The organism is Pseudomonas sp. NY15354 (genome assembly GCF_048068075.1).
Lineage (GTDB): Bacteria > Pseudomonadota > Gammaproteobacteria > Pseudomonadales > Pseudomonadaceae > Aquipseudomonas > Aquipseudomonas guariconensis_C.
The window spans coordinates 1-45,764 of record NZ_JBLUPV010000038.1; the positions used below are offsets into that span (position 1 = coordinate 1).

Annotated in this window: 41 protein-coding genes and 3 pseudogenes; 24 read left to right on the top strand and 20 right to left on the bottom strand. The window is 63.9% G+C overall.

The genetic code is table 11. From position 1 onward, the window contains the following. Positions 1-503: 503 nt before the first annotated feature. A complete protein-coding gene (gene pobA / locus ACNFCH_RS23535; RefSeq protein ID WP_416744099.1) occupies positions 504-1,691 on the bottom strand; it encodes a 4-hydroxybenzoate 3-monooxygenase in 1,188 nt (395 codons plus the stop codon). Between the two features lie 169 nt (positions 1,692-1,860). Here pobA and ACNFCH_RS23540 point away from each other — a divergent pair, with 169 nt between their 5' ends. The 3 genes from ACNFCH_RS23540 to ACNFCH_RS23550 are packed head-to-tail and all read left to right on the top strand — an operon-like array spanning position 1,861 to position 4,136. Next, positions 1,861-2,757 (top strand): helix-turn-helix domain-containing protein, encoded by an 897-nt coding sequence (locus tag ACNFCH_RS23540; RefSeq protein WP_337158357.1) that lies wholly within the window; start codon positions 1,861-1,863, stop codon positions 2,755-2,757. 54 nt (positions 2,758-2,811) lie between these two features. Beyond that, complete coding sequence (locus ACNFCH_RS23545; protein ID WP_196165070.1) at positions 2,812-3,216, top strand: MerR family transcriptional regulator; 405 nt, start codon at positions 2,812-2,814, stop codon at positions 3,214-3,216. Positions 3,217-3,236: 20 nt separating this feature from the next. Then, the gene (locus ACNFCH_RS23550) at positions 3,237-4,136 is read left to right on the top strand and encodes a hydroxymethylglutaryl-CoA lyase (protein WP_337158358.1); all 900 of its coding nucleotides are present in this window, start codon (positions 3,237-3,239) and stop codon (positions 4,134-4,136) included. 538 nt (positions 4,137-4,674) lie between these two features. On the opposite strand, the gene ACNFCH_RS23555 is transcribed toward ACNFCH_RS23550, so the two are convergent. Continuing rightward, positions 4,675-5,202, bottom strand: a complete 528-nt coding sequence (locus tag ACNFCH_RS23555; protein WP_337158359.1) for an MgtC/SapB family protein — start codon at positions 5,200-5,202, stop codon at positions 4,675-4,677. Between the two features lie 198 nt (positions 5,203-5,400). Here ACNFCH_RS23555 and ACNFCH_RS23560 point away from each other — a divergent pair, with 198 nt between their 5' ends. The 3 genes from ACNFCH_RS23560 to mapR all read left to right on the top strand — a co-directional run bounded on the left by ACNFCH_RS23560 (position 5,401) and on the right by mapR (position 8,615). After that, positions 5,401-5,640: a DUF3203 family protein gene (locus tag ACNFCH_RS23560; protein ID WP_070091232.1), complete on the top strand. Its 240-nt coding sequence runs from the start codon at positions 5,401-5,403 to the stop codon at positions 5,638-5,640. A gap of 119 nt (positions 5,641-5,759) precedes the next feature. Continuing rightward, a complete protein-coding gene (gene ccoG, locus ACNFCH_RS23565) occupies positions 5,760-7,166 on the top strand; it encodes a cytochrome c oxidase accessory protein CcoG (RefSeq protein WP_337158360.1) in 1,407 nt (468 codons plus the stop codon). A 39-nt stretch (positions 7,167-7,205) separates the two neighbouring features. Continuing rightward, entirely contained in the window at positions 7,206-8,615 is a 1,410-nt protein-coding gene (gene mapR, locus ACNFCH_RS23570) for a GntR family transcriptional regulator MpaR (RefSeq protein ID WP_416744103.1), read from the top strand. 83 nt (positions 8,616-8,698) lie between these two features. Here mapR and ACNFCH_RS23575 read toward each other — a convergent pair whose 3' ends face one another. From ACNFCH_RS23575 to ACNFCH_RS23600, 6 genes are all read right to left on the bottom strand, one after another. Then, positions 8,699-9,445, bottom strand: a complete 747-nt coding sequence (locus ACNFCH_RS23575) for an SDR family oxidoreductase (protein WP_416744105.1) — start codon at positions 9,443-9,445, stop codon at positions 8,699-8,701. 142 nt (positions 9,446-9,587) lie between these two features. Then, positions 9,588-11,123 (bottom strand): DHA2 family efflux MFS transporter permease subunit, encoded by a 1,536-nt coding sequence (locus ACNFCH_RS23580; protein ID WP_416744107.1) that lies wholly within the window; start codon positions 11,121-11,123, stop codon positions 9,588-9,590. Beyond that, positions 11,120-12,313: an efflux RND transporter periplasmic adaptor subunit gene (locus ACNFCH_RS23585; protein ID WP_337158364.1), complete on the bottom strand. Its 1,194-nt coding sequence runs from the start codon at positions 12,311-12,313 to the stop codon at positions 11,120-11,122. The genes ACNFCH_RS23580 and ACNFCH_RS23585 overlap by 4 nt, the downstream gene beginning before the upstream one ends. Before the next feature lie 28 nt (positions 12,314-12,341). Continuing rightward, positions 12,342-12,815 carry a MarR family winged helix-turn-helix transcriptional regulator gene (locus ACNFCH_RS23590; protein WP_070091180.1) on the bottom strand — a complete coding sequence of 158 codons (474 nt, stop codon included), beginning with the start codon at positions 12,813-12,815 and terminating at the stop codon, positions 12,342-12,344. Positions 12,816-12,913: 98 nt separating this feature from the next. Continuing rightward, entirely contained in the window at positions 12,914-13,546 is a 633-nt protein-coding gene (locus ACNFCH_RS23595; RefSeq protein ID WP_416744109.1) for a response regulator transcription factor, read from the bottom strand. Positions 13,547-13,558: 12 nt separating this feature from the next. Then, the gene (locus ACNFCH_RS23600; RefSeq protein ID WP_416744112.1) at positions 13,559-14,956 is read right to left on the bottom strand and encodes a sensor histidine kinase; all 1,398 of its coding nucleotides are present in this window, start codon (positions 14,954-14,956) and stop codon (positions 13,559-13,561) included. A gap of 189 nt (positions 14,957-15,145) precedes the next feature. Here ACNFCH_RS23600 and ACNFCH_RS23605 point away from each other — a divergent pair, with 189 nt between their 5' ends. From ACNFCH_RS23605 to ACNFCH_RS23615, 3 genes are all read left to right on the top strand, one after another. Then, positions 15,146-16,768: an acyl-CoA synthetase gene (locus ACNFCH_RS23605; protein ID WP_337158367.1), complete on the top strand. Its 1,623-nt coding sequence runs from the start codon at positions 15,146-15,148 to the stop codon at positions 16,766-16,768. A gap of 19 nt (positions 16,769-16,787) precedes the next feature. Next, positions 16,788-18,557: an acyl-CoA dehydrogenase C-terminal domain-containing protein gene (locus ACNFCH_RS23610; protein WP_416744114.1), complete on the top strand. Its 1,770-nt coding sequence runs from the start codon at positions 16,788-16,790 to the stop codon at positions 18,555-18,557. Positions 18,558-18,707: 150 nt separating this feature from the next. Next, positions 18,708-19,709, top strand: a complete 1,002-nt coding sequence (locus ACNFCH_RS23615) for a FecR family protein (RefSeq protein ID WP_337158369.1) — start codon at positions 18,708-18,710, stop codon at positions 19,707-19,709. A gap of 125 nt (positions 19,710-19,834) precedes the next feature. Here the strand turns inward: ACNFCH_RS23615 and ACNFCH_RS23620 are convergent, their stop codons facing one another. Then, on the bottom strand, positions 19,835-21,154 hold the full coding sequence (locus ACNFCH_RS23620; RefSeq protein ID WP_416744116.1) for a Na+/H+ antiporter family protein: 1,320 nt from the start codon (positions 21,152-21,154) through the stop codon (positions 19,835-19,837). 586 nt (positions 21,155-21,740) lie between these two features. Between ACNFCH_RS23620 and ACNFCH_RS23625 the strand changes: the two are divergent. The 4 genes and pseudogenes from ACNFCH_RS23625 to ACNFCH_RS23640 form a co-directional block, all read left to right on the top strand. After that, positions 21,741-22,706 (top strand): annotated as a pseudogene (locus tag ACNFCH_RS23625) (HAMP domain-containing protein); the annotation flags it as partial. A gap of 102 nt (positions 22,707-22,808) precedes the next feature. Next, a complete protein-coding gene (locus tag ACNFCH_RS23630; RefSeq protein WP_416744141.1) occupies positions 22,809-23,564 on the top strand; it encodes a methyl-accepting chemotaxis protein in 756 nt (251 codons plus the stop codon). A 200-nt stretch (positions 23,565-23,764) separates the two neighbouring features. Continuing rightward, positions 23,765-24,778: an ABC transporter substrate-binding protein gene (locus tag ACNFCH_RS23635; protein ID WP_416744118.1), complete on the top strand. Its 1,014-nt coding sequence runs from the start codon at positions 23,765-23,767 to the stop codon at positions 24,776-24,778. After that, positions 24,775-25,623, top strand: coding sequence for an ABC transporter permease (locus ACNFCH_RS23640; RefSeq protein ID WP_337158373.1), 849 nt, complete (start codon positions 24,775-24,777; stop codon positions 25,621-25,623). The genes ACNFCH_RS23635 and ACNFCH_RS23640 overlap by 4 nt, the downstream gene beginning before the upstream one ends. A gap of 36 nt (positions 25,624-25,659) precedes the next feature. Here the strand turns inward: ACNFCH_RS23640 and ACNFCH_RS23645 are convergent, their stop codons facing one another. The 4 genes from ACNFCH_RS23645 to ACNFCH_RS23660 all read right to left on the bottom strand — a co-directional run bounded on the left by ACNFCH_RS23645 (position 25,660) and on the right by ACNFCH_RS23660 (position 28,335). Next, on the bottom strand, positions 25,660-26,739 hold the full coding sequence (locus ACNFCH_RS23645) for a DUF1615 domain-containing protein (protein ID WP_416744121.1): 1,080 nt from the start codon (positions 26,737-26,739) through the stop codon (positions 25,660-25,662). Between the two features lie 8 nt (positions 26,740-26,747). Beyond that, the gene (locus ACNFCH_RS23650) at positions 26,748-27,299 is read right to left on the bottom strand and encodes a hydrolase (protein WP_337158374.1); all 552 of its coding nucleotides are present in this window, start codon (positions 27,297-27,299) and stop codon (positions 26,748-26,750) included. Positions 27,300-27,383: 84 nt separating this feature from the next. Next, positions 27,384-28,103: a thioesterase II family protein gene (locus tag ACNFCH_RS23655; RefSeq protein ID WP_416744123.1), complete on the bottom strand. Its 720-nt coding sequence runs from the start codon at positions 28,101-28,103 to the stop codon at positions 27,384-27,386. Between the two features lie 10 nt (positions 28,104-28,113). Next, the gene (locus ACNFCH_RS23660; RefSeq protein ID WP_337158376.1) at positions 28,114-28,335 is read right to left on the bottom strand and encodes an MbtH family protein; all 222 of its coding nucleotides are present in this window, start codon (positions 28,333-28,335) and stop codon (positions 28,114-28,116) included. A 166-nt stretch (positions 28,336-28,501) separates the two neighbouring features. Between ACNFCH_RS23660 and ACNFCH_RS23665 the strand changes: the two genes are divergently transcribed. Next, complete coding sequence (locus tag ACNFCH_RS23665; RefSeq protein WP_416744126.1) at positions 28,502-29,119, top strand: LysE family transporter; 618 nt, start codon at positions 28,502-28,504, stop codon at positions 29,117-29,119. Between the two features lie 3 nt (positions 29,120-29,122). Here the strand turns inward: ACNFCH_RS23665 and ACNFCH_RS23670 are convergent, their stop codons facing one another. Next, a complete protein-coding gene (locus ACNFCH_RS23670; protein WP_070091193.1) occupies positions 29,123-29,527 on the bottom strand; it encodes a hypothetical protein in 405 nt (134 codons plus the stop codon). 219 nt (positions 29,528-29,746) lie between these two features. Between ACNFCH_RS23670 and ACNFCH_RS23675 the strand changes: the two genes are divergently transcribed. Next, the gene (locus ACNFCH_RS23675) at positions 29,747-30,607 is read left to right on the top strand and encodes a CAP domain-containing protein (RefSeq protein ID WP_337158378.1); all 861 of its coding nucleotides are present in this window, start codon (positions 29,747-29,749) and stop codon (positions 30,605-30,607) included. A 34-nt stretch (positions 30,608-30,641) separates the two neighbouring features. Here ACNFCH_RS23675 and ACNFCH_RS23680 read toward each other — a convergent pair whose 3' ends face one another. Then, positions 30,642-31,619 (bottom strand): GlxA family transcriptional regulator, encoded by a 978-nt coding sequence (locus ACNFCH_RS23680; RefSeq protein ID WP_337158379.1) that lies wholly within the window; start codon positions 31,617-31,619, stop codon positions 30,642-30,644. Between the two features lie 101 nt (positions 31,620-31,720). Between ACNFCH_RS23680 and ACNFCH_RS23685 the strand changes: the two genes are divergently transcribed. Together ACNFCH_RS23685 and ACNFCH_RS23690 are read left to right on the top strand one after the other, a co-directional pair. Next, on the top strand, positions 31,721-32,332 hold the full coding sequence (locus ACNFCH_RS23685; protein WP_416744129.1) for a LysE family translocator: 612 nt from the start codon (positions 31,721-31,723) through the stop codon (positions 32,330-32,332). Positions 32,333-32,380: 48 nt separating this feature from the next. Further along, positions 32,381-32,710, top strand: a complete 330-nt coding sequence (locus tag ACNFCH_RS23690) for a cupin (RefSeq protein ID WP_416744131.1) — start codon at positions 32,381-32,383, stop codon at positions 32,708-32,710. On the opposite strand, the gene ACNFCH_RS23695 is transcribed toward ACNFCH_RS23690, so the two are convergent. Beyond that, positions 32,698-34,068, bottom strand: coding sequence for an MATE family efflux transporter (locus ACNFCH_RS23695; protein ID WP_337158381.1), 1,371 nt, complete (start codon positions 34,066-34,068; stop codon positions 32,698-32,700). The two genes, ACNFCH_RS23690 and ACNFCH_RS23695, sit on opposite strands and share 13 nt — an antisense overlap. Before the next feature lie 101 nt (positions 34,069-34,169). On the opposite strand from ACNFCH_RS23695, the gene ACNFCH_RS23700 reads away from it, so the two are divergent. The 3 genes from ACNFCH_RS23700 (at position 34,170) to ACNFCH_RS23710 (ending at position 38,802) form a co-directional block, all read left to right on the top strand. Beyond that, positions 34,170-34,784 carry a TetR/AcrR family transcriptional regulator gene (locus ACNFCH_RS23700; RefSeq protein ID WP_416744133.1) on the top strand — a complete coding sequence of 205 codons (615 nt, stop codon included), beginning with the start codon at positions 34,170-34,172 and terminating at the stop codon, positions 34,782-34,784. Between the two features lie 181 nt (positions 34,785-34,965). Beyond that, complete coding sequence (locus ACNFCH_RS23705) at positions 34,966-37,383, top strand: glucose/quinate/shikimate family membrane-bound PQQ-dependent dehydrogenase (protein ID WP_416744135.1); 2,418 nt, start codon at positions 34,966-34,968, stop codon at positions 37,381-37,383. A gap of 150 nt (positions 37,384-37,533) precedes the next feature. Beyond that, complete coding sequence (locus tag ACNFCH_RS23710; RefSeq protein ID WP_416744137.1) at positions 37,534-38,802, top strand: carbohydrate porin; 1,269 nt, start codon at positions 37,534-37,536, stop codon at positions 38,800-38,802. 46 nt (positions 38,803-38,848) lie between these two features. Here the strand turns inward: ACNFCH_RS23710 and argE are convergent, their stop codons facing one another. After that, the gene (gene argE / locus ACNFCH_RS23715) at positions 38,849-40,012 is read right to left on the bottom strand and encodes an acetylornithine deacetylase (protein WP_416744138.1); all 1,164 of its coding nucleotides are present in this window, start codon (positions 40,010-40,012) and stop codon (positions 38,849-38,851) included. Continuing rightward, a complete protein-coding gene (locus tag ACNFCH_RS23720; protein ID WP_070091203.1) occupies positions 40,005-40,679 on the bottom strand; it encodes a DUF1028 domain-containing protein in 675 nt (224 codons plus the stop codon). Before ACNFCH_RS23720 ends, argE begins: the two co-directional genes overlap by 8 nt. A 301-nt stretch (positions 40,680-40,980) precedes the next feature. Here ACNFCH_RS23720 and ACNFCH_RS23725 point away from each other — a divergent pair. Both ACNFCH_RS23725 and ACNFCH_RS23730 read left to right on the top strand, forming a co-directional pair. Then, positions 40,981-42,337 (top strand): annotated as a pseudogene (locus ACNFCH_RS23725) (flavin-containing monooxygenase). Continuing rightward, complete coding sequence (locus ACNFCH_RS23730) at positions 42,337-42,753, top strand: RidA family protein (protein WP_043211317.1); 417 nt, start codon at positions 42,337-42,339, stop codon at positions 42,751-42,753. Before ACNFCH_RS23725 ends, ACNFCH_RS23730 begins: the two are co-directional and overlap by 1 nt. 106 nt (positions 42,754-42,859) lie before the next feature. On the opposite strand, the gene ACNFCH_RS23735 is transcribed toward ACNFCH_RS23730, so the two are convergent. Further along, positions 42,860-43,765 carry a LysR family transcriptional regulator gene (locus ACNFCH_RS23735; protein ID WP_337158388.1) on the bottom strand — a complete coding sequence of 302 codons (906 nt, stop codon included), beginning with the start codon at positions 43,763-43,765 and terminating at the stop codon, positions 42,860-42,862. 241 nt (positions 43,766-44,006) lie between these two features. Continuing rightward, positions 44,007-44,522, bottom strand: a complete 516-nt coding sequence (gene sodC / locus ACNFCH_RS23740) for a superoxide dismutase [Cu-Zn] SodC (protein WP_337158389.1) — start codon at positions 44,520-44,522, stop codon at positions 44,007-44,009. 182 nt (positions 44,523-44,704) lie between these two features. On the opposite strand from sodC, the pseudogene ACNFCH_RS23745 reads away from it, so the two are divergent. After that, positions 44,705-44,968, top strand: a pseudogene (locus ACNFCH_RS23745) (short chain dehydrogenase); the annotation flags it as partial. Positions 44,969-45,204: 236 nt separating this feature from the next. Further along, positions 45,205-45,387, top strand: coding sequence for a hypothetical protein (locus ACNFCH_RS23750; protein WP_337158390.1), 183 nt, complete (start codon positions 45,205-45,207; stop codon positions 45,385-45,387). Positions 45,388-45,764 lie beyond the last annotated feature (377 nt).

Consider the following 45,764-nt stretch of genomic DNA (forward strand, 5'->3'; position numbering starts at 1 on the left):
CTCCACCGCCTCATACGATGCCCCCGGGTCATTCACCCCATGCAGGAAGATCACCACCCCCGGCAGGTCGGCAGGCACCTCAAGGGTGCGTACGCCATCGAAGCCAGGGATCAACCGGCTCACGCATTGCGCCACGGTGTAGTACTCGGAATCGCTCATTGGCTAACGCCCTTTAGCCGTTCTTTCGTGCGGCCGTAATGGGGCATACCTTCGTGTATCAAGTCCATTTGCACATCGACCATCAATTAAGAATAAACGCCACAATTGTTATCGCCGCACCACTCCCATGCAACTCATTTAAATTGTCTTTCAAGATATTTGAAAAACAGTAAAAAAACCCACACAGACAAAGTCACAATCAACATCTCGAATACAAATAATCCCGCCCAGATAAAAGAATAAAACTTCAAATAAACTCCCAACTTACAACCCTTGATTCACGTGTGGAAAAGACCGCGCTGGCTCTGCAAGCGCGGCTCTACCCAAGAATGAAGTCGACCGCCCTACTCCACTGCCTCGAACGGCAACCCCACATAATTCTCGGCAATGTTCACCAACCCGGCCGGTGAGCTGAGGAAATACTCCCGGTCGGCCTCCTGCATCTTGCGGTCCCAGTCATCGTGGTGCTCGCCAAAGTCATGCAGCAACTGGGTCATGAACCAACTGAACCGCTCGCCCTTCCACACCCGGCGCAAGGCCAGAGGCGAATACTGGGTCAGCAGGTCGGTACGCCCCTCGCGGTAGATCTTGACCAGGATCCGGTACAGGTAATTGACATCCGACGCCGCCAGGTTCAGCCCCTTGGCTCCCGTGGGCGGCACGATGTGCGCGGCATCACCGACCAAGAACAGCCGGCCATACTGCATGGGCTCGACCACCTGACTGCGCAGCGGTGCGATGCTTTTTTCCAACGCCGCCCCGGTGACCAGGCGCGCGGCCACATCTTCTGGCAGCCGTGCCTTGAGCTCATCCCAGAAGCGCTGGTCGCTCCAATCCTCCACCCGCTCTTGCAGCGGCACCTGCAGGTAATAGCGGCTGCGGGTGTGGGAACGCTGGCTGCACAGCACGAAGCCACGCTCGTGATGGGCATAGATCAGCTCGTGGCTGACCGGAGGCGTATCGGCCAAAAGGCCCAGCCAGCCGAACGGATAGACCCGTTCGTATTGCTTGAGCACACCTGCGGGAATGCTCTGGCGTGACACGCCATGGAAACCATCGCATCCGGCAATGTAGTCGCACTCCAGATGCTGGCGTTGCCCGTCCTTCTCGAAAGTGACAGAGGGTTGTGAGGTATCCAGCCTATGCACCTGTACCTCACTGGCCGAGTAGATGATCGGCGCGCCACTGGCCTGGCGGGCCTGCATGAGGTCGCGGGTGACTTCGGTCTGGCCGTAGACCATGACCGTCTTGCCGCCGGTGAGGGCCTTGAGGTCCAGGCGTTGGCGACGACCGCCGACCAGCAGCTCGACGCCCTCGTGCACCAACCCTTCGCGGTCCATGCGCTCGGCGACACCCGCCTCGCGCAACAGATCGACCGTGCCCTGCTCGAGCACGCCGGCGCGGATGCGCCCGAGCACGTAGTCAGGTGTCTGGCGTTCGAGGATCACGGTGTCGATACCGGCCTTGTGCAGCAACTGGCCAAGCAGCAAGCCGGACGGACCGGCCCCGATGATTGCAACCTGAGTCTTCATTGTTGTTGTCTCTTGCTATCGATGCCGGTGCGTGCAACCTGTCCCCGGGCATCTGCTGATTTGGGTTTGCACCTGCATTTTTACTGGCCGCAGCCTGGCAAAAAGTGTGAAATCCCATGCAATACCTGCACTTTTAAAAATTTCGTTCGATTAACGGACAGACATTGCCATGACCACCAGACTTCCCGGGGTGCCACTGTTCCAGCTCTACGGCGAGAATCAGGCCTGGCCCGGTACCGACTTGCTGCATTGCGAGTCGATCCCCGCGCGCAGCCGCTTGCACCACTGGGAAATCAAACCCCATCGCCATGCCGAGCTGTTCCAACTGCTCTATGTGCAGCGTGGCCGGGCGCAGGTACAGATAGAAGGCCAGCGCAGCGAAATCCGCGAAGCGGTCATCCAGGTGGTCCCACCGCTGACCGTGCATGGGTTCCGGTTCAGCGCCGACATCCAAGGGCATGTGCTGACCTTCGGTACCGCCTTGGTGGCGGACCTTGAGCAGCGCCTGGGCGCGCCACTGTCGGTGCTGATGTCAGTGGGCTGCTACCCGCTGGGCAAGGACCGCGTTCGTCTGCACAGCCTGATCGACACCCTGCAGCAGGAATATCAGGACCACGCGCCAGGGCGAGCGGCCATGCTGCAGGCGCTGCTCACCGCGCTGATGGTGTGGATCAGCCGCCGCCAGCAGTTGGGCCAGGCCCCGCGCAACCGAGATGAACGCGACCGGCAACTGCTCAGCCGCTACCTACGCCTGGTGGAACTCCATTACCGCGAGCACCTGTCGGTCGAAGACTTCGCGGCGAAGCTGGGTATCTCCAGCCTGCGGCTCAACCAACTGTGCCGGGACTTGGCCGGGCAGACCGCCCTGCAGGTCATCCATCAGCGCCTATTGCTGGAAGCCCGGCGCAATCTGGTATACACGCGCATGAGCATCGGCCAGTTGTCTGACCGGCTGGGCTTCACCGACCCGACCTACTTCGCCCGGTTCTTCAAGCGCCTGTCCGGCCAGACGCCAAATGGCTTCCGGCGATCAGCCCAATCCCAGGAGCCGTCAGCACCTGCTTGACGTTTACGTCAAGCAGCCTTTAGGTTAGCGCTATCACCTCTTCCGAGCCCAAGCATGAGCAGCCAGACCTACAGCATCTCCGACCTGTCCCGCGAGCTGGACATCACCACCCGCGCGATTCGCTTCTACGAGGAGCAGGGCCTGCTGAGCCCTGAGCGTCGAGGCCTGGAGCGTATCTATTCGGCGCGAGACAAGGTCACCTTGAAGCTGATCTTGCGTGGCAAGCGCATCGGTTTCTCCCTGGCCGAATGCCGCGAGCTGATCGAGCTGTACGACCCCAGCGGCGGCAACCTCAAGCAGCTCAACAGCATGCTGGGCAAGATCGCCGAGCGCCGCGCCCAGCTGGAACAGCAGATGCTCGATATCCAGCAGATGCACCTGGAGCTGGACACCGCCCAGGAGCGCTGCGAGCAAGCCCTGGCCGCCACGCTCAATCAGCACAATCACAACAACCGTTGACCTGACACAGGAACCCCGCCATGTCATTGCCCGAGAAAGTCCGCCTGGTCGAAGTCGGCCCGCGCGACGGCCTGCAGAACGAAGCCCAGCCCATCAGCGTCGCCGACAAAGTGCGCCTGGTGGACGAGCTCACCGAGGCCGGGTTGTCCTATATCGAGGTGGGCAGCTTCGTCTCGCCCAAATGGGTACCGCAGATGGCCGGCTCGGCCGAGGTGTTCGCCGCCATCCAGCAACGCCCGGGGGTGACTTACGCAGCCCTGGCGCCCAACCTGCGCGGCTTCGAAGACGCCCTGGCGGCCGGGGTGAAAGAGGTGGCGGTATTCGCCGCAGCCTCGGAGGCGTTCTCCCAGCGCAACATCAACTGCTCGATCAGCGAGAGCCTCACGCGCTTCGAGCCGATCATGGAAGCGGCACGCAGCCATGGCGTGCGCGTACGCGGTTATGTGTCGTGCGTGCTGGGCTGCCCATACGAAGGCAAGGTCAGCGCCGAACAGGTCGCGCCCGTGGCCCGGGCCCTGCATGACATGGGCTGCTATGAAGTCTCCCTGGGCGACACCATCGGTACCGGTACCGCTGGCGAAACGCGCCGGCTGTTCGAGGTGGTCTCGGCCCAGGTGCCACGCGAGCAACTGGCCGGGCATTTCCATGACACTTATGGCCAGGCCCTGGCCAATGTCTATGCCAGCCTGCTCGAGGGCATCCGGGTCTTCGACAGCTCCGTGGCGGGATTGGGCGGCTGCCCCTATGCCAAGGGCGCGACCGGCAACGTCGCCACCGAGGACGTGGTGTATTTGATGCAGGGCCTGGGCATTGATACAGGGATCGATCTGGAGCGGTTGATCGCCGCCGGTCAGCGCATCAGCGCGGTACTGGGCCGCGTCACTGGGTCGCGGGTAGCACGGGCGCGTAGCGCCCAGTGAGTCACACGGGTGTCACATTTGTGTGGGTGAGTGTTACCTCACCCACGTTTGCCAGCAAAAAATCGGGTAACAGGGAAACAAATCGACAGATTTTCAGGTGACCGGTTTTTCGCGCATATCACCAAGTCATTGATTTTAAAGGAGTTTCAAAAGTTGGCACGGCATCTGCTTTATCTCTGGCATAACAAGAACAAAAACGTGACACCCAATAAAAACAATAGGTAACGGCTCTGACATAACAAGAACAACACGGCAGAGGCGTAGCAAGCAGATTTTTTTGGAGTAGACATGCTTTTCAGAGGGTTCGCCCTCGCGGTCTGACACAGAACAATAAAACTACCTGCAAGGTAGCGGCAGTCAGCCTCGGATCAGCAATGATGAAAGCAGGTCAGCGCTCAAAAAAATACGTTTGCTCTTGTGCCCCGAATGGGGGCCACCCGCGGTACAGAGACAACGGCGGACAAAAACAACAACACGCCAGTCTCCAATAATAAAAAAAGAGCAGGCAACAACGCTTTGAGGGGAGCTTCGGCTCCCCTCAGTGCTTCCTGCCCTCCTCCTCCTGCTTCCTCTCATCTTCGCCTTCGAGTCTCTCCACCAGCAACGGCATGCTGCCCAGCACCAGCAATGCCAGCACCGTGCTGATCACAGCCGTGGCCTCACGCCCAACGCCGGCAGCCGTACCGATGGCAGCGGTCATCCATAGCCCGGCAGCGGTGGTCAGGCCTTTCACATGACTGGTCTCTTGCCCGTTCCCCTTGAGAATCGTCCCGGCGCCCAGAAAACCGATACCCGCGACGATCCCTTGGATTACCCGGCTGAGCGCTTGCTCGTCAGCGCCAGCCATGCTCGGCGCCAGGACGAACAGCGCCGCCCCCAGGCAGACCAGCATGTGCGTGCGCACACCGGCGGACTTGCCCTTGTGTTCGCGCTCGAAACCTAGCACCGCCCCCAACACCGCGGCCATCAACAAACGCACCAGGATTTGCGTGACCTCGCGCAGGTCGGCAATGTCGGCGAACTCGGCTTGTATGGCCAGCCATACCGTGTGCCACCAGGGTTGCATGTCAGACCTCCAAGTCGTGAAACGCTGTGCGTGCTGATCGGACATGACGCCGCGCCCACAGGAGCAGCGCTCGAACCTTTAGAGGGATGGACCGTTGGGCTTGCCGGGAGTGCCACAGAATCCGCTGAGCGCAGCGATGCAGCAACCGCTCGTTTGCCGCGGTCACAACTGATGACCGCCAACCACGAGGACATCGCCATGCCCGTTGAAATCGACGAAAGCACCCGCCGCTGCACGTTGATCGGCGAAGACCTGCGCCTTGAGGCCGAAGGGCCGGACATCGAGATCGTCACCGACGAACACCTGCGCATGTCTGTGGCCCTGCTCGCCAACCAGCGCGTGCCGATCACCGAAGCCGAGGCCGACGCGCTCACCGTGGCCGGTGCGGTGGATAGCCGCAGGCATCTGAAGGCAAGTACGCCAGGCTCCGTAATCTAAGGCCTGCGCGGTACCCCACGGTCATCTGATACGGTTTTTATCGTGCTACCTGAGTCTGTGCTGAAAACAGATCGCACCCCATAGTGAAAGGGCCTGATCGAGACTCAAGAGCACAAGCCATGAGCGATAGAATCCCGTACCGCGTGATCGACGTTGCCGCACCCGCCAGCCCACGAAAAAGCCTAGGCGACAGCGGCATCCACACCCGCAGCTTCACCGGCCTGTACCGCAACCTGCGCATTGGCTTTGCCGGTGCGCTGTTCGTACTGTTCTTCGGCACGGCCTGGTTGGACTGGAACGGTCGCCAGGCCGTGCTGTGGGATCTTGCTGAAAGCAAATTCCATATTTTCGGCGCCACCTTCTGGCCCCAAGACTTCATCCTGCTCTCGGCGCTGCTGATCATCTGCGCCTTCGGCCTGTTTGCCATCACGGTGTTCGCAGGTCGCGTCTGGTGCGGCTACAGCTGCCCGCAGAGCGTATGGACCTGGCTGTTCATGTGGTGCGAGAAAGTCAGCGAAGGCGACCGCAACCAGCGCATCAAGCTGGCCGCAGCCCCCTGGAGCGTCGAGAAAGTTGCGCGTCGTACGCTCAAGCACAGCCTGTGGCTCGCCATCGGCGTGCTCACCGGGCTGACCTTCGTGGGTTACTTCACACCTATCCGGCCGCTCGCCGAAGCGCTCTTCACCCTGCAACTGGGCGGCGTGGCGCTGTTCTGGGTGGTGTTCTTCACTGCCGCCACCTACCTCAACGCCGGCTGGCTGCGCGAAGCGGTGTGCATGCACATGTGCCCCTATGCACGCTTTCAGAGCGTGATGTTCGACAAGGACACCTTGGCGGTGGCCTACGATCCTCGTCGCGGCGAGTCGCGTGGCCCACGCAAGAAAGGCAGCGACCCACGCGCACAAAGCTTGGGCGACTGCATCGACTGCACCCTGTGCGTGCAGGTGTGCCCCACCGGCATCGACATCCGCGACGGCCTGCAGATGGCCTGCATCGGCTGCGCCGCCTGCATCGATGCCTGCGACAACGTGATGGACAAGATGGGCTATGCCCGTGGCCTGATCGGCTACAAGTCCGAGCACACCCTGCAAGGCGGCAAGACCCACTGGCTGCGCCCACGCCTGCTGGGCTACGCCAGCGCGCTGCTGCTGATGATCGGCGCCCTGGCGGTGGCCCTGAACCTGCGCCCGATGGTGTCGCTGGATGTGATCAAGGACCGCGGCCTGTTCCGCGAGAATGCCCAAGGCCAGATCGAGAACATCTACCTGCTCAAGGTCATCAACAAGACCCAGCAGCCCCAGCATTACGAACTGCGCCTGGTGGATGCCGAGGGCTTCGCACTGCACGGCAAGACCGCCTTCGTCATCCCCGCCGGGGAGATGAGCGAGCTGCCGGTGTCCGTGGCCTTGCTGGCCGACCGCCCGACCAGCAGCGCCCAGCAGATCACTTTCGAAGTCCGCGACCGCGATGAGCCGACGATCTACAGCCGCGCCGACAGCCGCTTCGTCGCCCCTCTGAACCGTTGATCCCTTACACTGACTTGTCACCCTGACTGCCGAGCCACGATGAAACGCTACGAACGATTCGCCGACGACATTGCCGAACTGATCCGCTCCGGCGTGCTGGGGCCCGGCCAACGCGTACCTTCGGTGCGCTACGCCAGCCAGACCCACGGCGTCAGCCCGTCTACGGTGTTCCAGGCCTACTACCTGCTCGAGCGTCGCGGGCTGATCCGGGCCCGGCCGCGCTCGGGCTACTTCGTCAATGCCCACGCGCCTCGCCCGTTCAGCGAGCCCCAGGCCTTGGCGCCTGTCAGCGAGTCGACCCAGGTGGATGTCAGCGCACTGGTGTTCTCCATCCTCGACTCAATCAAAGACCCCCACACCGTGCCATTCGGCTCGGCCTTCCCCAGCCCGGAACTGTTCCCCTTGCAGCGCCTGTCGCGCTCCCTGGCCAGTGCCAGCCGAGCCATGGATCCGCGCATGGTGGTCACCGACCTGTCGCCGGGCAACCCGCAACTGCGCAGGCAGATCGCCCTGCGCTACATGGTCGGTGGGCTGATGCTGCCCATGGAGGAGCTGCTGATCACCAATGGCGCCCTGGAGGCCCTGAACCTCTGTCTGCAGGCCGTCACCGAGCCTGGCGATCTGGTGGCGATCGAAGCGCCGGCTTTCTATGCCTGCCTGCAGGTGCTGGAACGCCTGAAGCTCAAGGCCGTGGAAATCCCAGTGCATCCGCGTGAAGGGATGGACCTGGGGGTACTGGCGCAGACCCTGGATAAACACCCGGTCAAGGCCGTCTGGTGCATGACCAACTTCCAGAACCCAGTAGGCGCGAGCATGCCCGAGGCGAAGAAGCAGGAACTGGTGGCGCTGTTGCGCCGTCACCAGGTACCGCTGATCGAGGACGATGTCTACGCCGAGCTCTACTATTCCCAGCAAGCCCCAAAGCCGGCCAAGGCCTTCGACACCGACGGCCTGGTGATGCACTGCGGCTCCTTCGCCAAGAGCCTGGCACCGGGCTATCGCATTGGCTGGGTAGCGGCCGGGCGCTTTGCCCAGAAGATCGAGCGGCTCAAGCTGATGACCTCGCTATGCGCCTCGATGCCCGCCCAGGCCGCCATCGCCGACTATCTGCAACACGGCGGCTACGATCGCCACCTGCGCAAGCTGCGCTACGCCCTGGAAGGCCAGCAGTTGAGCATGCTGGCCGCCATCGCCCGGCACTTCCCGGCGCAGACCCGGGTCAGCCACCCCAGCGGGGGCTACTTCCTGTGGCTTGAACTGCCGGAGCAGATGGATGCGCTCAAGTTGTTCCACATGGCCCTGGCCCAGGGCATCAGTATCGCCCCAGGGCCGATCTTCTCGCCCACGCGGCGCTTTGGTAACTGCATCCGCCTGAACTACGGCAGCCCCTGGAACGAGGGTGCCGAACAGGCCATGGAGACCTTGGGGCGGATCGTGAGATCGTTCTGATTACCCGGCCATGCAATGCACCCCAAGCGGGCTCACCTGCTAATCAGACTCCGCGGTGGATGGCACCGGCTTTTTGCCGGTCGCTAACGCCCACCGCCCAGCTCAATGAAACTACCGGTCGAATAGGACGCCTTGTCCGACAACAACCACATAATCGCCTCGGCCACTTCTTCCGGCCGTCCGCCCCGCCCCATGGGCAAGCCCGGTTCGAGTTTGGACACCCGGTCCGGGTCGCCACTCAACGCATGGAAACCTGTGTGGATGTAGCCAGGCCGTACACCATTGACTCGCACGCCCTCGCTCGCCACTTCCTTGGCCAGGCCCACGGTGAAGGTGTCCAACGCGCCCTTGGAGGCGGCGTAGTCGACATACTCGTTCGGCGAGCCAAGCCGCGCCGCCACCGACGACACATTGACGATCGCCCCGCCCTGCCCGCCATGGCGGCGTGCCATGCGCAGCAATGCGTGCTTGGCGCACAGCATCGGGCCGACCACATTGGTCTTCATCACCTTGAGCAGGCGAAACTCGGACATTTCCTCTACCCGACTCTGCTGACCGATGGTGCCGGCGTTGTTGACCAGCGCAGTGACCGGGCCAAGCTCCTGGTCGACGCGGTGAAACAGCTGCGCCACTTCATCCTCGACGCTGGCATCAGCCCGCACGGCGATGGCCGGGGCCCCCAGCGCACGCACCTGGGCCAGCACCTGTTCGGCGGCCTGGTCGTCGGCATGGTAGTTGATGCAGATGCGATAACCCTGCTGCGCCGCCAGCAATGCCGTGGCGGCGCCGATGCCACGGCTGGCACCGGTGATGACGATGACGTTCTCCATGAATCTGCCAATTGCCTGGAAATGAGCGTTCGACAATAGAAGAAAAGCGCGTGGTTGTGAATGCCCGCATGAATGTCATGGGTTACGCGCTGCGCAGCCCTTTCCCAGGTAAACCCGCGCCCCCAGAAACCCGCCCTGGCGATCAATGTCCGGCCGACGCAGGCCCCGCCTTGGCGGTAAACGGAGGTCGTGCCAGCCATACCAGCAGGATCAACCCCGCGAACACCCAGGCCATCAGGGTGAAGTACTCCACCGTCGACATCATGTAGGCCTGGCCGTTGAGGATGCGCTCCAGCTGCGCATAGCTCTGCGGGTTGGCCCCGCCCAACTGCTCCAGCATATGCTGGGTGGAAGGATCGTACTGACTGATGTGCTCGCTTAGATAGGCATGATGCTGATCGGCGCGCCGGATCCAGATCCAGGTGGTGAGCGACGCGGCGAAACTGCCGCCGAGGGTGCGCAGAAAGGTTGCCAACCCCGAGCCGTCGGCAATTTGGTGAGGTGGCAGGTCCGACAGCAGGATGCTCAGGGTCGGCATGAAGAACAACGCCACGCCGATGCCCATGAACAGTTGCACCAGCGCCACATGCCGGAAATCCACCTCGCTGGTGAACCCGGCGCGCATGTAGCAGCTGGCACCGATCGCCAAAAACGCCAGTCCCGCCAGCAAACGCAGGTCGACCCGGTGCGCATACTTGCCCACGAACGGCGACAGGATCACCGGCAGCAGGCCGATCGGCGCCACCGCCAAGCCCGCCCAGGTCGCGGTGTAGCCCATCTGGGTCTGCAGCCATTGAGGCAGGATCAGGTTGATGCCAAAGAACCCCGCATAGCCGAGCACCATCACCAGGGTGCCGACGCGGAAGTTGCGGTGCACGAACAAGCGCAGGTTGACCACGGGATGACGGTCCGTGAGTTCCCAGATGATGAAGATCGCCAGGAATACCACCGAAATCAGGCTGCCGATGACGATGAACAAGGATTCGAACCAATCCAGGTCGTTGCCTTTGTCCAAGACCACCTGCAACGCGCCCACGCCGATGATCAGCGTCAGCAGGCCGATATAGTCCATCGGCTGCCGACTGGTGACCACCGGTCGCGTGCGCATTTGCTGGCGCACCACGGCCGCGGCGAACAGGCCGATGGGCACATTGATGAAGAAGATCCAGGGCCAGCTGTAGCTGTCGGTGATCCAGCCGCCGAGGATCGGCCCGGCAATCGGCGCCACCACCGTGACCATGGCCAGCAAGGCCAGCGCCATTCCCCTTTTGGCGGGCGGGTACACAGCGATCAGCAAGGTCTGGGTCATCGGGTACAACGGCCCGGCGACCACGCCCTGCAACACCCGGAAGGCCACCAGCTCCGGCATCGACTGGGCCACGCCACACAGGAACGAGGCCAGCACGAACAGCAAGGTGGCCCAGATGAACAGCTTCACCTCGCCGAAGCGCCGGCTCAGCCAGCCCGTCAGTGGCAAGGCGATGGCGTTGCTCACCGCGAACGAGGTGATCACCCAAGTGCCCTGCTCGTAGCTCACCCCCAGGTTGCCGGAGATGGTCGGCAGGGCCACGTTGGCGATGGTGGTGTCGAGCACCTGCATGAAAGTCGCCAGCGACAGGCCGATGGTGGTCAGCAGCAAGCTCGGCGGGGTGAACTGCGCGGGCGCGTCGTTGCTCATCGCTGGGCCGTCTTGCCGGTGGCGCTGTTCTCGTGGATCAGCCGGGCGATCAGGTTGTCGGCGTCGACCAGTTGGCGGTCATACACCTGGGTGGTGTAGCTGGCCTGCTGTGGCGGCTGCTGGGCCAGGGCCGGGCCGCTCTGGTCGTGCAGGTCGACCTCGACCACGGTGGACAGACCAATGCGCAACGGGTGGTCCTTGAGCTGTTCGGGATTCAGATGGATACGCACCGGTACCCGCTGGACGATCTTGATCCAGTTGCCGGTGGCGTTCTGCGCCGGCAACAGGGCAAAGGCGCTGCCGGTGCCGGCACCGAGGCTGTCGACGGTGCCGCTGTACTTGACGTCGCTGCCATAGAGGTCGGCGGAGATCTCCACCGGTTGGCCGATGCGCATGTCGCGCAGCTGGGTTTCCTTGAAGTTGGCATCGATCCACACCTGGTCCAACGGGATCACCGCCATGGTCGCCACACCCGGCTGCAGGCGCTGGCCCAACTGCACGGTGCGCTTGGCCACATAGCCGGTGACCGGTGCCACCAAGGTGGTGCGGGCATTGTCGAGGTAGGCCTGGCGCAGGTCGGCGGCGGCAGCCATGACCTCAGGGTGCGAGGAAACCACGGTGTCGTCGACCAGCGCCGTGCTGGTGTTGAGCTGCTGGCGGGCGCTGTTCAGGGCGCTCTGGGCGACGGTCAGGTCATCGCGAGCGTGGGAGATTTCCTCAGCGGCGATCGCCCCGCTGTCGGCCAGGACCTTGCGTCGGTTGTAGTTGTCCTGGGCTTTCTGCAGCTCGGCCTGGCGCGTCTGCAACTGGGCCTTGAGCGCATCGACGTTGCTGTAAAGGCCCCGAACCTGGCGCACGGTGCGCGCCAGCTTGGCCTCGGCGGCCTGCAAGGCAACCTCGCTGTCGGCCGGATCGAACCGCAGCAGCACCTGGCCTTCGTGCACCAGATCGCCATCGTCGGCGCCGATGCTGGTGACAGTACCGGTCACCAGGGGCGTGATTTCCACCACATTGCCATTGACGTAGGCGTCGTCGGTGCTCTCATGCCAGCGCCCGACCAGGGTGTACCAACCCCAGGCGGCGGCGCCGGCGAGCACCAGCACCAGCAGCAGGCCAAGCAGCCAGGCCTTGCGCTTGCCTGTGTTGTCCGGCGCAGGTGCTGGGGTGGAGGTGTCAGCGGAAGTGGCCATGACAATACCTTGGATGAGTCGTGAGGGATCAACGATCGGCGAAGCGGCTGATCGTCAGAGGGTCGCCGGCGCTGATCAGCACCTTGGCCAACAGGCTTTCGAGGGCCTTGAGTTCTTCAGGCGCCAGCACCCCGACCAACTCGTTCATCGCTGCCGCGCCGATCTCCGGCAGCCGGTCAGCCAGGCGCTGGCCCTCGGCAGTCAATGCAAGACGCACCTGGCGGCGGTCTTCGGGGCAGCGGTTGCGCACGATCAGTTCCTTCTGCTCGAGGCGATCGAGCATGCGGGTCATCGAACCACTGTCCAGGCCCAGGTAGCGGCACAGTTCGGCCGGTGTATCCACTTGGTACTGTGTGACGATGATCAGCACCTTGAACTGCGCGGCAGTGACGCCGTCGGCTTCGAGATGAGAATCGAGGATGCGGTCCTTCAGGAGCGCGGCGCGGCCGAGCAGCAAGCCGATGGTGCAGGCCTGGAAATTTTCCGGAGAGTAGTGGGACATGGCTGGCTGCTCAGGCAATTGTTTAAAAATATTACTGCCTAGGCAGTGAATGTCAAAGCCTTAAATAGCCTGCTATGTAAATTTTCGTACAGAAGCCCTCAGGGCTCCTGCAACCCCAGCGCCGCGACCTGCCCGCAGGCGATGGCCATGCCCACCAATTCAGGGAGGCTCGCGGCCTGCAGGCGCTTCATCACCCGCCCGCGATACAGGTCCACGGTCTTGACACTGACGCCGAGCTGTTCAGCGACTTCGCGGTTGCTCAGCCCTTGGACCAGAGGGATGAACACGTCGCGCTCACGCGGTGTGAGCCCGTCGATGCGCGCCTGCACGGTGGACAAGGCTTCGCTGTCCTGATGCCTGCGCCGTACCTGGTCCAGGGCAGCCTGCACGCTGTCGAGCAGCAGTTGGTCGTTGTAGGGCTTTTCGATGAAATCGCAGGCCCCCGCCTTGAAGGCCCGGACCACGATGGGCACATCGGCATGGCCGCTGACGAAGATCACCGGGATGTCCAGCCCGCGCTCACGCAACGCCGCCTGCACCGCCAGCCCGCCAAGGCCTGGCATGCGCACGTCCAGCAGCACGCAGGCCGGCTCGCGGTCGTCGCACACCTCGAGAAACGCCTGGCCACTTGTGAACGGCAGCGCCCGCAGGCCCACCGACTCCAGCAGCCAGACCGTCGAGTCGAGCATGCCCTGGTCGTCATCGACCACATACACCTTCGCTTGCACCACTGCCCCCTCTTCTTATCCGTTGTTCGCCGGCAGACGGCAGCCCAGCACCAAGCCACCCGCCTCGCCCGGTCGCGCCTGCAGACTGCCGCCAAAACCCTCGACAATGCTCCGGCTCATGCTCAACCCCAGGCCCAGGCCATCGGCCTTGGTCGTGGTGAACGGCGTGAAGATCTCATCCAGGCGCTCGGCCGCCACGCCCGGGCCCTGATCGCAGACCTCCACCAACAGCCCGTCGCCCAGGGCCTTGGCGGTGAGCAGGATACGCGAGGCCCGCGCGCCGTGCTGCTCGCGGTTGGCATCGATGGCATTGCGCAGCAGGTTGAGCAGCACCTGCTCGAGCAACACCCGATCGGCATACACCTTGGGCAACTGCGGCCCCAGACGCTGCTCGATGCGCACCTGGGCCTGACCGGCTTCCCAGGCGCACAGACGCAATGCCTCACCCACCACGTCGGCGATCTCCAACGCCTGAAGGTGGCGCGGCCCCTTGCGCAGGAAGGCCCGCAGGCGACGAATCACCTGCGCGGCATGGGTTGCCTGGGCGTTGATCCGCTGCAGGCCCTGACCGATGCGCTCACGGGCCTGGGGGTCATGATCAAGATTGTGCAGGTAGCGCAGGCTGGCGTTGCTGTAGTTGAGCACAGCCGCCAGCGGCTGGTTGATCTCATGGGCAATGCCCGAGGCGAGTTCGCCCAGGGTGGCGACGCGGGCGCTGTGGGCCAGAGTCTCCTGGGCTTCGATGCGCAACGTGATGTCGCGCGAGACGGCGACGATTTCCACCACCGCTCCGGTATAGGTCTCGCGAATCGCCCGGCAGGCGATCTCGAACCAGCGGTAGCGGCCATCGGCATGGCGCACACGACAAGTCAGGGTGTGATACCCCTCCACCTCCAGTGCCGCACCAGCCTGCAGCAAAACCTGGCGCCGCTCGCTGGGGTGCAGCAAGGCATGCACGGCGCTGCCGCGCAGTTGCTCCGGCCATAGGCCAAGCAACCGGAAGGCCGCCGGCGTGGCATCGAGAAAACGCCCGTCCGGGCTGTGCCGGGAAATCAAGTCGGTGGTGTTTTCGGTGATCAGCCGATACAGGCGCCGGGCACGGCTGGCCTCACGCGCCTCGCGACGTTCATCGCTGGCGTCGCGGCAGCGGGCCAGCACTTGCTGGCCGTTGTCATCGGGAATGAACGTCCAGAGCAAGATGCGCTCCCCTACCTCGGCTTCCACCTCGGCGATGGCCCGCCGTTGGCGCAAACAGGCCCGCACCAGCGCCGCCGCGTTGGTGGGCAACGCCAGTGTGTTTTCGCCGAACAGCGCCTGGAACGCGGCGTTGAACGCCAACGGGCGTGCATCGGGGGCCAGCAACAAGCTGGGTTGCGGGTCCTTGGCCAGCAAGGGCGATAAGGTCTTGTCCACCGGTAAGGGCTCTTTTTATAGTAGTTTTACTATATTGCTATAGTCGATCTTCCAGCTACCATAGCGGTTCGCGTAAAAATGCGACAGGGGCAGCAGCCATCGGCGGCTCCCCTTCCCTGATCAGAGCTAACAATCAGCCACCGGGGGCCATGCGCACAGGCTGCGTCTGCCTCCTTACAGGAACACCGCATGTCGATCTATTCCCAGGGCCTGATGCCCACTGCCGTCAATCATGTCGCCCTCACCCCCTTGAGCTTCATCGAGCGAACCGCCGCGGTGTATGGCCGCTATCCGGCGGTGATTCATGGTGCCATCCGCCGTGACTGGGCGCAGACCTACGAGCGCTGCCGGCGCCTGGCCAGTGCCTTGGCCGGGCGCGGCATTGGCCGGGGCGATACCGTTGCCGTGATGTTGCCGAACATTCCGGCGATGCTCGAAGCACATTTTGCCGTGCCGATGATCGGTGCGGTGCTCAATACCCTCAACGTGCGCCTGGACGCCGAAGCCATCGCCTTCATGCTGCAGCATGGCGAAGCCAAGGTGCTCATCACCGATCGCGAGTTCCACCATGTGATCGAAGGCGCGCTGGCCCTGCTCGAACATCCGCCGCTGGTGGTGGATGTGGACGACCCCGAGTATGGCGAGGGCCGCGCCGTCAGCGACCTGGACTACGAGGCCCTGCTGGCCGAGGGCGACCCGGCGTTCGCCTGGGAGTGGCCCGATGACGAATGGCAGGCGATTTCCCTGAACTACACCTCCGGCACCACCGGCAATCCCAAAGGCGTGGTGTATCACCACCGCGGCGCCTACCTCAATGCGCTGGGCAACCAGATGACCTGGTCGATGGGCCAGCATCCGGTATACCTGTGGACACTGCCAATGTTCCACTGCAACGGCTGGTGCTACCCCTGGACCGTCACCGCGCTGGCGGGTACCCATGTGTTCCTGCGCCGGGTCGACCCGCAGAAGATCCTCACCCTGATCCGCGAGCACCGCGTCAGCCACCTGTGCGGTGCGCCCATCGTGCTCAATGCCCTGGTGAACGTGCCCGACACCGACAAAGCTGCCATTGGCCATCCGGTGCAGGCCATGGTCGCGGGCGCCGCGCCACCGGCCAAGGTGATCGGTGCGGTCGAAGAGATGGGTATCCGCGTCACCCATACCTATGGCCTGACCGAGGTCTACGGCCCGGTCACCGTCTGCGCCTGGCACGCCGAGTGGGATGAACAGCCGCTGGAGCAGCGCGCGCGGATCAAATCCCGCCAAGGCGTGCGTTATCCGACCCTGGATGGGCTGATGGTGGCCGATCCCCAGACCCTGCAACCGGTGCCACAGGACGGCACGACCCTGGGCGAGATCTTCATGCGCGGCAATACCGTGATGAAGGGTTACCTGAAAAACCCCGAGGCCACCGCCGAGGCCTTCCGTGGCGGTTGGTTCCACACCGGCGATCTGGCCGTCTGGCATGCCGACGGCTATGTCGAGATCAAAGACCGGCTCAAGGACATCATCATCTCCGGCGGCGAGAACATCTCCACCATCGAAGTCGAAGACACCCTCTACAAGCACCCGGCTGTGCTCGAAGCCGCCGTGGTGGCCCGCCCGGATGAAAAATGGGGCGAAACACCCTGCGCGTTCGTGGCCCTCAAGCCAGGGCAAGGCAGTACCCGCGAGGCGGACATCATCCAGTGGTGCCGCGAGCACCTGGCCGGCTTCAAGGTGCCCAAGACCGTGATATTCGGCGAATTGCCGAAGACCTCCACCGGCAAGATCCAGAAATACGTCCTGCGCGACCAAGCCAAGGCCCTCTGACCCTCACACGAGCCCCGACATGACTGATTACAATGCGCCCTTGCGCGACATGCGCTTCGTCCTGCACGAGGTGTTCGACGCCCCGGCCCTGTGGGCACGGCTGCCCGCGCTGGCCGAGCGTGTCGATGCCGACACCGCCGACGCCATCCTCGAAGAAGCGGCAAAGATCACCGGCCAGTTGATCGCCCCGCTCAGCCGTAACGGCGATGAACAAGGCGTGCGCTTCGACGATGGCCAAGTCACCACCCCCGACGGCTTCCGCCAGGCCTGGCAGACCTACCGCGAAGGCGGCTGGGTCGGCCTGGGCGGCAATCCTGAACACGGCGGCATGGGCATGCCGAAGATGCTCGCCGTGCTGTTCGAAGAGATGCTCTATGCCGCCGACTGCAGTTTCAGCCTGTACTCGGCACTGAGCGCCGGCAGTTGCCTGGCGATCGACGCCCACGCCAGCGACGACCTCAAGGCCACCTACCTGCCGCCGCTGTACAGCGGCCTATGGGCCGGCAGCATGTGCCTGACCGAGCCCCACGCCGGGACCGACCTGGGGCTGATCCGCACCCGCGCCGAACCCCAGACCGACGGCACCTACCAGGTCAGCGGCAGCAAGATCTTCATCACCGGCGGCGAGCAGGATCTGACCGAAAACATCATCCACCTGGTTCTGGCCAGGCTGCCGGATGCTCCGGCGGGACCCAAGGGCATCTCGCTGTTGCTGGTCCCCAAATTCCTGCTCAACGCGGACGGCTCGCTCGGTGCGCGCAATGCCGTGCAGTGCGGCTCGATCGAACACAAGATGGGCATCAAGGCTTCGGCGACCTGCGTGATGAACTTCGACGGCGCCACCGGCTATCTGGTCGGCGAGCCCAACAAGGGCTTGGCGGCGATGTTCACGATGATGAACTACGAGCGCCTGTCCATCGGCATCCAGGGTATCGGGTGCGCCGAAGCCTCGTACCAGAGCGCCGCGCGCTATGCCAATGAACGTCTGCAAAGCCGTGCGGCCAGCGGCCCGCAGGCCAAGGACAAGATCGCCGACCCAATCATCCATCACGGCGATGTACGCCGCATGCTGCTGACCATGCGCGCCCTTACCGAAGGTGGACGGGCCTTTGCCACCTATGTGGGGCAGCAGCTGGATCTGTCCCGCTACGCCGAGGATGCCGGTGAGCGCGAAAGGGCCTTGCGCCTGGTGGCGCTCCTGACCCCCGTGGCCAAGGCATTTTTCACCGATAACGGCCTGGAAAGCTGCGTGTTGGGCCAGCAGGTCTTCGGCGGCCATGGCTATATCCGCGAATGGGGCCAGGAGCAACGCGTGCGGGATGTGCGCATCGCGCAGATCTACGAAGGTACCAACGGCATCCAGGCTTTGGACCTGCTCGGGCGCAAGGTGCTGGCCGATGGTGGCCAGGCACTGTCAGGTTTCGCGACCGAGGTGCGCGCGTTCTGCGTCGATGCGCCTGTGCACCGGGAGGCCTTGCAGGATGCCTTGGCACGCCTGGAGCGCACCAGCCAATGGCTGCGCGCCCAAGCGCCCGATGATGCCAACCTGGTCAGTGCCAGCGCCGTGGAATACCTGCACCTGTTCGGCCTCACCGCCTACGCCTACATGTGGGCGCGCATGGCCGCCGTGTCCCTGCGCAACACCGAACAGGACCCCGCCTTCCATGGGGCCAAGCTGTCCTGTGCGCAGTTCTTCTTCCAGCGCCTGCTACCCCGCACCCTGGCCCTGGAAGCCAGCATCAAGGCCGGCAGCGCAAGCCTGTACGGCATGACCCCCGAGCAGTTCTGACCCAGCCGGGGCGCCCTGCGCCCCCGCTTTGCTGGGCGGCACATCAGCGGATACGGACAAAAAAACCTGACAACTGATAGTCATTCGCCATTACCTCGGTTCTCGACCACCCCCTGTCGAGGGTAGAATGCCGCAAAACCGGGAGCCGCAATGAACCACGACCGCTTCAACCCAGACGATGCCCTTGCCGATGCCGCCGCGCACTGGTGCATGCGCTTGCATGCCGAAGACTGCACGCAGGCCGAGCGCGAGGCGTTCAATCGATGGCTGGCGGCTGACCCACGGCACCTGGAGGAATACCAGGCGATGCTGGAGATATGGGATACCGCCGAGCTGTTGCCACGCACTGCCACGGTGGTCGACTTCAATCCCGACGCCCGCCGGGCACCTCCCTCCCGCAACTGGCGCCCGCTGGCCTCGGCGGCGGCAATCGTCCTGCTGGCCCTGCCCTTGGCAGGCTGGGTCGGCTGGGAACAAGGCTGGCTGCCCAATCACTACCAGCATGTTCAAAGCACCGACCAGATGCGTCAGGTCACCCTCAGCGACGGCAGCGTGGTCGAGCTCAACCTGCACAGCGAACTGCGCTACCTGAACTACAAGGACCAACGCCAGGTCACGCTGCTCGAGGGCGAGGCGTTCTTCAAGGTCAAGCACGACACCAGCCATCCGTTCATCGTTCGCGCCGGCGCGGGTCAGACCCGGGTCACCGGAACTCAATTCAACGTCTGGAAGTATGAAGATCAGGTCAAGGTGACCCTGGTGGAGGGTTCGGTGCTGGTCAGCAGCAACGGCAAAGGTGGTGGCTATCGACTCGGCCCTGGCATGCAGGCCAGCTACCGGGCCGGCGACTTCGAGCCGGCGCTGGCCGAAACTGACGACTCGGGCAACAGCCTGGCCTGGCGTAACGGCAAGCTGGTCCTGGACAACCTGAGCCTCGCCCAGGCCCTACCGGTGATCAACCGTTATCTGGACAAACCCCTGCAACTGGCAGACGACAGCACCGGCGCGATCCGCGTCAGCGGCGTATACAGCACCCATGATGTGGAGCAGTTGGTGGACAACCTGCCCAAGGTACTGCCGATCTACCTCACCCGCAGCAAGGACGGCAGCACCGTCCTCAACCGTATTTCCCCACCGCCCGGACGCGGCTGATAACGGGCACGGCGAGCCGCCAGACATTACAGGGGGCTGCTGCGCCGCCCTTCGCGGGTAAACCCGCTCCCCCAGGGACCCCGCCGGCCCCAAGCCACGATGGGCTGCACAGCAGCCCCGGTCTTTCAGAGCACCATCGCCGCCAGCCAGCCAAAGGCCAGCAACGGCAGGTTGTAATGAATGAAGGTCGGCACCACCGTGTCCCAGATATGGTGATGCTGGCCATCCACATTGAGCCCCGAGGTCGGGCCCAAGGTCGAGTCCGACGCGGGTGAGCCGGCATCGCCCAGTGCACCAGCGGTGCCGACGATGCACACCGTGGCGACGGGATCGAAGCCCAGCTGTACGCACAGCGGCACGAAGATCGCCGCCAGGATCGGCACCGTAGAGAACGACGAGCCGATGCCCATGGTCACCAGCAGCCCTACCAACAGCATGAGCAAGGCGCCGATGCCCTTGCTGTGATCGATCCACTGCGCCGAGGTCTCCACCAGGCTCTTCACTTCACCGGTGGCCTTCATCACCTCGGCAAAGCCCGAAGCGGCAATCATGATGAAGCCAATCATGGCCATCATCTTCATGCCCTCGGTGAACAGATCGTCGGTGTCCTTCCAGCGCACGATGCCCGACAGCGAGAAAATCAAAAAGCCCACCATCGCCCCGATGATCATCGAGTCCAGCCACAGCTGGATGATGAAGGCCGCCGCGATGGCCGCACCTGCTACCAGCAGGGTCAAGGGGTTGTAACTGACGCTGACCTGCTCGACCTCCTCGATGCGCCCAAGGTCATAGTCGCGCTTCTTGCGGTAGCTGAAGCACACGGCCAGCAACAACCCGGCCAGCATGCCGGCGGCCGGGATGGCCATGGCATGGGTGACATTGACTCCACTGACATCCACCCCCGCGCGGCTGACGTTGGCCAGCAGGATCTCGTTGAGGAAGATGTTGCCAAAGCCCACCGGCAGGAACATGTACGGGGTGATCAGGCCGAAGGTGATCACGCAGGCGATCAACCGGCGGTCGATGCGCAGGCGTGTCAGCACGTACAAAAGCGGCGGCACCAGCAGCGGGATGAAGGCGATATGGATGGGCAGGATGTTCTGCGACGAGATCGCCACCACCAGCATCAGGCCGATCAGCAGCCATTTGAGACCACTGGCGTTGCCATGGCCCTGACGGTCGACCATCGCCAGCGCGCGATCGGCCAGGGCGTGGGCCAGGCCGGATTTGGCGATGGCCACGGCGAAGGCGCCGAGCAGCGCGTAGGACAGCGCCACCGTGGCACCGCCGCCCAGGCCACTGTTGAAGGCCTTGAGCGTGCCTTCGGTGCCCAGGCCGCCAACCAGGCCACCGGTCAGGGCGCCGATGATCAGGGCGATGACCACATGCACGCGGGACAGGCTCAGGATCAGCATGATACCGACCGCGGCAATGACAGCATTCATTGTGTGGATTACCTCGTTACGACAGACAAAAAGCGAGCGCGCCGGCGACAGGCTGCCTGCAGGCAGTGGCCGGGCCAGGGGATATTGTTATGAAGGGCGCACACTCTGAAGCACGCCCAGGCGCTTGTCAAAGCGCTCAAGGTCGCGACCTACGACAAACGCCTCGGGCAATACGACTTTTTTATTGAACGCTTGAATAAAGAAAGCTTTCCCGACGCCGACACAGAAGGCAGCCCCCCGATTTATCACAAGGGATTCACCCCAAATGCCTCTGCGACAACTCTCCATCCAGTGGAAGATCACCCTGCTGGCCGGCCTTTGCCTGGCGACCATCGTCACCGTGCTGATCGGCCTTTCGCTGTACCGCATGGACCACAGCTCTGACCTGGTCAAGGCCAGCAGCATGCAGATGCTCACCGAGTCGGCCCAGGCGCGCATCGAGTCGCAAGGCGAGGTCCAGGCCTTGAACATCCGCCGCCAGTTCATGGACGCCTACCAGTACGGCGCAGGCTTTGCCCGCCAGGTGCTGTTCCTGCGCGAACAGGCCGAAAAGCGTTTTCTGGACGCCTATGACCTGCGCGAGGACATGACCCGTCAGGTGCGCGCCGCGCTCCAGGCCAACCCCGACCTGCTGGGCCTGTCGCTGGTGTTCGAACACGACGCCCTCGATGGCAAGGACAAACTGTTCACCGGCCAGGCCGAGCTGGGCAGCAACGAAACCGGTCGTTTCGCCCTGTACTGGTCACAACCGCGTGCCGGCCAGCTGACCTCCATGGCCCTGCCCGAGCAAGACATGGCCAACACCGAGATCGGCCCCAGTGGCGAACCGAACAATACCTGGTGGGTGTGCCCGCGCAGCACCGGCAAGGTCTGTGTGAGCGAGCCGTACTTCTACACCATCGAAGGCCAGCAGGTGCTGATGACCAGCATCGTGTTCCCACTGATCGTCGCCGACAAGGTGATCGCGACCCTGTCCATCGACATCAACCTCAACAGCCTGCAAGCCCTCAGCCAGGACGCCAGCCGCAACCTCTATGAAGGTCGCACCACCGTCGGCATCCTCAGCCCCGCAGGCCTGCTGGCCGGCTACAGTGCCGATGCCAGCAAGCTGGCCCATCGCTTCGATCAGGTCGACACCGCCCAAGGTGCGGACCTGGTGCGCAAGCTGCCCGAAGGCAAGCTGCAGATCCTGCGCAACGAACAACGCCTGAAAGTGTTGGCCGCCTTCGAGCCGATCCCTGGCGGCAAACCGTGGGGCGTACTGCTCGATGTACCGGAAAGCGCCCTGACAGGCCCGGCCGAAGCGCTCAAGCAAGAGCTCGACACCCTCAACACCAGTGGCACGCTGCTGGAACTGGGCCTGGGGCTGGCCGTGGCGATTGCCGGCCTGTTGCTGGTGTGGCTGATGGCCCGCGGTGTCACCCGGCCGATCCTGGGCGTGGCTGCCATGCTCAAGGACATCGCCAGCGGTGAAGGCGACCTGACACGTCGCCTGACCTACGACAAGCGCGATGAACTGGGCGAGCTGGCCGGCTGGTTCAATCGCTTCCTCGACAAACTGCAACCGACCATTGCCGACGTGAAAACCTCGGTTCAGGCTGCCCGAGGCACCGCCGACCAATCCGCGGCCATTGCCGCCGAGACCAGCTCGGGCATGGAGCAGCAGTATCGCCAGGTCGACCAGGTGGCCACCGCGTCCCACGAGATGAGCGCCACCGCCCAGGATGTCGCCCGCAGCGCCGCCCAGGCCGCCCAGGCCGCCCGCGACGCCGATCAGGCGACCCGCGAAGGCCTGGCGGTGATCGACCGCACCACCAACAGCATCGACGCCTTGGCCGCCGACATGAGCGGCGCCATGGCCCAGGTCCAGGGCCTTGCGCAGAACAGCGAGAAGATCGGCTCGGTGCTGGAGGTGATCCGCTCGATCGCCGAACAGACCAACCTGCTGGCCCTCAACGCCGCCATCGAGGCCGCCCGCGCCGGCGAGGCCGGGCGTGGTTTCGCCGTGGTCGCCGACGAAGTGCGCAACCTGGCTCGCCGCACCCAGGAATCGGTGGAGGAAACCCGCCAGGTGATCGAGGCCCTGCAGGCCGGCACCCAGGAGGTGGTCGGCGCCATGGACAACAGCCACCGCCAGGCCCAGGGCGGCGTCGAGCAGGTCGGCCAGGCGGTCACTGCCTTGCAGCGCATCGGCCAGGCCGTGACGGTGATCACCGACATGAACCTGCAGATCGCCTCGGCCGCCGAGGAGCAGAGCGCGGTAGCCGAAGAGATCAACAACAATGTCGCGACCATTCGCGACGTCACCGAGTCGCTGTCCGGCCAGGCCAACGAGTCGGCGCGGGTGAGCCAGTCGCTCAACGACCTGGCCAACCAGCAGCAGCGGTTGATGGACCAGTTCCGCGTCTGAACCGTCCAATGCCGGGGCCGCTCTGCGGCCCTTCGCGGCGGTTCGGCGCTCCGATTTACCCGCGAACACCGGCAAAGCCGGTGCCATCCCCTGTGGAGTCTGCTTCGTGAGTAAAACCGCGAAAAGGCGAGCCACAAGCCCTCGTAACCTCGTCGTCTACACTTGCCCGAACCCAAGGACCGGCAACCGACGAGGCGCCAATGAAGAGAATTCCAACGCTGCTGGCCGGCCTGCTGCTCGCCGTGGGCCTGGCCAGCACCGACAGCGCGGCCGCCGACGAGCGCGCGCCTATCCACTTCGGCGCCATTGGCTGGGAAAGCGGCGCACTGACCACCGAGATCCTGCGGTTGATCGTCGAGCACGGGTTTGGCTACCCCACCGACACCCTCCCCGGCAGTACCGTCAGCATGGAAGTGGCCCTGGCGCGCAATGACCTGCAGGTGATCGCCGAAGAGTGGGCCGGACGCAGCCCTGCCTGGGTCAAGGCCGAGCAGGCCGGCCAGGTGTTCGCCCTGGGCGACACCGTGAAAAATGCCGAAGAAGGCTGGTGGGTACCGGCCTATGTGATCAAAGGCGACCCGGCCCGCAACCTGAAGCCGCTGGCGCCGGAGCTGCGCAGCGTCGACGACCTCAAGCGCTACCCCCAGGTGTTTCGCGATCCAGAGACGCCGGAAAAGGGCCGCTTCCTCAACAGCCCCAGCGGCTGGACCTCCGAAACGGTCAACAGCCAGAAGCTCAAGGCCTATGGCCTGGACACGCTCTACAACAATTTCCGCAGTGGCTCAGGCGCCGCGCTGGACGCCGAAATCGGCTCGGCGATCCGCCGCGGCCAGCCGGTGCTGTTCTATTACTGGAGCCCTACGCCATTGATGGGCCGCTACGATCTGATCCGCCTCGAAGAACCACCGTTCGACGCAGCGGCCTGGGCCACCCTCACCGATGCGAGAAACCCGCACCCCAAAGGCAGCCGGTCATTGCCCGCCAAGCTGTCGATCGGGGTCTCGGCGTCATTTCGTGAGCACTACCCGGACCTGGTGGCAGTGTTCGAGAAAGTCGACCTGCCCATCGATCGGCTGAACAAAGCCCTGGCCCACATGAGCGAAACCCGCCAGCCGCCGCGTGACGCTGCCCTGATGTTCCTGCGGGACAACCCGACGGTCTGGAAGGCTTGGCTGCCCGCCGAGGCCGTCGCCAACGTCGAGGGTGCGCTGTGAGCGCAGGGTTTCCCGACGCCCTGCAATTCTCCTTCGCGGACTGGGTAAACCGCCTGGTCGATTGGCTAGTGCTGCACTATGGCGATCAGCTACGCAGCCTGTCCGACCACTTGCTGCGCGTGCTGGTGGGCCTGGAAAACCTGTTGCGTCTGCTGCCCTGGTGGCTGTTGCTCCTGCTGGTCGGCCTGCTCGCCTGGCACGCCAGCCGCAGCCTGATCCGGGCGCTGGTACTCAGTGCCCTGCTGGCGCTGATCGGTATGCTCGGTTTATGGGACAAGCTGCTGCAGACCCTGGCACTGGTGCTGGTCAGTACCGGTTTGTGTGTGCTGATCGGGGTACCGCTGGGGGTGCTCCTGGCGACCCGCCCCTTGGCGCGGCGCCTGGTATTGCCAGTGCTCGACGTGATGCAGACCCTGCCGGCGTTCGTGTACCTGATCCCGGTGCTGATGCTGTTCGGCCTGGGCAAGGTCCCGGCCGTGTTCGCCACCCTGGTCTATGCCTTGCCGCCGCTGGTGCGCCTGACCGAGCTGGGCCTGGCCCAGATCGACCCGTCATTGCTGCAGGCAGCCCACGGGCTAGGCGCCAGCCGCTGGCAACGGCTGCGCCGCATCGCCCTGCCCCTGGCGCTGCCGAGCATCATGGCCGGGCTCAACCAATCGGTGATGATGGCCTTGTCGATGGTGGTGGTGGCCTCGATGATCGGCGCCCGCGGCCTGGGCGAGGATGTGCTGGCCGGGATCCAGACGCTCAATGTCGGCCAGGGCGTGGAAGCGGGGCTTGCGATCGTCGCCCTGGCCATGGTCATCGACCGCATCAGCCAGGCCTATGGGCAGCCGCGGCGTTGAGCCTTGGGACCGCGTAGCGGCCCCAAGAAACGAAGCTCAACGCTTCATGCAGCGCTGATAACGCTCATCCACCCGCCCTGCAAACCATGCCGTGGTCAGTTTGCGGGTGATCTTCGGGCTCTTGAGCTCGATCCCCGGCAGCACCGCCCGTGGCAACGGTTTGCCCGCCTTGGCATCCGCCAGGGCGAACACGCCTTGATACAGGTCGGTGTCTTCGAACGCGAGGCTGTCGCCCTTCTCCAGCTGGCTACGGATCTGCGGGTTGCGCAGCCCGAGCTTGGCGCCGAGCTTGCGCGCCGCCTGCTCCGTGGTGCCTGGCATGATCGAGCCCGGTGCAATCAGGTCGCCATCGAGCGCCAGTGTCACCCCGCTCGCCCGACTCAGCGCAGCCTGGAATGCTGCATTGCGGCTGGCGTACCACCCGGCGTTGAAATCTGCGAAGCGATACAGCTGGCGCTGATAATGGCTGAGGTACCCCAGCAGATGGGCGATGCCAAAGTACAGCCCGCCGCGACGGGTGAATACTTCCTGGCGAATCGTACCCTCATAGTTGTAGGGGTAATCCTTGGCATGGCGTTCAGCGAAATCGATGCTGACCTGCATCGGCCCACCGGTCCTGACCGGATTCAGACCGCCCAGCAACGTACGCCCCAGCGGGAGACCGGCGATGAAGTCATCGAACAGCCCGCTCAGTTGCTTCTCGCTGCGTACCGCCATCAAGCGCTGCTGGTAGGTCTGGCCATTGCCCGACGGGGTCTTCAACGCCCCATCGACCAACAACTTGGGGATGTGCAGTCGCGCAGCACGCCGATCGATCTCTTCGCGGGCAATGCGGCCCAGGTTTGGCACCTGCGGGTCGGCATTGAACGTCGATTCCTGCTCGGTCACTGCCAATACCGCGCACAGATTGCTCTTGCTCGGATTGATGCGTTGGGCATTGAAGGCGGTCTGGATGTCCCGCGCCCAGCCCTCTCTGTCCTTGATCGATGCCGGCAGCAGGCGCTTGACCTGGGCCTGCACCTGGACCGGATCGGCCTCGGACACTTCAGGCGAAGTCGTACACCCTTGCAATACTCCCAGCACCACCAAGCCGAGTGCGGCCAGCCTGCCGCTCACCCGGGCCGTCAAGGCTGCTCGCCCACCAGGTAGGTCTTGCTCAGGTGGCGAAACAACGGATGGCCGGCACTGCCCATCAGCTCGAACAACACCATCTCACGGGTCACCACCTGCGCCCCGGCATCGCGCATGCGTGCCAGGCCCGCCGCCTTGCTGGCGAGGCTGCGGCTGTCGCAGGCATCCTCGACCACGAACACCTGCTTGCCCAGGGCCAGCAGGCCGAGCACAGTCTGCAACACGCAGACGTGGGTCTCCATACCGCAGACGATCACCTGCTCGCGCGCCATCAGGCTGGCCGGCAAACATTCGGCGGCCACGCAGGAGAAATGCTGTTTTTCCACGATCTGCGCCGCTGGCGATGCAGCCTTGAGTTCGGCCAGGGTCGGGCCAAGGCCCTTGGGGTACTGTTCGGAGATCACCGTCGGCAGTTCCAGCTCGGCGGTCGCCGCCAACAGCCAGCGAGCCCTGGCCCGGGTGCCTTCGGGGTCGCTCATGGCATTGATGAGTTTTTCCTGGATATCGACGACCAACAGCGTGGCCTTGCGAGGATCGATCAGCATTGTCAGCCCCTTGCCTGGGAAAGTGGGCAGCCCAGGGTGGGCTGCAAAGCCCACTAGGCTGGCCGAGGCAAACGGCGACGTCAATCAGGCGCAGCGTCGAAGGGGCGCCAGGGCCTGAGCCAAGACGCCAAGCACCCGGTCTTCGTGCTCGTGAATGAAGAAGTGGCCACCCGGGAAGACATTGAGGGTGAACGCCCCCTGCGTTTCCAGACCCCAGGCCTGCAATTGTTCCTGGCTCGCCCGGTCGTTCTCACCGCCCAACACATGCAGCGGGCAGCTCAAGGCCGGACGCTGGCGGTAGGCATAGCGCCCGCAGAGCAGAAAATCCGCACGCAGGATCGGCAAAGTCAGGCTCATCAGTTCCTGGTTGGCCAGCACCTCTTCCGGCGTGCCCTGCAGCTTGCGTAGCTCTGCGATCAGTTCATCATCGCGCCGCGGCTCGCGCCATTGCACACCGTCATAGTCCTCACGGCGGCTCGGCGCCGCGGTACCGCAGGCAAACAACGCAAGCGGCGGCGGGCAGCCCAAGGCCTGCAACTCATGGGCAAGCTCGAAGGCCAGCAACGCGCCCAGGCTATGGCCCAACAAGGCATAGGGCGCACTGGCCGAGGCGCGGTGCTCGACGGCCAGTTGCCGCGCCAAGGCCTGCATGTCGGTCTGCAACGGCTCGCCCAGACGCATGCCCCGGCCGGGCAGTTCCACTGGACACACCTGCAGCCAGATCGGCACCTTTCGGCGCCAACGGCTGTAGACCATGGCGCTGGCACCGGAGTACGGCAGGCACAGCAGATTCACTGCATTCACAGACGATGCCTCATTGAACCTGGGCTTGGGCCATCTTCTGGCGCAGGCTCAACGGCCGCATGTCGGTCCAGACCTCATCGATGTAGGCCAGGCAGTCTTTCTTAAGGCCACTCTTGCCTGCCGCGCGCCAGCCGTTGGGGATCGCCTTGTAGTCAGGCCAGATGGAGTATTGCTCTTCGTGGTTGACCACTACCTGGAACACGATATCGTCGCGATCGAATACGGACGTCATTGCCTGTCTCCTTGAATGATTGAGGCCGCTACGCGGGGCGCAGGGCGGCTTCCCTTGAAACGAAGGACTCTCAGCGAAAATTAGTCGCCGTCGATCCTTTGCAAGCGGCACAGACAATGGCATAACTCCAGATTCCCCCGGCAGAGCCCCACTGCGGAGATTCCCCATGCTCGGCGTAACCGACTACGGTGCATTCGTTATTGCGTTTCTCATCCTCCTGGCCATTCCCGGGCCCGGCAACTTCGCGCTGATCACCGCCACCAGCAAGGGCGGCATCAAGGGCGGGCTGGCTGCGACCGTGGGCGTGATCCTGGGTGATCAGGTCTTGATGTGGTTGGCGGTGGCCGGCGTCGCCACGCTGCTGGCGGCCTACCCGGCGGCCTTTCATGTGGTGCAGTGGGCAGGGGCGGCCTATCTGGCCTGGCTGGGCCTGCGCATGGTGCTGAGCAAACCGGGGACCGCTGCGCGCGAAAGCCGCATGGCCAGCGGGCACTATCTGCGCCAGACCATGATGATCACCCTGCTCAATCCCAAAGCGATCATGTTCTACATGGCGTTCTTCCCATTGTTCGTCGACCCGGTGCGCCATCAAGGCGTGGTGACCTTTGCCTTCATGGCGGTGACCGTGGCCGGGTTGACCTTCCTGTACGGCCTGATCGCCGTGTTGTTGACCCACCACCTGGCCGAACGCATGCGCGCCAATCCACGGGTGTCCAACCTGCTGGAGCGCCTGGCCGGCGCGTGCCTGGTGGGGTTCGGGATCAAGCTGGCGGCGATGCGCTGAGGGTCAAGCGTCGCGCAACAGGTCGTGGGCATCGAGCAGGCGGAAGGCCACCTGCGGGTTGCGCTCCAGGCCTCGTCGGATGGCGGCCGGAATGGCCTGGCGGGTCTTGCGGCACAGGCCGGGCTGCTCTTCCAGCTCGATGCTGATGCCACGCATGGTGCGAACCTCGTTGTAGCCAGGGGCGATACGCACACGGATCCCCAGTTGCTCGTACAGACGCACCTGCAGACGCTCGAGATCATCCAGATCCTTGAGGTGCTCCAGGCGCTCTAGCAGGCGCTTTTCTTCCTGGCGGGTCAGCAGCAGGATCCGCTGGGCCTGGGGCGGACCTTCGTGCAGCCGCTCGCGCCCGCAATCGCAGAGTGCCGGTGGGCAGGGTTGTCGAAGTGGGCGCTCGTCGAAGGTCATGGAGCAAGCATAGATCTTTCCCTGTCCAACTTCATGAGCACCTTGCGATTGGCTTCTTGCATCGACCACCGCACTTTTCGCGCAGGCAGGGGTCTACCCCCTCTTTTGCCGTCTGCAATCGATTGCCGGCCGTTTTTTCGCCATGCACAAAGCGGGGCCAAACGCCGTGTGCTTGTGTAGGATGGGCAGCTAGGCGCTGCCAGTCATAGGGAGATTTTCATGCGCGTCCTGTCATCCGTTGCCCGCTTTGCCGCCCTGACGCTGGGCCTTGTTGCCTCGATCAGCGCCTTGGCCTTTACCGGTGAAGAAGGACAACTGATCGAGTCGATCAATGCCTACCGCAGCCAGGCCCAGCGCTGTGGTGGCGAAGCCTCGCTGGAGCTGCCACCGCTCAACAGCGACACCCGCCTTGCCCTTTCGCCGGAGGGCACCCGCGACCTGCAACAGGCCATGAGCCGCGCCGCCTACCCCATGGTCAATGTCCAGGCCATCAGCCTGTCCGGCCCACGCGATGCCCGGGCGGCGATGAACGCCATCGAAGAAAGCTTCTGCCAGGTGGTGCTCGACCCACAATTCGTCGATATCGGTGTCAGCCAGGAAGGCCGGGACTGGCGCATCGTCCTGGCCCGCCCTCTGCTCAGCGGACGCCTGGGTGACTGGCAGGCCGAAGGCCAGAAACTGCTGCAAGCGATCAACACCGCGCGCAAGGCGCCGCGCCAATGCGGTGGGCAACCCTTTGCCGCAGCCCCGGCGCTGAGCTGGAACAACACCCTGGCCGGTGTCGCTGCCAACCACACCCGAGCCATGGCCAACCAGAACTTCTTCGACCATATCGACCGCGATGGCCGCACCCCTGGCGACCGGGCAGAACTGGCCGGCTACCTGTACCGGCAGATCGGTGAGAACATCGCCGCGGGCCGTGACACGGCAAACAAAGTAGTCGACGGCTGGCTCGCCAGCCCCGGCCACTGTGCCACCCTAATGAACCCCGACTTCACCGAGCTGGGCGCGGCCTATGCGGTGGACCCCAAGAGCGACGCGGGGATCTACTGGACCGGGTTGTTCGGTTCGCCGCAATGATTGCCGTGGGTGTGTTTGCAACGCTGGGGGAGACTCACTCCCCTAGCCTTCCCGAGGCGCGCAGCGCCAACGCCGTACAGCCAAACCTGCGCCGTACGCATTTGCCCAAGTAACTGACATCCCCCAACCCGACTTCGTCGGCGATCTGCGCCAAGCCGTGGCTTGAGTTGAGCAACCGCCAGCGCGCCTGCTGCAGGCGCATCTCGAGCCACCAGGCCTTGGCACTCATGCCATGGCTGGCCTGAAATTGGCGGTCCAGCTGACGCCGGCTGATCCCCAGCTCCACCGCCAGTTGTTCAAGCGTCAGACGCGACCCCAGGTGATGACGCATCAACGCGGTCGCCCGTTGCACCGCACGTCCCTGGCCTGGTCCCTGTTCCAGCGAGCGCAAGGCGTGGCGGCTGTCACGGGTCTCGTCCACGAGCATGTCAGCCAAGCCCTTGAGTGCCCGCGCCCGGCCACAGGCGCGCGACAACAGCGCCACCGCCAGGTCGATGGCCGCCGTTCCCCCGGCGCAGGAGATCCGCGCACCATCGATACAAAACAGCTGCTCGCGCAGCACCTGCACAGAGGGAAACGACGCGCGAAACTCTGCCTCGTGCCGCCAATGCACCACCACCTTGTGCCCCTCGAGCAAACCGCAGGCCGCCAGCAGAAACACCGCATTGTCGACGCACACCAGCTTCACCCCCGCCCGAGCAGCGCGCTTGAGCAGGGCTTGGTAGCGCGGCGCCAGTGCTGCCGTGGCCGCGGCACTGCGCCCGCCGAACAGCACCAGATAGTCATGGCCCTTGAAATCCACCGATTGCGCCGTGGCCTGTACCTGAACCACAGCGCCACTGCTCGAGGGCACGGGATCGGCGGTCAAGCCGAGCAATGTCCAGCTGCAATAGCGTTGGCGACTGTAGTCTTCGTCGTCGGCGCTAAAGCGCAGCTTGTCGAGGAAGGCACCGAACGGCAGCAAGGCAAATTCCGGCAAGGGCACGATCAACAGGCGGATGTCAGGGGTCATGCAAGGCGCGTCCATAAATAACCGCAGGATGTCCAGATACTACCTTATGAATCCCGACGCTTACCCTAGACTGGCGCTCTTCACACCCAAAGGCATTACCCATGGCACTGGATACCTGGCTCATTTACCTGCTGGCCAGCATCGGCTTGTCCCTGACCCCTGGTCCGAACAGCCTGCTGGCCCTGACTCACGGAGCACTCTACGGGGCCCGTCGCACCTTGTTCACCATCGTTGGCGGCGTGTTCGGCTTCAGCGCACTGATCGCCTTGGCGATGTTTGGCCTCAGTGCGCTGCTGCACACCTCAGCCTCACTGCTGCAGGTGCTCAAATGGGTGGGCGGAGCCTATCTGCTGTGGTTGGGCATCCAGCTCTGGCGCAGCCCGGCGATGTGCCTGGAGCTTGCCGAGGGCGCCGCGCGACTGGGCAATGGCGGGCTGTTCCGCCAGGGCTTTCTGTCGGCCATGGCCAACCCCAAGGTGTTGTTGTTCTATGGTGCCTTTCTGCCGCAGTTCATCGACCCACAGCGCGGGCTGGCGATGCAGTTCGTGATCATGGCGGCGACCTTTGCCAGCGTGGAGTTCGTGGTCGAGTACCTGCTGGCACGCCTGGCCTTCCGCGTGCGCCCTTGGCTGGCGAAGGGCGGCCGCGGCTTCAATCGCTGCTGCGGGACGTTGTTCGCGCTGATCGGCGTGGCGCTGCCGCTGGGCCGTTAAGCCGGGGCTACACTCAGGGGCCTGACGAGCGTAACGCGCGAGGCCCCCATGCCCGACAACCTGTTCATCGACCTTCCCCCCTTTGACCCACACGCTGCCGAGCAATTCGATGCACTGCTCAATCGTCCGGGCATTCGCATCGAGCGCATCGTCTCCAGTGGCCAGGCCAGCCCGCCTGGCTTCTGGTACGACCAGGCCGAAGGTGAATGGGTGCTGCTGCTCAGCGGCAGTGCTGGGCTCAGGCTTGAACACGAGCCACAAGCGCGGCTGCTGCGCCCCGGCGATCACCTGGACATCCCGGCCCATTGCCGGCACCGGGTGGAGTGGACCGAGGCCGGCATCGCCACGGTATGGCTGGCAGTGTTCTACGGCAGCTGAAGTTGAACAACCCCGGTTGGCCCACCCTGCAGCCGGTAGAAGCGCCAGGGCAGCATCACCGCCGCCACCGCCAGGCCGCAGGCAAAACCGACCCAGACCCCGACCGGGCCCAACGGCGAATGAAACGCCAGGCTATAGCTGAGCGGCAGCGCCAGCAGCCAATAGCTGATCAAGGTCACGCCCACCGGCCAGCGGTAGTCCTGCAATCCACGCAAGGCGCCCAGCGCCGTGGACTGCAAGCCATCGGCGATCTGCATGGTCGCGACCACCACGAACATCGGCACGGCGATGGCGATCACCTGAGGGTCGTCGCTCATGGCCTCGGCGATCGCCCGGCCAAACACCACCAACAGCAAGGTACTGGCCACCATCCAGGCGCTGACGCTGATGAACGTGGCGCTGCCAATGGCTTTGAGCCGCGCGGTTTCGCCACGCCCCTGGGCTTGGCTGATGCGGATGCTCACCGCCGCCGCCATGCCCAACGGCAACATGTACAGCAATGAGCCGATCGATTGCACCACCTGGTTGGCGGCCAGCGCCGCGGTGCCCAGCCAGCCCAGCATCCAGGCCGCGATCACTACGGCGCCAGCCTCGGCCAAGTATCCCAACCCCAGCGGCCAGCCCTCCCCCATCAGCGTGCGCCACGCCAGTCGCGGGCCCAAGGGCGTTTGTCGGTAGGCCGACAGCGAAGGCGCCAGCCGCCAATAGGCAAACGCCAGCAGCACCGCCAGGGATTCGGCCAGCACACTGGCGATACCAGCGCCCATCAAGCCCAGCGCCGGCAGGCCGAAGTGGCCGTGGATCAGGCCATAGCTCAAGGGGATGTTGAACAGCACCGCACTCATCACCACCAGCACCGCCACCCACGGACGACCGATGGCTTCAAGCACGTCCTTGAATACCACGGCCAGGCAGAACGGGATCAAGAACACCGCCATGGCCTGCCAGTACGGCGTCAGCAGTTTTACGTCCGGCAACGGCACGCCGGCCCATTGCAGCACCGGCAGGATGCCGAGCATCGCCAGGCAGCCGAGGATACCGACCAACAGGCCGTAACCCAGCCCCGCTCGCAATGTACGTGCCACGGTGTCGGCATCGCCGGCACCGAAGGCATGACCCACCCGCACGCTGAGGGTGGCGAGCATCCCGTAGAGCCCGGCGTGGAAGATCAACCCGGCACTGGCCGTGAGCGACACGCAGGCCAGCACCAGCGTCCCCAGCGAGGCCAGCATCAACGTGTCCGTGAGGCTGATCAGCTCACTGGCCGAAAGGCCCAGCACCAGCGGCAAAGCCAGGCGCAGCAAGCCTGGCAGCTCGGCAAGCCAAGTGCGTTGAGGGTGCGACAAGGACGCAGACATGGGAAAACCTCCAATTAGCATACGCCGCGTATGCTAATACCCCTTATTGACATACGCAACGTATGCTAATTTGCGCTCATCGTATTTCCCTGGAGTTGCCGATGCCTGCCCCTCGTCGTACCCGCGCCGCCATGAGCGCCGAAACCACCGAGCGACTGATCGCTGTGGCCCGCCGCCAATTTGCTGAAAAGGGCTTCACCGCCGTGGTCATGGACGAACTCTGCGCCGAGGCCGATCTCACCCGGGGTGCCTTGCATCATCATTTCGGCGGCAAGGCCGGACTGTTCACCGCGGTGGTGACCCATCTGCTCGAGGAGATCAATCAGGCGCTCGATGAGCGTTTCGCCACCCATACCGATCCGTGGGAGGGTTACCTGGACACCTGCCTGCACTACTACGACCTGCTCCACGACCCTGCCTTGCGCCGGATCCTGCTGCAGGATGCCCCCGCCGTGCTCGGCCCCCGCCTGCGTGAACTCGAAGAAGAAAGCTACATCGGCCCCATGGCCGCTGGATTGATGGACCTGCAGCAGGCCGGCGTACTGCGTGACTTCGACCCGGTGGCGATGGCGCATCTGATCAATGGAGCCATGGGCGACAGCGGCATGTGGGTGATTGCCCAGGACGACCCGCAACAGGCGGCAGAACGGGTCAAGACGGCCCTCAAGTGCTTGATGGAAGGACTGCGCCGCCCCGAATCCATTGCTTCACAGTAAAAACCTTTTGCGTACTCACAGGGCTTTCTTTGGCGATTTTACCTGCATGATCTAATCTTTTTATCGATGTTTTATTGATCAAGACCTGCGACAATCTGCCCTGAAAAATAATGTACCAACTTGTTAATTAGCTTGCTAAGGGCCTAAACTGCGCAGAGTCCCACCTGCGAGATCCCTGGCAATGACACAGACACCCCGCGCCTCTGGCGCCTCAACATTCATCTTGGTCGGGCTCGGCGTGATCATCGCCCTGCTCGGCCTGCTCCTGGCCGCCGGCGGCATCAAACTGGCCGGCCTGGGAGGTTCCTGGTACTTCCTGCTCGGCGGCCTGGCCATGGCCATTGCCGGCGTGCTCATCGCCCGCCGCAAGCCAGCCGGCGCCTGGCTGTTCGCCGCCTTCCTGGTCGCCACCGCGATCTGGGCCGTGCTCGATGCAGGCTTTACGTTCTGGCCGCTGTTCTCGCGGCTGTTCATGTTCTCGGCCATCGGCCTGGTGGTGGCGCTGGTCTATCCGATGCTGGTGCGCGCCAGCGGTGGCAGCACCGGCCGTGGCGCCTACGCAGTGGCCGGGGTGCTGGCCATCGCCTTGGCAGTTGGCGTTGGCAACATGTTCGTCGCCCACCCCAGCGTCGCCCCCACCGGTAAAGGCCCGGGCATGACCCCGGTCGAGCCCGGCCAGGCACAGAAAGACTGGGCTCACTACGGCAACACCGAAGGCGGCAGCCGCTTCGCCGCGCTGGACCAGATCAACCGTGACAACGTCAACAAGCTCAAGGTCGCCTGGACCTACCACACCGGCGACATCGCCCTGAGCGACGGCAACGGTGCCGAAGACCAGCTGACCCCGCTGCAGGTGGGCGACAAGGTGTTCATCTGCACCCCGCACAACAACCTGATCGCGCTGGACGCGGACACCGGCAAGGAGCTCTGGAAAAACGCGATCAACGCCCAGTCCAAGGTCTGGCAGCGTTGCCGGGGCATGGCCTATTTCGACGCCAGCGCCAAGATCGCCCAGCCGACCCAGCCCAACAGCTCGCCGATCGTCGCTGCCAGCATCCCGGCGGGTGCCAGCTGCCAGCGCCGACTGCTGACCAACACCATCGATGGCCGCCTGATCGCTGTCGATGCCGACACCGGCGCGTTCTGCGAAGGCTTCGGCAACAACGGCCAGGTCGACCTCAAGGCCGGTCTGGGCAATGTGCCGGACTCCTACTACCAACTGTCCTCCGCCCCGCTGATGGCCGGCACCACCGTCGTGGTCGGCGGTCGGGTGGCCGACAACGTCCAGACTGACATGCCAGGCGGCGTGATCCGCGGCTTCGACGTTATCACCGGGCAGATGCGCTGGGCGTTCGACCCGGGCAACCCGCAGGAGCGCAATGCCCCGCAGGGTGACCGCACCTACGTGCGCAGCACGCCCAACAGCTGGGCCCCGATGTCCTATGACCCGGCGATGAACACGGTCTTCCTGCCGATGGGCAGCTCCTCCACCGACATCTATGGTGTCGAGCGCAGCGAGCTGGACCACACCTATGGGGCCTCGGTGCTGGCCCTGGACGCCACCACCGGCAACCAGAAGTGGGTGTTCCAGACCGTGCACAATGACCTGTGGGACTTCGACCTGCCCATGCAGCCGAGCCTGATCGACTTCACCCAGGACAATGGCAAGACCGTCCCGGCTGTGGTGATCGGCACCAAAGCCGGACAGATCTACGTGCTCGACCGTGCCACCGGCAAGCCGCTGACCCAGGTCGACGAAGTGCCGGTCAAGCCGAGCAACATCCCCAACGAGCCGTATTCCCCGACCCAGCCCAAATCGGTCGGCATGCCGCAGATCGGCGCGCAGACCCTGACCGAATCGGACATGTGGGGCGCCACCCCGTATGACCAACTGCTGTGCCGCATCGACTTCAAGAAAATGCGCTACGACGGCCTGTACACCGCACCCGGCACCGATCTTTCGTTGAGCTTCCCAGGCTCGCTCGGTGGCATGAACTGGGGCAGCATCTCCACCGACCCGGTGCATGGTTTCATCTTCGTCAACGACATGCGCCTGGGCCTGTGGATCCAGATGATCCCTTCGCAAAACAAAGGCCAGGCCACCTCTGGTGGTGAAGCGCTGAACACCGGGATGGGCGCTGTTCCCCTCAAGGGTACCCCCTATGCGGTGAACAAGAACCGCTTCCTGTCGGTGGCGGGCATCCCGTGCCAGGCACCGCCTTTCGGCACCCTGACCGCCATCGACATGAAGACCCGTCAGATCGCCTGGCAGGTACCGGTAGGGACTGTCGAGGACACCGGCCCCCTGGGCATCCGCATGCACCTGCCGATCAAGATCGGCCTGCCGACCCTCGGCGGCACGCTGTCCACCCAAGGTGGCCTGGTGTTCATCGCCGGCACCCAGGACTTCTACCTGCGCGCCTACGACAGCGGCAATGGCAACGAGATCTGGAAGGCCCGCCTGCCTGTCGGCAGCCAGGGCGGCCCGATGACTTACGTCTCGCCCAAGACGGGCAAGCAGTATGTGGTGGTCACTGCGGGCGGGGCGCGGCAGTCCCCTGACCGGGGCGACTACGTGATGGCATATGCCCTGCCATAAACCGCGCCGTCTTCTTCGCGGGTAAACCCGCCCCCACAGAGACCGCGTCGCACCCTTGGTGGGTGAACTACTGCCACAAAGGCTCGATGCCGCCTTTGTAGCAGCGGTTCACCCACGAATGGGCCCTCACTGACAACCCGAGACTCCGTAATGCCCCGCGTTATTCGCTTCACCCCCGCTCTTGCGCTGGCCCTGGCCAGCACCACCGCCCTGGCTGACGGCGACCTGATGACCCGCAACACCCTGACCGGCGACTGGGGCGGCTTGCGCCACCAGCTCGAGGAAGACGGCATCACGTTCACCGGCGACTACAGCGGTGAAACCGCCTACAACACCCACGGCGGCCTGCACCGCTCGGCACGCTACTCGCAGAACCTCAAGCTCGGCGTGCAGTTCGATCTCTCGAAGCTGTACGGCCTGGACAACGCTGGCAAGGTTCAGCTGACGGTAAACGACCGCCGCGGCAACAGCGCCTCCGAGGACCTGGTGGGCAACCGGCTGCCGATCCAGGAAAACTACGGCGGTCTCTACACCCGCCTGACCGAACTGAGCTATGAGCGCACCCTGTTCACCCCGGCACTGAACGTCAAGCTGGGCTACATGGCCATGGGCAACGACCTGGGCGGGCTCGACAGCGGCATCCTGTGCAACTTCATGAACGCCGGTTTCTGCGGCCATCCATTGAACATGTCTGGCGGCAGCGGCTGGACCAACTACCCCAACGCCCACCTGGGCGTGCGGGTCAAATACGACCTGTCACCGGCCTGGCAATTGCGTGTCGCAGCGTTCAACGTCGATCCCGAGAGCAACGGCAACGCCAGCCGCGCCTGGCACCTGGGGCCCAAACACACCACCGGCACCGTGGTACCGGTCGAGCTGGTGTACAAGCTGCAAGGCGAGCTGCCTGGTGAGTACAAGCTTGGCTACTACTACGACAGCTCCGACGCCAAACGCATCGGCAGCAATGACGAGGTGTCCGGTCGCGGCGGCCATTACCTGCTGATCGACCAGGCCGTGTGGAACGACGCGGCCTTGGCCGGACGCAGCCTGCATGCCTTCGGCCAATACTCCGCCTCGAGCAAAGCGGCCTCGCCATTCACCAAGTGGTATGGCGCAGGCGTCGTGCTGTACAAGCCGTTCGAAGGCCGCCCGCGCGACACCCTGGCCCTGGGCTACGGGCGCGCCGTGCCCAACCCGCGCAGCCGCGATGTACTCGAAGACGCCGCCCAGGCCGCCGGGCAGGACTTCCCCCACCTGGACAGCGCCGAACAGTTGATCGAGCTGAGCTACGGTTACCAGGCCACGCCCTGGCTGAACCTGCGTCCAGATGTGCAGTACATCATCGAGCCGGGCGCATTCTCCGGGCAGAGCATCGACAATGCGTTGGTGGTGGGATTGCAGGTCAAGGCCAGCTTCTGATCGTTTGCACTTTTGTCGCGAAAGGGGCGCAGCGCGCCCCCACGATCTATCGAGCCTCGCTCAGATGCTCGACCAGGCGAAGCAACATTGCATCGCACGCCTTCAACTGCTCGACACTGACGAACTCATCGGGCTTGTGCCCTTGGTCCATGCTGCCAGGCCCGCAGACGACCGTCGCTATTCCCGCCTGATCGAACAACCCGCCCTCGGTACCGAACGCCACGGTGCCGAAGTCATCAGAGCCACTGAGCATCGCCACCAGTTGCGCCGCTTCGCTGTCTGCCGGGGTCGCCAGGCCGGGGTAGGCACTGAGCGGTTGCAGACGGATGTCACTGTCAGCACTGACCGCGCGCATGCGCGGCAACAGCTCGGTCTGGGCGTAGGTCTGTAACTGGTCGGCCACGGCCTGGGCCTCGAAGCCCGGCAAGGCACGCACTTCGAAGTCGAACTCGCATTCGGCCGGGACGATGTTCAACGCCCGCCCCCCTTTGATCACGCCGGTCTGCACGGTGGAGAACGGTGGGTCGAAGCGCTCGTCGTGGTGCTCGGGACGCGCCAGGCCATCGCCGATCTCGCCGAGCTTGCCGATCAGGCGCGCGGCGTATTCGATCGCATTGACCCCATAGGGCGCGTACGCCGAATGGCACGCGGCGCCATGCACCTGGCAGCGCATGGCCAGCTTGCCTTTGTGGCCCAGCACAGGCTTGAGCTCGGTGGGCTCGCCAATCAGGCACAAGCGCGGCTTGTGGGGGCGTTGCTCGAGAGCAGCCAGCATGGAGCGCACGCCCAGGCAGCCGACTTCCTCATCGTAGGAAAACGCCAGGTGCACCGGCCATTTCAACGGCTGCGCCAGAAACGCCGGCACCGCCGCCAGCACCGAGGCGATGAAGCCTTTCATGTCCGCCGTGCCACGCCCGTACAGACGCCCGTCCCGTTCGGTCAACGTGAAAGGCTCGACGGTCCACGCCTGACCCTCGACCGGCACCACGTCGGTGTGCCCGGACAACACCACCCCACCACGGTCCGTGGGACCAATGGTGGCGAACAGGTTGGCCTTGGTGCCCTCTTCGTTGTGGAACAACTCGCAGTCCACACCCAGCCCGGCCAGGTAATCGCGAATGAAGCCGATCAGCTCCAGGTTGGACTCGCGGCTGACGGTGGCGAACCCCACCAGCCGGGCCAACAGTTCGCGGCTGTTCGACTCATTCATCGCCGGGCACCCCATAGCTCGGCGCGGCCGTAGGGTTCAACGCGCGCGTTACGTAGTCCTGCATCTGTGGGCGGTAGTCCTGCCACAGTTTGTCCAGGGCGCCGATCGGGTCTTCATCCGCCCAGTCCACCCGCAGATCGACCAGCGGCCAGGTCAGCTCACCGGCGATCTTCATCGCCGCCGAATGCACCGGCCCCGCTTCGCCACCAGCGGCCATGGCCGCATGCATGGCCGCCAGCAGACGATCGGCCAGGTGCCCTGCCGTTTGTTCGAAGGCCGCGACCATGGCCTCGATCACGTGGATCGACGACAACAGGTTGCCCGCCGCCGCGCACTGCTCGCCCGCCACCGCGTTGTGCACACCCAGCGCTTCCTTGCCGGTGAACAAGGCCACCTGCCCCTGGCTGTCGATCACCGTCACCTGGCGGTACTCGCTCCAGCCATTGGCCGTGAGCACCCGGTCCAGCGCCGCAGCCGGCAACTGCCCCTGCTCCAGGGCATCGAGAATCTGCGGGCCCAACGCAGGCAGGGTGATGTTCTGAGTGGCCACCGCGCCGACGCCGGCACGCACCCAAGGGCAACGCGCACCGACCGCGATGCTCGACGAGCTGATGGCGATACCGAGCTGGCCGGTTTCCTGGCAACGGCCAATGATGGAGAAAGTCATGTTCTGTGGCTCCTGTGGGTCTGTCCAATGCACTGCGAAAACAACTTTTCGCGCGAATGGGGGCATTCTGGGCAGAAGCCATTGGCCCACGAAACCAACTTTTTCCTAGGACCAGAAAAGGAAAAAACTAAGGCAATAAAACATAAAGAAAGATTGCACTTCCAAAGGCCGACAAACATAGCTCAAAGCCCCGTCACTCAAGGCCTTCGGTAATTTATAGGCAAGCATTAGCTAAATAATATTTTCGCGATTCAAAGCACATCCCTAGTCTGGCCCCAGGCAAAGGCGGTACCCAACCGACCTGAATAAAACCGCCTTCCAAGAAGGGCTCAGACATGACATTGAACAATATCGAAATCGACACCCTCGTGGTCGGCGCCGGCCAGGCCGGCGTGGCCATGAGCGAACACCTGAGCAAACTCGGCGTGCCGCACCTGGTGCTGGAACGCAAGCGCATCGCCGAGGCCTGGCGCACCGGGCGCTGGGACTCGCTGGTCGCCAACGGCCCGGTCTGGCATGACCGCTTCCCAGGCCTGGAATTCGACATGGACCCAGACGCCTTCGCTGGCAAGGACCAAGTCGCTGACTATTTCGAGCGCTACGTCCGCAAGTACAACCTGCCCGTGCGCACCGGCATCGACGTGAAGAAAGTCGTGCGCAACGCTGATCGCCCAGGCTTCACCATCGAAACCAACGAAGGCGTGATTTACGCCAATCGCGTGGTGGCCGCCACCGGCCCGTTCCAGCGCCCGGTGATCCCGGCAATCGCCCCCAAGGACGAGCGCCTGCACCAGATCCACTCGGCGGCCTACTACAACCCCGAGCAACTGCCCGAAGGCGCCGTGCTGGTAGTCGGTGCCGGTTCCTCCGGCGTGCAGATCGCCGAAGAACTGATGCGCGCCGGACGCCAGGTGTACCTGTCGGTGGGCGCCCACGACCGTCCGCCGCGTGCCTACCGCAACCGCGACTTCTGCTGGTGGCTGGGTGTGCTGGGTGAATGGGATGCGGAAATCGCCAAACCTGGCCGTGAGCACGTGACCATCGCCGTCAGTGGCGCCCGCGGCGGCCATACCGTGGACTTCCGCGCCCTCGCCCACCAAGGCATGACCCTGGTCGGCCTGACCCAGTCGTTCGAAGAGGGCGTGGTGCGTTTCCAGGCGGATCTTGCCGACAACATCCGCCGTGGCGACGAGAACTACCTGGCCCTGCTGGACGCCGCCGATGCCTACATCGAGCGCAACGGCCTGGACCTGCCGGAGGAGCCTGAAGCCCGCAAGCGCCTGCCCGATCCTGAGTGCGTCAGCAATCCGCTGCGTGAACTCGACCTGGCCAAGGCTGGCGTCAACACCATCATCTGGGCCACCGGCTACGGCGTGGACTTCAGCTGGCTGCAGGTCGACACCTTCGACGCCAATGGCAAGCCGCAGCATCAACGCGGCGTGTCCCGCGAGCCTGGCGTGTACTTCCTCGGCCTGCCCTGGCTGTCGCGCCGTGGCTCATCGTTCATCTGGGGCGTATGGCACGACGCCAAGCATGTCGCCGGCCACATCGCCACCCAACGTACCTACCTGGCCTACCGCGATCGCGAGCAGCGTGAAACGGATGCCGAGCAGTCCCCAACCTCGATCAAGAAAGTCAGCACCCTCGGAGCGCACTGATGCCTACCCATACCCGTATCCGCATGTTCAACACCAAGGCGACCTATCCCAATCAGTCGCTGGACAACGACCTCTGCCAGGCAGTGCGCGCCGGCAACACCATCTACGTGCGCGGCCAGGTCGGCACCGACTTCGAAGGCCGCCTGGTGGGCCTGGGCGATCCTCGTGCCCAAGCCGAGCAAGCGATGAAGAACGTCAAGCAACTGCTTGAGGAAGCGGGCTCGGACATGTCGCACATCGTCAAGACCACCACCTACATCACCGACCCACGCTTCCGTGAGCCGGTGTATCAGGAAGTCGGCAAATGGCTCAAAGGGGTGTTCCCGATCTCCACCGGGCTGGTGGTGGCAGGCCTGGCCCAAGCTGAATGGCTGATGGAGATCGATGTCATCGCCGTGGTGCCGGATCAGGCGTAACACCTCAGCATCTCAGGGGCTGCTTGGCAGCCCCCTCGCGGGCAAGCCCGCTCCCACTTGGGTGACCTTGAGGGAGCGGGCTTTCCTGTTCAGGGCGGTTGAAAAATCAGAGCTTTGCCAGTTCTTCCCGGCAGAAATCGACGAACAACTGCGCAGGCTTGGTCAGTTGCACACGCTTCAACCGTGCTGCCGCCAGGCCCGACAATGCTACTGGCTCGGCGATGTCCACCGTCACCAGCCGTTGCCCATCGTAGGTGTATTCGGAATGTGGCCGGGTCACCAACAGCGAAAATCCGAACCCCTGCCCGACCATCCCCCGCACCATCTCGATCGATGGCGAACTGAAGACAATGTTCGGCGTCAGGCCCATCTCATTGAACAGGCTGACGAAGTAGGTACGACTCGGCGCCACGTCGAGCAGGATCATCGGCTCCGGGCATAGATCACGCAGCGATACCTGGGCCTGACTGGCGAAGCGGTGTTTCTCCGGCAGCAGCACATAGGGCTTTTGCGGTGGCATCAAGGGTTCGGCTTCGATGGTGCCGTCCAGGTCATGATCGTAGAGGAAGGCCAGATCGAACGTGCCAGCGGTCAGGCCTTGGATCAAGTCCTGCTGCTCGCCATCGCGCAGACGGATGTCCACGCCCGGATAACGCTCGCGAAAGCCTGCGATCAACCTGGGCAGGTACAGCGGCGCCACTGTCTCGAAACAGCCGATATCGATCTGCCCCGCCACAGTGTCGTTGTCAGCCAAGGCGTTCTGCTCGAACTCGTGGGTCATCTGCAGCAAGGCTTTGGTCTTGGCATAGAAGCGCTTGCCGCTGGGCGTCAGCGAGACGCCCTGGGCGTGGTGGCGGATGAACAGCTGGACGCCGAAGCTCTCCTCCAGGCTCTTGATGGCCGTGGAGATCGACGGTTGTGCGATGTACAACTGACGCGATGCCTCGGCGACGCTGCCCGCCTCCACCGTGGTGACGAAATACTTGAGTTGACGCAAGGTATAGGAAGCCACAGGCACCTCTCTGACGCCGCGTACGGCGTAGCGGATTTTTCCTGCCACCTTACCTCAGCGCCGGCCCCCCTGGCGCCTGGCCGAGCAAGGATTTGCCTATGGGCTGAACATATTTTTCATAGCACGAGCGCAGCCGTGAGGTTCAGCCTACGCAAAAGGGCCGCATAGCAGCCCCGACATCCGAAAAGCCCTGCCTGTTGAGGGCCGTTGCGATGTCACATTGCGTAAGCATGGGATGCGTTCACTGCACCACCCCGCACGCGACGCGGGCGCCACCGCCGCCCAGTTTTTCAGGATGGTCGCTGTGGTTGTCGCCACCGGCATGCACCATCAAGGCATGCCCCTTGAAATCTTCTACCTTCAGCCGTGGCGCCAGTACAGGCGTCGTGGCCTTGCCGTCGGCACCGACATACAACGCTGGCAGGTCGCCCCGATGGCCACCCGCGTCATACGGCCCCTTGTGAGCATTGGTCGCCGCCGGGTCCCAGTGGCCCCCGGCGGCACCGGCCGGCACAGGCTTGCCGTTTTCCTCGGCCGGGTCGCACGAAGGGCGCTGGTGCAGGTGGAAGCCGTGCACACCGGGAGGCAGATCGGCAAGATCCGGGGTGAGCAACGCGCCATAGGGCGTCTGTGCAAGGGCGACCGTTCCGATCGAGTTGCCAGGACCGTCCGGGCCAGCGAGCTTCAATTCCACCTTTTGGTCGGCCTGGGCAAGGCCGGCGGTGACCAGCAAGGCGGTCATTACCAGTGCTTTCATGTGATTTCTCCTTGGTTTGGAACAACGGACGTCTTACCTGCAGAACACGCCACCTGACAGGTGGACTACGTACGCTGCCAGCGATTCCATTCGATCGCAGTCAGACGTACTTCTGTCTTGTGTAAGGAACCTCTACGAGGTTTGCGTTTTCTACCCGACATCCACTCAAGGAGGGCTGCACCATGCTCGATCCCGCAACCGGCATGCAACCAGGCGAACGCTACACCGTCGACAACGAGGAGCGCACCTGGCAATTCTCGGGTTTCTTCCTCGATGGCAGGTATTACCTGGACACCAATCTCAACAGCGCAGTCGGCTGGCTGGAAGGTACCCGGTTCTATTACGACGATGTCGACCCCGATGGCCAGCCGATCTTTCCAGACCGACTGGCCGGCACCGTCGAGGACCTGGTGTTGACCCTGGTCGATGGCGCGACGCTCAAGCTCGAAGGCTCGCTGCAAGGTCATCCGAGCGACGCGCGCAAAGGCCTTTGAGCTGCGAGCGTCGGATCACACCCACCGCCTGAGAAGTACAGGCGGTGGCGTGGGCGAGATCAGTGCCGATCTGCAACGACGGTCAATCGAAGTCCCAGTATGGCTGGCAGTGGCCCACCTCAGTCCACCCGGTACCCTCAGGGCACGACGGTTCGAGGGTCCAGTAGCTCAGCTGTAGGTTGTCCGCGGTGCTGGCCTGGACAAACGGTGACACCGTCGTCTCAGGAGCGGACTCGGTGCTGTTGGCAAACTGGGTCAAGCCCGCGGTCATCAACAGCGCGATTAAGGCAAGTTTTTTCATTTCGTTTTCTCAAGTATTTCTGACTTCAATGGCGCAGGCGAAGCGTCCCGACCCGCCTCCCGACTGGTGAGAGGCCTTGCCCTTCACCCATGCCCACTGTCGTCTGGCAACGATCCATCTGCCATCGGGAAATCTACCCGATCATCACGCTGAATTAATGTCGCGTTCGAGCTCCGTCCTACGGCTGTCCTCGAGACATCGTTCAGCTTGTTTCAGATTCCACCGACTGCACTGAATCGGCGAATCTCACACCATTGCGGCGAAAATACTTCCCTAGGAAAGGAAAACAAATGCCGCTCGATAGAAAGTCAAAAACAACAGGGCATCATGGAATTATGAATCGCCCCTGGTTTCGTAGACACCTCCAAGCCTCATAATGAGGCCCAAATAGGAGGTGCCATGAGTCGTCAGCGTTACCCCGAAGAATTCAAGATCGAAGCGGTCAAG

Bases quoted from the DNA above. Each gene is read 5' to 3' on its own strand.
- pobA (WP_416744099.1), bottom strand. From the start codon at position 1,691: ATGAAGACTCAGGTTGCAATCATCGGGGCCGGTCCGTCCGGCTTGCTG.
- ACNFCH_RS23540 (WP_337158357.1), top strand. From the start codon at position 1,861: ATGACCACCAGACTTCCCGGGGTGCCACTGTTCCAGCTCTACGGCGAG.
- ACNFCH_RS23545 (WP_196165070.1), top strand. From the start codon at position 2,812: ATGAGCAGCCAGACCTACAGCATCTCCGACCTGTCCCGCGAGCTGGAC.
- ACNFCH_RS23550 (WP_337158358.1), top strand. From the start codon at position 3,237: ATGTCATTGCCCGAGAAAGTCCGCCTGGTCGAAGTCGGCCCGCGCGAC.
- ACNFCH_RS23555 (WP_337158359.1), bottom strand. From the start codon at position 5,202: ATGCAACCCTGGTGGCACACGGTATGGCTGGCCATACAAGCCGAGTTC.
- ACNFCH_RS23560 (WP_070091232.1), top strand. From the start codon at position 5,401: ATGCCCGTTGAAATCGACGAAAGCACCCGCCGCTGCACGTTGATCGGC.
- ccoG (WP_337158360.1), top strand. From the start codon at position 5,760: ATGAGCGATAGAATCCCGTACCGCGTGATCGACGTTGCCGCACCCGCC.
- mapR (WP_416744103.1), top strand. From the start codon at position 7,206: ATGAAACGCTACGAACGATTCGCCGACGACATTGCCGAACTGATCCGC.
- ACNFCH_RS23575 (WP_416744105.1), bottom strand. From the start codon at position 9,445: ATGGAGAACGTCATCGTCATCACCGGTGCCAGCCGTGGCATCGGCGCC.
- ACNFCH_RS23580 (WP_416744107.1), bottom strand. From the start codon at position 11,123: ATGAGCAACGACGCGCCCGCGCAGTTCACCCCGCCGAGCTTGCTGCTG.
- ACNFCH_RS23585 (WP_337158364.1), bottom strand. From the start codon at position 12,313: ATGGCCACTTCCGCTGACACCTCCACCCCAGCACCTGCGCCGGACAAC.
- ACNFCH_RS23590 (WP_070091180.1), bottom strand. From the start codon at position 12,815: ATGTCCCACTACTCTCCGGAAAATTTCCAGGCCTGCACCATCGGCTTG.
- ACNFCH_RS23605 (WP_337158367.1), top strand. From the start codon at position 15,146: ATGTCGATCTATTCCCAGGGCCTGATGCCCACTGCCGTCAATCATGTC.
- ACNFCH_RS23610 (WP_416744114.1), top strand. From the start codon at position 16,788: ATGACTGATTACAATGCGCCCTTGCGCGACATGCGCTTCGTCCTGCAC.
- ACNFCH_RS23615 (WP_337158369.1), top strand. From the start codon at position 18,708: ATGAACCACGACCGCTTCAACCCAGACGATGCCCTTGCCGATGCCGCC.
- ACNFCH_RS23620 (WP_416744116.1), bottom strand. From the start codon at position 21,154: ATGAATGCTGTCATTGCCGCGGTCGGTATCATGCTGATCCTGAGCCTG.
- ACNFCH_RS23630 (WP_416744141.1), top strand. From the start codon at position 22,809: ATGGAGCAGCAGTATCGCCAGGTCGACCAGGTGGCCACCGCGTCCCAC.
- ACNFCH_RS23635 (WP_416744118.1), top strand. From the start codon at position 23,765: ATGAAGAGAATTCCAACGCTGCTGGCCGGCCTGCTGCTCGCCGTGGGC.
- ACNFCH_RS23650 (WP_337158374.1), bottom strand. From the start codon at position 27,299: ATGCTGATCGATCCTCGCAAGGCCACGCTGTTGGTCGTCGATATCCAG.
- ACNFCH_RS23660 (WP_337158376.1), bottom strand. From the start codon at position 28,335: ATGACGTCCGTATTCGATCGCGACGATATCGTGTTCCAGGTAGTGGTC.
- ACNFCH_RS23665 (WP_416744126.1), top strand. From the start codon at position 28,502: ATGCTCGGCGTAACCGACTACGGTGCATTCGTTATTGCGTTTCTCATC.
- ACNFCH_RS23670 (WP_070091193.1), bottom strand. From the start codon at position 29,527: ATGACCTTCGACGAGCGCCCACTTCGACAACCCTGCCCACCGGCACTC.
- ACNFCH_RS23675 (WP_337158378.1), top strand. From the start codon at position 29,747: ATGCGCGTCCTGTCATCCGTTGCCCGCTTTGCCGCCCTGACGCTGGGC.
- ACNFCH_RS23680 (WP_337158379.1), bottom strand. From the start codon at position 31,619: ATGACCCCTGACATCCGCCTGTTGATCGTGCCCTTGCCGGAATTTGCC.
- ACNFCH_RS23685 (WP_416744129.1), top strand. From the start codon at position 31,721: ATGGCACTGGATACCTGGCTCATTTACCTGCTGGCCAGCATCGGCTTG.
- ACNFCH_RS23690 (WP_416744131.1), top strand. From the start codon at position 32,381: ATGCCCGACAACCTGTTCATCGACCTTCCCCCCTTTGACCCACACGCT.
- ACNFCH_RS23695 (WP_337158381.1), bottom strand. From the start codon at position 34,068: ATGTCTGCGTCCTTGTCGCACCCTCAACGCACTTGGCTTGCCGAGCTG.
- ACNFCH_RS23700 (WP_416744133.1), top strand. From the start codon at position 34,170: ATGCCTGCCCCTCGTCGTACCCGCGCCGCCATGAGCGCCGAAACCACC.
- ACNFCH_RS23705 (WP_416744135.1), top strand. From the start codon at position 34,966: ATGACACAGACACCCCGCGCCTCTGGCGCCTCAACATTCATCTTGGTC.
- ACNFCH_RS23710 (WP_416744137.1), top strand. From the start codon at position 37,534: ATGCCCCGCGTTATTCGCTTCACCCCCGCTCTTGCGCTGGCCCTGGCC.
- argE (WP_416744138.1), bottom strand. From the start codon at position 40,012: ATGAATGAGTCGAACAGCCGCGAACTGTTGGCCCGGCTGGTGGGGTTC.
- ACNFCH_RS23720 (WP_070091203.1), bottom strand. From the start codon at position 40,679: ATGACTTTCTCCATCATTGGCCGTTGCCAGGAAACCGGCCAGCTCGGT.
- ACNFCH_RS23730 (WP_043211317.1), top strand. From the start codon at position 42,337: ATGCCTACCCATACCCGTATCCGCATGTTCAACACCAAGGCGACCTAT.
- sodC (WP_337158389.1), bottom strand. From the start codon at position 44,522: ATGAAAGCACTGGTAATGACCGCCTTGCTGGTCACCGCCGGCCTTGCC.